The organism is Rhodococcus wratislaviensis (genome assembly GCF_041228765.1).
Taxonomy (GTDB): Bacteria; Actinomycetota; Actinomycetes; order Mycobacteriales; family Mycobacteriaceae; genus Rhodococcus_F; species Rhodococcus_F wratislaviensis.
Genome location: NZ_CP150488.1, coordinates 4,501,634 through 4,557,938, shown reverse-complemented (window position 1 = coordinate 4,557,938; position 56,305 = coordinate 4,501,634). Strand labels below are relative to the sequence as shown.

Annotated in this window: 55 protein-coding genes and 2 pseudogenes (2 of these 57 cut by a window edge); 28 read left to right on the top strand and 29 right to left on the bottom strand. The window is 65.2% G+C overall.

All coding sequences use genetic code 11. From position 1 onward, the window contains the following. The 6 genes from WKC72_RS21050 to WKC72_RS21025 all read left to right on the top strand — a co-directional run. Nucleotides 1-71: the 3' portion of a ferredoxin gene (locus tag WKC72_RS21050; RefSeq protein ID WP_370178910.1), read on the top strand. 124 nt of this gene lie to the left of the window's left edge; only the last 71 of its 195 coding nucleotides appear in the window; the start codon falls outside the window, past its left edge; the stop codon is at nt 69-71. A 4-nt stretch (nt 72-75) separates the two neighbouring features. After that, nucleotides 76-1,311 (top strand): NAD(P)/FAD-dependent oxidoreductase, encoded by a 1,236-nt coding sequence (locus WKC72_RS21045; protein WP_370178908.1) that lies wholly within the window; start codon nt 76-78, stop codon nt 1,309-1,311. 50 nt (nt 1,312-1,361) lie between these two features. Next, nucleotides 1,362-2,525 carry a thiolase family protein gene (locus WKC72_RS21040; RefSeq protein ID WP_370178906.1) on the top strand — a complete coding sequence of 388 codons (1,164 nt, stop codon included), beginning with the start codon at nt 1,362-1,364 and terminating at the stop codon, nt 2,523-2,525. Between the two features lie 34 nt (nt 2,526-2,559). After that, nucleotides 2,560-2,934 (top strand): Zn-ribbon domain-containing OB-fold protein, encoded by a 375-nt coding sequence (locus tag WKC72_RS21035; RefSeq protein ID WP_370178904.1) that lies wholly within the window; start codon nt 2,560-2,562, stop codon nt 2,932-2,934. Between the two features lie 76 nt (nt 2,935-3,010). Then, nucleotides 3,011-3,703, top strand: coding sequence for a TetR/AcrR family transcriptional regulator (locus WKC72_RS21030; protein WP_370178902.1), 693 nt, complete (start codon nt 3,011-3,013; stop codon nt 3,701-3,703). A 353-nt stretch (nt 3,704-4,056) separates the two neighbouring features. Beyond that, nucleotides 4,057-5,610, top strand: a complete 1,554-nt coding sequence (locus WKC72_RS21025; protein WP_370178900.1) for a long-chain-fatty-acid--CoA ligase — start codon at nt 4,057-4,059, stop codon at nt 5,608-5,610. A 178-nt stretch (nt 5,611-5,788) separates the two neighbouring features. On the opposite strand, the gene WKC72_RS21020 is transcribed toward WKC72_RS21025, so the two are convergent. From WKC72_RS21020 to WKC72_RS21005, 4 genes are all read right to left on the bottom strand, one after another. Further along, on the bottom strand, nt 5,789-6,391 hold the full coding sequence (locus WKC72_RS21020) for an RraA family protein (protein ID WP_370178898.1): 603 nt from the start codon (nt 6,389-6,391) through the stop codon (nt 5,789-5,791). Between the two features lie 136 nt (nt 6,392-6,527). After that, on the bottom strand, nt 6,528-7,184 hold the full coding sequence (locus tag WKC72_RS21015; RefSeq protein ID WP_370178896.1) for an RraA family protein: 657 nt from the start codon (nt 7,182-7,184) through the stop codon (nt 6,528-6,530). A 54-nt stretch (nt 7,185-7,238) separates the two neighbouring features. Further along, entirely contained in the window at nt 7,239-7,916 is a 678-nt protein-coding gene (locus WKC72_RS21010) for an RraA family protein (RefSeq protein WP_370178893.1), read from the bottom strand. 315 nt (nt 7,917-8,231) lie between these two features. Further along, the gene (locus WKC72_RS21005; RefSeq protein ID WP_370178891.1) at nt 8,232-9,128 is read right to left on the bottom strand and encodes a LysR substrate-binding domain-containing protein; all 897 of its coding nucleotides are present in this window, start codon (nt 9,126-9,128) and stop codon (nt 8,232-8,234) included. A 314-nt stretch (nt 9,129-9,442) separates the two neighbouring features. Here WKC72_RS21005 and WKC72_RS21000 point away from each other — a divergent pair, with 314 nt between their 5' ends. Continuing rightward, nucleotides 9,443-9,916 (top strand): RidA family protein, encoded by a 474-nt coding sequence (locus WKC72_RS21000; RefSeq protein WP_370178889.1) that lies wholly within the window; start codon nt 9,443-9,445, stop codon nt 9,914-9,916. Next, a complete protein-coding gene (locus WKC72_RS20995) occupies nt 9,913-10,932 on the top strand; it encodes a threonine/serine dehydratase (protein WP_370178887.1) in 1,020 nt (339 codons plus the stop codon). The genes WKC72_RS21000 and WKC72_RS20995 overlap by 4 nt, the downstream gene beginning before the upstream one ends. Here WKC72_RS20995 and WKC72_RS20990 read toward each other — a convergent pair. Genes WKC72_RS20990 through WKC72_RS20980 form a run of 3 tightly spaced genes read right to left on the bottom strand, consistent with a single transcriptional unit; the run spans nt 10,843 to nt 14,630 of the window. After that, complete coding sequence (locus WKC72_RS20990; RefSeq protein WP_370178885.1) at nt 10,843-11,850, bottom strand: SDR family NAD(P)-dependent oxidoreductase; 1,008 nt, start codon at nt 11,848-11,850, stop codon at nt 10,843-10,845. The two genes, WKC72_RS20995 and WKC72_RS20990, sit on opposite strands and share 90 nt — an antisense overlap. 46 nt (nt 11,851-11,896) lie before the next feature. Beyond that, nucleotides 11,897-13,273: an NADP-specific glutamate dehydrogenase gene (gene gdhA / locus WKC72_RS20985; RefSeq protein ID WP_370178883.1), complete on the bottom strand. Its 1,377-nt coding sequence runs from the start codon at nt 13,271-13,273 to the stop codon at nt 11,897-11,899. A 40-nt stretch (nt 13,274-13,313) separates the two neighbouring features. Beyond that, nucleotides 13,314-14,630 (bottom strand): flavin-containing monooxygenase, encoded by a 1,317-nt coding sequence (locus WKC72_RS20980; RefSeq protein WP_370178881.1) that lies wholly within the window; start codon nt 14,628-14,630, stop codon nt 13,314-13,316. Nucleotides 14,631-14,804: 174 nt separating this feature from the next. Here WKC72_RS20980 and WKC72_RS20975 point away from each other — a divergent pair, with 174 nt between their 5' ends. The 4 genes and pseudogenes from WKC72_RS20975 to WKC72_RS20960 all read left to right on the top strand — a co-directional run bounded on the left by WKC72_RS20975 (nt 14,805) and on the right by WKC72_RS20960 (nt 18,685). Further along, complete coding sequence (locus WKC72_RS20975) at nt 14,805-15,770, top strand: LysR family transcriptional regulator (protein WP_370178879.1); 966 nt, start codon at nt 14,805-14,807, stop codon at nt 15,768-15,770. A 289-nt stretch (nt 15,771-16,059) separates the two neighbouring features. Continuing rightward, a pseudogene (locus tag WKC72_RS20970) lies at nt 16,060-16,914 on the top strand (APC family permease); the annotation flags it as partial. Then, entirely contained in the window at nt 16,836-17,945 is a 1,110-nt protein-coding gene (locus WKC72_RS20965; RefSeq protein WP_370178877.1) for a hypothetical protein, read from the top strand. The pseudogene WKC72_RS20970 and the gene WKC72_RS20965, both read left to right, overlap by 79 nt. Before the next feature lie 38 nt (nt 17,946-17,983). Continuing rightward, complete coding sequence (locus WKC72_RS20960) at nt 17,984-18,685, top strand: SDR family NAD(P)-dependent oxidoreductase (protein WP_370178875.1); 702 nt, start codon at nt 17,984-17,986, stop codon at nt 18,683-18,685. Between the two features lie 551 nt (nt 18,686-19,236). Here WKC72_RS20960 and WKC72_RS20955 read toward each other — a convergent pair. Next, nucleotides 19,237-19,851, bottom strand: coding sequence for a TetR family transcriptional regulator (locus WKC72_RS20955; RefSeq protein ID WP_370184430.1), 615 nt, complete (start codon nt 19,849-19,851; stop codon nt 19,237-19,239). Between the two features lie 272 nt (nt 19,852-20,123). Between WKC72_RS20955 and WKC72_RS20950 the strand changes: the two genes are divergently transcribed. The 6 genes from WKC72_RS20950 to WKC72_RS20925 all read left to right on the top strand — a co-directional run bounded on the left by WKC72_RS20950 (nt 20,124) and on the right by WKC72_RS20925 (nt 25,359). Continuing rightward, the gene (locus tag WKC72_RS20950; protein WP_370178873.1) at nt 20,124-21,092 is read left to right on the top strand and encodes an NADPH:quinone oxidoreductase family protein; all 969 of its coding nucleotides are present in this window, start codon (nt 20,124-20,126) and stop codon (nt 21,090-21,092) included. A gap of 59 nt (nt 21,093-21,151) precedes the next feature. Continuing rightward, entirely contained in the window at nt 21,152-21,886 is a 735-nt protein-coding gene (locus WKC72_RS20945) for a nitroreductase (RefSeq protein ID WP_370178871.1), read from the top strand. Beyond that, a complete protein-coding gene (locus WKC72_RS20940) occupies nt 21,886-22,641 on the top strand; it encodes an enoyl-CoA hydratase-related protein (protein WP_370178869.1) in 756 nt (251 codons plus the stop codon). Before WKC72_RS20945 ends, WKC72_RS20940 begins: the two co-directional genes overlap by 1 nt. Before the next feature lie 458 nt (nt 22,642-23,099). Next, nucleotides 23,100-24,482 carry an MFS transporter gene (locus WKC72_RS20935; RefSeq protein WP_370178866.1) on the top strand — a complete coding sequence of 461 codons (1,383 nt, stop codon included), beginning with the start codon at nt 23,100-23,102 and terminating at the stop codon, nt 24,480-24,482. Nucleotides 24,483-24,711: 229 nt separating this feature from the next. After that, nucleotides 24,712-24,918 carry a hypothetical protein gene (locus tag WKC72_RS20930; protein WP_370178864.1) on the top strand — a complete coding sequence of 69 codons (207 nt, stop codon included), beginning with the start codon at nt 24,712-24,714 and terminating at the stop codon, nt 24,916-24,918. A gap of 123 nt (nt 24,919-25,041) precedes the next feature. Next, nucleotides 25,042-25,359, top strand: a complete 318-nt coding sequence (locus tag WKC72_RS20925; protein WP_370178862.1) for a nitroreductase family protein — start codon at nt 25,042-25,044, stop codon at nt 25,357-25,359. Nucleotides 25,360-25,540: 181 nt separating this feature from the next. Here the strand turns inward: WKC72_RS20925 and WKC72_RS20920 are convergent, their stop codons facing one another. The 6 genes from WKC72_RS20920 to WKC72_RS20895 are packed head-to-tail and all read right to left on the bottom strand — an operon-like array spanning nt 25,541 to nt 31,014. Further along, nucleotides 25,541-25,858 carry a DUF202 domain-containing protein gene (locus WKC72_RS20920; RefSeq protein ID WP_370178860.1) on the bottom strand — a complete coding sequence of 106 codons (318 nt, stop codon included), beginning with the start codon at nt 25,856-25,858 and terminating at the stop codon, nt 25,541-25,543. Then, nucleotides 25,859-26,212, bottom strand: coding sequence for a YidH family protein (locus WKC72_RS20915; protein WP_370178858.1), 354 nt, complete (start codon nt 26,210-26,212; stop codon nt 25,859-25,861). Further along, on the bottom strand, nt 26,212-27,213 hold the full coding sequence (locus WKC72_RS20910; protein ID WP_370178856.1) for a LysR family transcriptional regulator: 1,002 nt from the start codon (nt 27,211-27,213) through the stop codon (nt 26,212-26,214). Before WKC72_RS20910 ends, WKC72_RS20915 begins: the two co-directional genes overlap by 1 nt. A 37-nt stretch (nt 27,214-27,250) precedes the next feature. Then, nucleotides 27,251-28,444, bottom strand: coding sequence for an acyl-CoA dehydrogenase family protein (locus WKC72_RS20905; RefSeq protein WP_112298387.1), 1,194 nt, complete (start codon nt 28,442-28,444; stop codon nt 27,251-27,253). A 24-nt stretch (nt 28,445-28,468) separates the two neighbouring features. Next, nucleotides 28,469-29,662, bottom strand: a complete 1,194-nt coding sequence (locus tag WKC72_RS20900) for a CaiB/BaiF CoA transferase family protein (protein WP_370178853.1) — start codon at nt 29,660-29,662, stop codon at nt 28,469-28,471. Between the two features lie 5 nt (nt 29,663-29,667). Beyond that, on the bottom strand, nt 29,668-31,014 hold the full coding sequence (locus WKC72_RS20895) for an MFS transporter (RefSeq protein WP_370178851.1): 1,347 nt from the start codon (nt 31,012-31,014) through the stop codon (nt 29,668-29,670). 246 nt (nt 31,015-31,260) lie between these two features. Between WKC72_RS20895 and WKC72_RS20890 the strand changes: the two genes are divergently transcribed. From WKC72_RS20890 to WKC72_RS20870, 5 genes are all read left to right on the top strand, one after another. Then, on the top strand, nt 31,261-32,286 hold the full coding sequence (locus WKC72_RS20890; RefSeq protein ID WP_245973233.1) for a LysR family transcriptional regulator: 1,026 nt from the start codon (nt 31,261-31,263) through the stop codon (nt 32,284-32,286). 132 nt (nt 32,287-32,418) lie between these two features. After that, nucleotides 32,419-33,213 (top strand): enoyl-CoA hydratase-related protein, encoded by a 795-nt coding sequence (locus WKC72_RS20885; protein WP_370178848.1) that lies wholly within the window; start codon nt 32,419-32,421, stop codon nt 33,211-33,213. A 128-nt stretch (nt 33,214-33,341) separates the two neighbouring features. Continuing rightward, nucleotides 33,342-34,565 (top strand): MFS transporter, encoded by a 1,224-nt coding sequence (locus WKC72_RS20880; RefSeq protein WP_370178846.1) that lies wholly within the window; start codon nt 33,342-33,344, stop codon nt 34,563-34,565. Next, nucleotides 34,562-35,746, top strand: coding sequence for a CaiB/BaiF CoA transferase family protein (locus WKC72_RS20875; RefSeq protein WP_370178844.1), 1,185 nt, complete (start codon nt 34,562-34,564; stop codon nt 35,744-35,746). Before WKC72_RS20880 ends, WKC72_RS20875 begins: the two co-directional genes overlap by 4 nt. A gap of 74 nt (nt 35,747-35,820) precedes the next feature. Beyond that, nucleotides 35,821-36,969: an acyl-CoA dehydrogenase family protein gene (locus tag WKC72_RS20870; RefSeq protein WP_370178841.1), complete on the top strand. Its 1,149-nt coding sequence runs from the start codon at nt 35,821-35,823 to the stop codon at nt 36,967-36,969. A gap of 230 nt (nt 36,970-37,199) precedes the next feature. Here the strand turns inward: WKC72_RS20870 and WKC72_RS20865 are convergent, their stop codons facing one another. From WKC72_RS20865 to WKC72_RS20850, 4 genes are all read right to left on the bottom strand, one after another. Further along, on the bottom strand, nt 37,200-37,358 hold the full coding sequence (locus WKC72_RS20865) for a hypothetical protein (RefSeq protein ID WP_167344030.1): 159 nt from the start codon (nt 37,356-37,358) through the stop codon (nt 37,200-37,202). A 296-nt stretch (nt 37,359-37,654) separates the two neighbouring features. Beyond that, nucleotides 37,655-38,680 carry a MerR family transcriptional regulator gene (locus WKC72_RS20860; protein WP_370178837.1) on the bottom strand — a complete coding sequence of 342 codons (1,026 nt, stop codon included), beginning with the start codon at nt 38,678-38,680 and terminating at the stop codon, nt 37,655-37,657. Between the two features lie 14 nt (nt 38,681-38,694). Then, a complete protein-coding gene (locus WKC72_RS20855) occupies nt 38,695-39,360 on the bottom strand; it encodes a HEAT repeat domain-containing protein (RefSeq protein ID WP_370178835.1) in 666 nt (221 codons plus the stop codon). Nucleotides 39,361-39,647: 287 nt separating this feature from the next. Next, entirely contained in the window at nt 39,648-40,835 is a 1,188-nt protein-coding gene (locus tag WKC72_RS20850; RefSeq protein ID WP_370178832.1) for a serine hydrolase domain-containing protein, read from the bottom strand. A 459-nt stretch (nt 40,836-41,294) separates the two neighbouring features. Between WKC72_RS20850 and WKC72_RS20845 the strand changes: the two genes are divergently transcribed. Beyond that, nucleotides 41,295-41,795 (top strand): hypothetical protein, encoded by a 501-nt coding sequence (locus tag WKC72_RS20845; protein WP_370178830.1) that lies wholly within the window; start codon nt 41,295-41,297, stop codon nt 41,793-41,795. A gap of 143 nt (nt 41,796-41,938) precedes the next feature. Further along, nucleotides 41,939-42,310, top strand: a complete 372-nt coding sequence (locus WKC72_RS20840) for an MFS transporter (RefSeq protein WP_370178828.1) — start codon at nt 41,939-41,941, stop codon at nt 42,308-42,310. On the opposite strand, the gene WKC72_RS20835 is transcribed toward WKC72_RS20840, so the two are convergent. The 6 genes and pseudogenes from WKC72_RS20835 to WKC72_RS20810 form a co-directional block, all read right to left on the bottom strand. Continuing rightward, a complete protein-coding gene (locus WKC72_RS20835; protein ID WP_370178826.1) occupies nt 42,300-43,313 on the bottom strand; it encodes an ABC transporter substrate-binding protein in 1,014 nt (337 codons plus the stop codon). The two genes, WKC72_RS20840 and WKC72_RS20835, sit on opposite strands and share 11 nt — an antisense overlap. Before the next feature lie 351 nt (nt 43,314-43,664). After that, nucleotides 43,665-45,833, bottom strand: a complete 2,169-nt coding sequence (locus WKC72_RS20830; protein WP_370178824.1) for an acetate--CoA ligase family protein — start codon at nt 45,831-45,833, stop codon at nt 43,665-43,667. Nucleotides 45,834-45,838: 5 nt separating this feature from the next. After that, entirely contained in the window at nt 45,839-46,627 is a 789-nt protein-coding gene (locus tag WKC72_RS20825) for an enoyl-CoA hydratase-related protein (protein ID WP_037231764.1), read from the bottom strand. Continuing rightward, nucleotides 46,624-47,022, bottom strand: coding sequence for a Zn-ribbon domain-containing OB-fold protein (locus WKC72_RS20820; protein ID WP_052033099.1), 399 nt, complete (start codon nt 47,020-47,022; stop codon nt 46,624-46,626). The genes WKC72_RS20825 and WKC72_RS20820 overlap by 4 nt, the downstream gene beginning before the upstream one ends. Beyond that, nucleotides 47,012-48,187: a sterol carrier protein gene (locus WKC72_RS20815; RefSeq protein ID WP_037231763.1), complete on the bottom strand. Its 1,176-nt coding sequence runs from the start codon at nt 48,185-48,187 to the stop codon at nt 47,012-47,014. Before WKC72_RS20815 ends, WKC72_RS20820 begins: the two co-directional genes overlap by 11 nt. A gap of 705 nt (nt 48,188-48,892) precedes the next feature. Continuing rightward, nucleotides 48,893-49,534: pseudogene (locus WKC72_RS20810) on the bottom strand (carbon-nitrogen hydrolase family protein); the annotation flags it as partial. A 28-nt stretch (nt 49,535-49,562) separates the two neighbouring features. Between WKC72_RS20810 and WKC72_RS20805 the strand changes: the two are divergent. Beyond that, nucleotides 49,563-50,234 (top strand): GntR family transcriptional regulator, encoded by a 672-nt coding sequence (locus WKC72_RS20805; protein ID WP_037231740.1) that lies wholly within the window; start codon nt 49,563-49,565, stop codon nt 50,232-50,234. Here the strand turns inward: WKC72_RS20805 and WKC72_RS20800 are convergent. Continuing rightward, nucleotides 50,206-51,576 carry an MFS transporter gene (locus WKC72_RS20800; protein WP_037231739.1) on the bottom strand — a complete coding sequence of 457 codons (1,371 nt, stop codon included), beginning with the start codon at nt 51,574-51,576 and terminating at the stop codon, nt 50,206-50,208. The genes WKC72_RS20805 and WKC72_RS20800 overlap by 29 nt on opposite strands. 201 nt (nt 51,577-51,777) lie before the next feature. Here WKC72_RS20800 and WKC72_RS20795 point away from each other — a divergent pair, with 201 nt between their 5' ends. Continuing rightward, nucleotides 51,778-52,467 (top strand): DUF2848 domain-containing protein, encoded by a 690-nt coding sequence (locus tag WKC72_RS20795; RefSeq protein WP_370178819.1) that lies wholly within the window; start codon nt 51,778-51,780, stop codon nt 52,465-52,467. 28 nt (nt 52,468-52,495) lie between these two features. Beyond that, nucleotides 52,496-52,678: a hypothetical protein gene (locus WKC72_RS20790; protein ID WP_370178817.1), complete on the top strand. Its 183-nt coding sequence runs from the start codon at nt 52,496-52,498 to the stop codon at nt 52,676-52,678. Nucleotides 52,679-52,766: 88 nt separating this feature from the next. Here WKC72_RS20790 and WKC72_RS20785 read toward each other — a convergent pair whose 3' ends face one another. The 4 genes in view from WKC72_RS20785 to WKC72_RS20770 are tightly spaced (at most 40 nt apart) and all read right to left on the bottom strand, a layout consistent with a single transcriptional unit that may run on beyond the window. After that, nucleotides 52,767-53,144 (bottom strand): nuclear transport factor 2 family protein, encoded by a 378-nt coding sequence (locus WKC72_RS20785; RefSeq protein WP_370178815.1) that lies wholly within the window; start codon nt 53,142-53,144, stop codon nt 52,767-52,769. After that, nucleotides 53,141-55,102, bottom strand: a complete 1,962-nt coding sequence (locus tag WKC72_RS20780; protein ID WP_370178813.1) for an acetoacetate--CoA ligase — start codon at nt 55,100-55,102, stop codon at nt 53,141-53,143. The genes WKC72_RS20785 and WKC72_RS20780 overlap by 4 nt, the downstream gene beginning before the upstream one ends. Nucleotides 55,103-55,142: 40 nt before the next feature. Beyond that, nucleotides 55,143-56,066, bottom strand: a complete 924-nt coding sequence (locus WKC72_RS20775; protein WP_370178811.1) for a VOC family protein — start codon at nt 56,064-56,066, stop codon at nt 55,143-55,145. Beyond that, nucleotides 56,063-56,305, bottom strand: partial view of a fumarylacetoacetate hydrolase family protein gene (locus WKC72_RS20770; RefSeq protein WP_370178809.1) — the end only. The gene runs 624 nt beyond the window's last position; only the last 243 of its 867 coding nucleotides appear in the window; its start codon lies off the right edge, out of view — the gene reads right to left on this strand; the stop codon is at nt 56,063-56,065. Before WKC72_RS20770 ends, WKC72_RS20775 begins: the two co-directional genes overlap by 4 nt.

Sequence of the window (56,305 nt, the reverse complement as noted above, 5' to 3'; positions counted from 1 at the left end):
GTGTCATCGACGACGTCCGCGCCGCCATCGAAGGGTGCCCGACCGAGGCACTCACGCTCGTCGAGGACTGAGACCATGCCCGAACAGAATCTCGTGGTAGTCGGGGCGTCATTGGCGGGTCTGCGCGCCGCCGAAACCGCCCGCAGGGCCGGATTCACCGGAACGGTGACCCTCGTCGGTGCCGAGCCACACCTGCCCTACGACCGCCCCCCGCTGTCGAAGGCCTACCTCGACCCGGCGCCGACGCCCCCGGACACCACCTTCCGGGCCCGTGAGGTCTTCGGCGATGCCGGGATCGACCTCCGGCTCGGAACCGTGGCGACACGGCTCGATCCTGCGCACAAGGCGATTCACACCTCGCAGGGCGCGCTGCCCTACGACCTCGCCGTGATCGCGACCGGGTCGACCGCGCGCCGACTTCCGGGTGCCACCGGATTGGCGGGCGTCGAGACACTGCGCACCCTCGACGACGCGGTCGCCGTCCGCGCCGCCCTGGACAATCGAGCGAAGACAGTGGTGGTCGGGGCCGGCTTCATCGGCTCCGAGGTGGCCTCGGGCGCACGGAAACGCGGACTGGACGTCACTGTCCTGGAGGCGTTGCCTGTCCCGCTGGTCCGCGCCATCGGCGCGGAGATGGGGCAGGCCTGCGCCGAACTGCACCGCCGCAACGGAACGGATCTGCGCTGCGGTGTCGGGGTGGAGGCCGTCCTCGGTGACGGCCGGGTCGAGGCGGTGCAACTGTCGGACGGGTCCACGGTCGAGGCCGACCTGGTCGTGGTCGGGATCGGCGCGGATCCGGCCACCGACTGGCTCATCTCGTCGGGTATCACGCTCGATCGGGGCATCGTGTGCGACGAAAACCTGGCCACTTCCCTGCCTGGGGTCTACGCCGCGGGCGACGTCGCGCGCTGGCACAATCCGCTGTTCGACACCGCGATGCGGCTCGAGCACTGGACCAGCGCCGCCGAACAGGCCGCCTCGGCCGTCCGCAACGCGCTCGACCCGATGACCGCGAAACCGTACAGCACGGTGCCGTATTTCTGGTCCGACTGGTACGACACGAGGATACAATTCGTCGGCATACCGGACGCGGACGAAATCCTCACTGTCACGGGAGATCTGGGCAGCGAGTCGTTCGTGGCGTTGTATCGCCGCGGCGACCGGGTGGTCGGCGCCTTGGCACTGAATCACCAGACCCACATCATGAAATACCGTGCCCAGATTGCCAAGGGCGCCAGTTGGGAACAAGCACTCGACTACGCGCGAATTCGCGGTGCGAAGGATGCCGCGCTCAGCCCGACGGTTCGCTGACTGCTCGGACGCAGCAGCGCATCGGGAAAGCTCAAAGGAACAGAGGGTTTATGCCAGAGCGCAACGCAGCCATCGTCGGTTACGGACTCACCGAGGTGGGCAAGGTCTTCGGGCGAACAGCACGCGGATTCGCCACGGACGCAGTCCGGTTGGCCGTGGCCGACGCAGGGGTGTCCCTCGGTGAGGTCGACGGACTGCTGGTCAACGCCCGAGCCCGTACCGATCTCAATCTGTCCCTCGCCCGCACCCTGGGACTGCAGAATCTGCGGATGCTCAGCGAGGTCAACGCTTTCGGTGCCTCCGCCGCGATCATGGTCGCCCAGGCCTCGAAGGCTGTTCTCGCCGGAGAGGCAGAGACGGTGGTGTGCGTGTTCGCCGACGACCCCAGGAAGGAGAACACCGGCGGCTCGGACGCGTACCGAGCCAGCTCGCTGACCGCGACCGGCTTTCGAAGCGCCGAGACCGCGGCCGGATTCACCAGCGTAAACCACCGTTACGCGCTCGCGGCCCGCCGCTACATGGACCACTACGGGGTCGCTTCGTCACAACTCGGTGCCGTCGCGGTATCCCAGCGCGCGTGGGCTCTCGACAACCCCGTAGCCCAGATGCGCAGCCCGCTGACCCTCGACGACTATCACCGCTCACGCTGGGTCGTCGACCCCCTGCACCTGCTCGACTGCTGCCTGGTCTCCAACGGCGGTGCGGCGGTCGTGGTCACCACCCCCGAACGAGCACGGGATCTGCCCACCACGCCGGTCTACGTGCGGGGGTGGGGTCAAGCCCATCCCGGCTACGTTCTCGAACGAGGAACCGAATTCGGTCTGGTCACCGGAGCCGCCGTCTCCGGCCCCGCCGCACTGAAGATGGCCGGGATGACCGTCGACGACATCGATCTGCGGGAAATCTACGACTGCTACACCTACACCCTGCTCGTCACCCTCGAGGATTACGGCTTTTGCGGCAAGGGCGAGGCCGGGGAACTTGCCGCCAGCGGCGCACTCGCCCCGGGCGGCGCCCTGCCCACCAACACCGGCGGCGGACAGCTGTCCTCCTTCTACCTCTGGGGCATGACCCCCCTTGTCGAGGCGCTCACCCAGCTGCGCGGCGAGGCCGGGGCTCGGCAGGTCGCCCAGCACGGCACGGCGATCGTGAGCGGCAACGGCGGCATTCTCGACCACCACGGCACACTGGTGCTCGCCACCGCAGCGGCCTGAATTTCGCCGGCACACGGACAGACAGGAGAACGAAATGACCATTCCCGCGACCCGAGACGACGCCTCGGCACCATACTTCGGCGGCCTCACCCGGGGCCGGCTGATGCTCCGCTCCTGCACACGATGCGGGCATGTCAGCCGCCCCGACACGATCAGTTGCCCGTCATGTCGCAGCGACGATCTCAGGTGGATCGACTCGTCCGGGCAGGGCGCAGTAGTAACCACCATCGTCGATCCCACAGGCCCGACCGTCCTTGCCTTGGTCGAACTCACCGAAGGACCCTGGATCGCCAGCCGCATCCTGCGCGCCGAGACCGCCCGCGACGCCCCGGCAGGCACTCCGGTATGCCTCGCGGTCCTCGACACCGGCCGCGGCGAGCCGATCCCCGCATTCGTCCGCGCCCAGTGACCAGTCCGAAACCAGAGTCGCCTGCGGACGCTTAGACTGTCTCCGGATCAGTACGCGAACGAGGTGGAGGTAGACGATGGCGAAGGCCGGTACCCGGCTGGCCGGGAAAGCCAACGACATCCTCGAGGTCTTCACCCACAACGTCGCCCAATTCGGCTACGACGGGACGAACCTGAGCGACATCGCCAACGAGTTGTCGATCTCGAAGGGCACCATCGTCCACCATTACGGAACCAAGGACCGCCTCCTCGCGGCCCTACACGAGTCCTACATGCGCCGACGCCTCACCGAAGCGAAACTGCTGATCAGCACGCTCGACCACCCCGAACAACAACTTGCCGGCCTACTGTTCGCTTTCATCCTCTATCAGGAACACGACCGGGACGCCACCATCGCCTTCCAGCGCGAGGTCATGCGCCTGTCCGCGCTCGACAGCGAGGCCGAGGGCGTCAGTCTGCGCACCGAGTACATCGGGCTGGTGCGGGCCGTGATCAGCGACGGCGTCGCGGCCGGCCGGTTCCGGCAGACGGATCTGCAGGTGCAGTCGCTGCTGATGTTCGGGTCCGCCCAGTGGGCGTACACCTGGTTCGATCCGAACGGCGACGAGACCGCGGAGGAAGTGGGCGCCGCTCTGGTCGATCTCGTCCTCGGCAGCCTTCTGGTCCGGCGAACCAATCTGGCGGCGTTGGCGGATCCGCACGGGACGGCGGCGCAAGCCGCGCGTCAATGCCTGCTGGACCCAACCCAGGGCGGCCTCGCGGCGTCCTAGACCAAAACCGGCCCCGTCGACGGGGCCGGTCGCCGTCATTCCACCCCGCGGATTTCTCACCGACAACCCTGGCGCTGGTACCCAGTGGGGATATCGGCAGTGTGCAACAGGCAAACGGACTCTCCCTATTCGGTTGCGCTGCAACGCCAGTGAGCATCGTACCCGAGACGCTCCGTGACCATATCGCGATAGCGCGCTCAGCCGTTTCCGTCACCCTGCCTAGTCAGGCCGCAGAAGAATTCCCCCGCTCCGCGTCAGCCCTTGTGCTCCACGTCACCCTCTGCTTTACTGACCGTGCGTACGGTCAACATTTGCGTTGGCCAGCCTGAAAAAATCCCATCGAGAGGTGCCTGATGGCTTCACCCATCCTTCATGTCTTCGACCCGATCACCCACTGGACATCGCAGGATCCCGACCGCATCGCGATCCGGTTCCAGGACCAGTCGTGGACATGGCAACAATTGTCCGAACGCGTACGCCGCAACGCCGCCGCGCAGCTCGCGCTCGGACTTGCGGCCGGGGACCGGGTTGCGTTCCTCGACAAGAATCACCCCGCCAGCCTCGAAACCACCCTCGGGTGCGCGGTCGCCGGAACGGTCAACGCGGTACTGAACTTCCGCCTCGCTCCGTCGGAATTGACATACGTCATCAACGACTGCCGCGCGGAATTGCTGATCCTCGGCGCCGAGTTCACCGAAGTTGTGGATTCGATTCGGGCCGACCTTGAATACGTGCGCACGATCGTCGTGCTCGGCGGCGAACACGACGAGTACGCGTCCTGGCTCGATTCTGCACCGTCCGACGTACCCGCACGTGCCGCCGACGCCACCGACTGCTTCCTGCAGCTGTACACCTCCGGTACCACTGGACACCCCAAGGGTGCGATGCTGACGCACCGATCGGTGGGCGCGCACAGCGAATCGGCCAGCACCGCATTCGGATTCGAGCGCGACAGCGTGAACATGGTGGCGATGCCGCTGTTCCATGTCGGCGGGACCAGTTGGGCGCTCGCGGCCATGTCGCAGGGTGCGGAAACGATCCTCGTCCGCGACGTAGTTCCTGCCCTGGTCTTGAAACAGATCACCGACCAGTCGGTCACTCACGCGTTCTTCGTCCCCGCCGTCATCAGGTTCCTGCTTCAAATCCCCGGTGTGGGCGCACAAGACCTGGCATCGCTGCGCTGCCTGGGGTACGGCGGATCCCCGATGCCCGAAGCTCTGCTGAGGGAGGCGATGAACACCTTCGGCGTCGACTTCTATCAGGTTTACGGCATGACGGAGGCCTCTGGCGTGTTCTGCGTGCTCCCCCCGGCCGATCACCGCGATCCTGCACATCCTGAGCGCCTGCACGCAGCCGGGCAGCCGGTCGACGGCGTCGAAGTTCGTGTGGTGGACCCGGTGACCGGAGACGAGGTGCCCGACGGCACGGTCGGTGAATTCCAGATCCGCGGACCGCAGGTGATGTCGGGGTACTGGCATCGAGATGCAGACACCACCACATGCTTCGAGGGTGAGTGGTTCAAGACCGGCGACGCCGGCCGACGCGATGCCGACGGCTACTTCTATGTCGAGGATCGGGTCAAGGACGTCATCATCTCGGGCGGAGAGAACGTCTATCCCGCCGAGGTCGAGCGGGTAATAAGCGAATACCCGGACGTCGCGGAGGTCGCCGTCATCGGCATTCCCGACGACAAATGGGGTGAGTCCGTCCGAGCCGTCGTGGTCGCCCGAAGCGGCAGTGAGATCGACACGGACAAACTCCTCGAGTTCTGTGCCCAGCACCTGGCCGGCTACAAACGGCCGCGCAGCATCGAAATCATTCCGACCCTTCCCCGGAACGCAACCGGCAAGATCCTCAAACGCGACCTTCGCGCACCCTATTGGGCCGGTCGTAGCCGCGCGTTGTAAGCCCACGGCGATCGCTCCGAACCATTGCATTGTCTCTCGGCCACACGCGGGGCCGGTGGCGATTCAGTTGGTGACCACACCAGCGAGCGAAGTCACGTTGCTGTCCCTTCATGCCGCCCCTGGTGGTGCTCGTAAGTCTGAGCTGCCGGGTACTCCCACCGGTGCCTGGACGGAGTTCTCAGCGTGCCGCGGCGAAGGCGTACACCTCGAGGATGGTTTTGCCTGCTCGCAGTTCGTCGAGGATGCGTTTCTCGTCGGAAACGCGTGCATCCGAGCGATCGAGGACGTCGGTGACGTGTTCGAGCGGGATGGCCACGACACCGTCCGCGTCTCCGACGACGAGATCCCCCGTGGTGATCCGAACCCCGCCCACGGTGATCGGCACCCCGAGACCGCCCTGATAGTCCTTGCGGGTGCCGACGATCGAGATCCCGCGAGAGAATACGGGGAAGTCGATGCCGGCGAGTTCGACGGTGTCCCGGACGCCACCGTCGATGATCAGTCCCAGCAGCCCGCGCTGCTGGGCGGCGACGGCGAGAACCTCGCCCCAGTGGCCGTGTTGCGCGCCACCGAGATCGGCGACCAGAACGTGGCCTACGGGGGCGGCGGCCACCGCGTTGTGCAGGGCCAGGTTGTCCCCGCCGGCGCCTTGGACTGTGTATGCCGGACCGGCGACGCGGGCGCCGGTCCACGCGGGGCGGATGGCGGGATCGAGAGCGATATTCAGCTGGGAGGCTTCGTAAATGGTGGCAGTGGAGTGATCGCGGGCGTGGTCGGTCATGGTTGCTTCCTGTGAGCGAGAGCGAAAGCGCTGTCGCGTTGTTGTGGTGGCTGCCTTCCGGCCGAGCCGGCGATGATCGGTCCAGATCGGCACGGCCGGAACTATTCCGTGCCACTTGGCCTGTCTGGTGTCGCCATCATCCTTCGCGTCCGGCCAGGCGCGCATCACGCATGGCGTCGGGTAGGGCGGTGCCCGATCGCAGATCTTCGGCGATGGACTCCTCCCGGGCGGCGATGCCCTCCGCCACCTCGAGTACCATCTCAGCATGTGCGCGGGGAACGAACGCCACGCCGGTTTCGTCGGCGATCACGATGTCTCCCTGCGATACTCGAACACCGGCGACGGTGATCGGCTGCCCTGCGGACTGTTGCTGGATTCGGCCGCGTGCGGTAGCTGGGATTCCACCGCGCGCGAAAACAGGGAATCCGAGTGCACGCGCCTCACCGATGTCGCGGCAGCTACCGTCGGCGATGGCGGCGCGTACGCCCCGCAGGCTGGCACCAAGGCTGAGCAGCCCGCCCCAACATGACACATCGGTGCGGCCGTCGTTGGCGACCACGATGATCTCGTCCGCACCCGCGGTGGCCACCGCAGTGGTGGCGATGTGGGCACCGCTCGGTCCCGGCGCGTAGGGCTCCAGTTGCACGGTCGAGGCGAAACCGACCACCTTGGGATGCCCCCATACCGGTGCGATGCCCCCGATCCCGCTGGGCAATCCCTGACTGTCGAGAGCGTCGCTCACAGCGGCGCTGTCCAACTTCGCGAAGGCATTCAAGAGCACCGGGTCACTCATCTGCTTCTCCCGTTGTGAACCTGGTCTTTGAGTGCTGAGAGCCTGCGATGGTGGTCATTTGTCCTTCTCCGTGCCGGCTGTCTGCAGGGCGTGATACCCGAAGCGAGTTCGTGCGGCGACGAGCGTGGCGCCGTCCCGTACCGCTTTAACGATCTGCGCTTCGGCGGATTCGATGTGCTCGGCGATGGTGGCGACTTCCTCGGCGTACTCGATCGGGACGATCACGACACCGTCCTCGTCACCGCACACGAGGTCGCCGGGCCGAATCGTGACGCCGCCGATCGTGAGCGGTTGCTGGATCGCCGCCAGGCGTACGCGGTCTTTCCCGGTGCGCATGAACTTTCCAGCGCTCCACATCGGATAGCCGGTCGCATACACCGCCGCGGTGTCGCGACACACGCCGTGAATCACGGTGCCACCGATGCCGCGTGCCAAGGCGATCCCTGTCATGATGCCGCCCCACACCGTGCAGTCGGTGCGGCCGTCGTTGTCGATGACGACGACGGCCCCGGCGGGAACGTCGTCGAGGAAGTCGCCGACGGAGCCACCTTGCTCACCGATAGGAGCGTAGGCGACGGTGTAGGCGGGTCCGCAGCTACGAGATGCTTGCTGAAGCGGGCCGATGCCGTGCAAGGATCCGGGGAGCCCCAGCTTGTCGAGGGCGTCGGAAAGCGCCGCTGTCGGCAGCGCCGCGAGCCGTGAACCGAGAGCGGTGGGGGTGGGGGTGGGCATGCGCGCTGTCCTGTTCTCTCGGTGGAACCGAGCGGCCGATCGAAAGATCGGAACTCGTCGTCGTCATCTCCCAGTGGACCCCGTCGAGTGCGAACACTGAAGGTCCAATCCGCTCCAACTGTGAGACGGTCAACGTCTGACTGCACGTCATGCCCGCACGCACTGTTTCGCCCAGTCGCGAATTCTTTTGCTCCACCGGAAAAGTTGCACTACCGGGACGCGAGGAACAGGCATCCCGAACGGGTAGGGCGATTGCGGGCAAGGGCTCCGGTCGCCGCGGGTGATGACTCCCGGATCGACCCAGCGAAACCGCTGTCAGATATCGCCAACGCACTCGCCGGCCACCTCGACCAGGCGGCTGATGAGAGGACCGTCGTCTTCGAGTCGTACCACGATGGACAGGCCGGATGTCGGAACCGAGACAGCGAGGGGCCGATAGGTCAAGCCTCGTTCGTGCCGCACGGCGGCCTTGGGGGCCAGGCACACTCCGAGGCCGCATCGAACGATATCCAGTTGCGAGGGAATCGTTCGTGCTTCGTGTACGAGGTCTGGGGTGAAGCCGGCCGAATGACACGCGGCGATGACATCATCGTGGAGAAACGGCGACGAGGATCTCGAGATCCAGGCCCATGGAGAGTCCCGCAGGGCGCTGAGCGGGATGTGATCGTCTCGGTCAACGTAATCGCGCTCGGTACCTGCTGGAATGACCGCAACGAATTCGTCCGAGGTGAGTTTCCGGATGCGCAAACGAGGATCGGTGTGAACTCCCCGCACGAAGGCCGCATCACACTCCCGCATGAAGACAGCCGCAGCAGCGTAGGCACTGTCGAGTTCCTTCACCTTCAACTCCACCTCGGGAAGCTCGCGGCGATACCGCGCGACGATCGCCGGAAGGAGGTCGGCCAAGGCCAGAGACCCGGCCGCGATCCGCAACCGCCCTACTCTGCCGGAGGCAGCGAACTCGGCCGTTTCCTCGGCTCGGCGCGCTGCGGTCACCAGGTCGTAGCAGCGTTCGAGGACGATACGCCCAGTATCGGTCAAGGCCACCGACCTGCGAGTGCGCACCAGGAGAACAACCCCCAACTGCGCTTCGAGGGACTTGATCGCCTGACTGAGCGGAGACTGCGACATATGCAGCCGCTCCGCTGCCCGGCCGAAATGCAACTCTTCCGCCACGGCGATGAAGTACCGGGCTTGACGTACTTCGAGCACGCGAACCTCCCGATGATGACAACAATCGTGCAGTAAGACGCCGAGCATCTCACAGTCGGATCAGATCAGACCTTCAGTTCGACCCTCCGCGATGATTGACTGAGCCTCGACGGACCGAATGTCACACCACATCTCGGCCGAGGAGTGCGGTCAGATGACTGTTCTGCAGGCGGCAGGTCTTCGCGGCTACCGCCCGGTTGGGCGAGCGTCTGGTGACGCGCCTCCGGTGCCATCGCTGCTCGTGGACCCTGCCGCGCGTGAAGATATCCACCCTCGCGCTTCACTTCTGCAAACCGCACGGAAAGAAGGAACCCATGACCGATTGGAAGTTGCGGCTCGAGGAAGCCGGCTATGCGCTGTCCAACCCGCCCACTCCGAACGGCCGCTACCGTCCTTTCGTGCGGGTGGGCGACCAGTTGTTCATCGCGGGCCAGACCTGTATGCGGGACGGTGTGCTGATCCACCGCGGAACGGTGGGCGTCGACGTGGACATGGACGAAGCACGCCGTGCCGCTGCGTTGTGCGCTCTCAATACCCTCGCCGTCCTCGAGGTGGCCACCGACGGAAACCTCGATGCGGTCCGTGCGGTCAAGATGACAGGTTTCATCCGCTGCGTCTCGGATTTCTCTGCGCAGCCCGCCGTATTGGATGGCGCGTCCGAAGTGCTCGAGACCGCACTCGGAGACCGGGGCGGACATGCCCGTGCCGCGATCGGAGCATCGGCGCTTCCGCGGAGCGCCCCCGTCGAGATCGAAACGGTATTCGCCGTCGATGGTCAGTTCCAATGACATCGACGTCGGTGCATTCCGACTCACATGAGCCGCCGACGATTCTCTCCCTGAACGACATCGAACGCGCCGCGGTGAGGATTGCACGGTATGTTCACCGCACACCGGTCCTGTCCTCCCCGCAGTTGGACCAGGCGGTCGCCGCCGCGGGTGTGCATCTGAAGGCGGAAGCCCTTCAGCTCACGGGGTCGTTCAAAGTGCGTGGAGCGACAAATAAACTTCTGACGCTCGACCCGAACGCACGTTCTCGTGGAGTGGTGGCGTTTTCCGCCGGAAATCACGGCCAAGGGGTAGCGGCTGCAGCCAAGATCGTGGGCTGCCCGGTTGTTGTGGTGATGCCCTCCACGGCCCCAAAGATCAAGGTAGCCAACTGCCGCTGGTGGGGCGCGGAAGTTGTCACCTACGATCCTGCGACCGAAAATCGAGTCGCGGTGGCGCAAGAGTTGGCCGACGCGCGCGGCATGACAATGGTTTCCCCATTCGACGATATCGATATCATGGCAGGCCAGGGCACTGTGGGCTGGGAACTCGCGCAGCAGTTGCAAGAGAAGGGAATCGAGCCGGATATTGTCGTGGTCAATTGCAGCGGTGGCGGGCTCGCCTCCGGTGTGATCACAGCAATGCGCGCAGCGTTCCCGCAAATCCACGCGGTCATCGTCGAGCCGACAGGCTTCGATAAGATGGCGCAAACGCTCCGTGGCGGTGAACCGCTTACACTGGAGAAGCCCTACACCAGTGTTCTCGATGGGATAGGTGGACCGACCGCGGGTCGACTGACCTCGTCGACGTTGAGATATCTGGGCGTCGACACGGCAACTGTCAGCGATGACGACGGGCTCCATGGTGTGCGCGAAGCCTTCCGTTGCCTGAAACTCGTGCTGGAGCCGGGCGGAGCCGCGTCACTCGGCGCCGTTCTCGCCGGTTCGCTAGACGTTCGCGATCGGCACGTCGCACTCGTCGGATCCGGCGGTAATGTCGACCCGGAGGTTTTCGCCCGCGCGATTACCGACAACTGAGGCCGACGGGTATCGACACGCCTCCTTCCGTCTCTCTTTCGATTCGGCGCCGCCCCGACACGGGTCCGTGCTCGCCGGGGTAGCCGTACAGACACCGGTGGAGGGTTCTTTCGTTGCCTGCCCTCCACCAGTGGTTTCGGAGTCTCGATCAGCGCGCCCGGAACCCGCCGTCGACGACCAACTCGGACCGGTGACGAAGCTGGCGTCGTCGCTGACGAGGTAGGCGACGGCGGCCGCGAGTTCGGCGGGGTCCGCGCGGCGGAGCATCGGCGTTTCCGGCACGACTCCGGTGCCGGGCTCGTTGGCGTTGAGCGGGGTACTCACCCCACCCGGGACGAGGGCGTTGACCCGGATGCCGTCCGGGGCGAGTTCGAGGGCGGCGGTGCGGGTCAGGCCGAGCAGGCCGGCCTTGCTGGCGGCGTATGCGGCGTAGCCGACCGCACCGGAGGGCCCGAAGATCGACGAGGTGTTCACCACGGCGCTGCGGGTGCCGGACTTCAGCAGGGGAATCATCGTCTTCAAGCCGAGGAATGCGCCGGTGAGATTGACCGACAAAAGTCGGTTCCAGGCCTCGAGGATCTCGTCGACGATGTCGGTGACATGCACGATGCCCGCGTTGTTGACCAGGATGTCCAGGCGCCCGAATTTCTGTTCAAGCATGGCGCGAGTTGTCTCCCAATCGGCGGGATCGGTGACGTCGAGGTGCACGTAGGTGACGTCGAGACCCTTGGACCGCAGATCTTCTGCCGTGCGGGCACCATCGGTGTCGAGTACGTCGCCGATGTAGACGGTGGCTCCTTCACTGGCCAGGCGGAATGCGTGTGCGGCGCCCTGCCCTCGGGAACCACCGGTGATCAGCGCAATTCGGTCGGTGAGCCGGCTGGGAGCAGTCTCGCGGGTGCTAGTGGTGTCGGTCATGGTCAAGCCTTCCGATGAGTGTGGGTGGATTGCGAGTGTGGGACGGTCAGACGACGCCTTGGGCGAGCATGGCGTCGGCGACCCGGACGAATCCGCCGATGGCGGCGCCGGCGACGTAGTCGTCCGGGTCCTCGGCGTAGGTGGCCGCGTTGCGCCGGGTGTGTGCGTGGATCTCCCGCATGATCTCCTCGAGGCGGGACGCGGTCTCCGCACGGCTCCACGAGGTTCGAGCCGCGTTCTGCTGCATCTCCAGGGCAGAGGTGGCGACACCGCCGGCATTGGCGGCCTTGCCGGGTCCGAAGAGCACCCCGGCCTCGCGAAACAGGGCGACGGCGCGGGCGGTACACGGCATGTTCGCGCCCTCGGAGACGGCGAGCACGCCGTGTCGAATCAGGGTGGCGGCGTGCTCGTGTCCGAGTTCGTTCTGCGTCGCGCAGGGCAATACGACATCGCAGGCCACGTCGAAGACCGATCCTTCGGTGACATACGTGGCCGACGGCCGGGCGGCGGCGTACTCGAACAGCCGGGCGCGGCGCACCTCTTTGACGTCCTTGAGGAGGGCGACGTCGATGCCGTTCTCGTCGACGACGTATCCGCCCGAGTCGGAGCAGGCGATCACGGTGGTGCCGAGCTCGTGTGCCTTCTCGATCGCGTAGATCGCGACGTTGCCCGAACCCGACACCACGGCGCGAAGCCCGTCGAGGTTCTTGCCGCGGGTGGCGAGCATTTCGCGGAGGAAGAACACGGCGCCGTAGCCGGTGGCTTCGGTTCGGGCATGCGATCCGGCCCATCCGATCCCCTTGCCGGTGAGCACGCCGGCTTCGAAGCGGTTCACGATGCGTTTGTACTGTCCGAACATGTAGCCGAGCTCCCGGACGCCGACACGGATGTCGCCAGCCGGGATGTCGGTGTGCTCGCCCAGGTGGCGGTAGAGCTCGGTGACGAACGATTGGCAGAACCTCATGATCTCGGCCTCGCTGCGCCCGGGCGGGTCGAAGTCGCTGCCGCCCTTGCCTGCGCCGATACCCTGCCCGGTCAGGGCATTCTTGAAGATTTGCTCGAAGCCGAGGAAGCGGATGGTGCCGAGGTCGACCGTCGGGTGGAAGCGGAGTCCGCCCTTGAAAGGTCCGAGGGCGCTGTTGAATTCGACGCGGTATCCGCGGTTGACGTGAATTTGCCCGGTGTCGTCGACCCAGGGCACGCGGAACATCAGTTGCCGTTCGGGTTCGCAGAGCCGTTCGAGGATCCTGGCCTCGACGTACTCGGGGTGCCGCTCGAGGACCGGACCGAGAGTGGACAGGACTTCCTCGACGGCCTGGTGGAATACCTCTTCCCCTGGGCTGCGATGGCGTACGGAGCGGAGGACGGTGGTGACGTGGTCGGATAGGGGACGAGGCCGGATATCGGTGGCCAACACGGTCATCGTTGCTACCTTCTCTACGGTTCGGGACGGATACCGGGGGTCAGGACATGGAGACGGCAGACAGCGGCTTCCCGCGCTCGAGTTCGGATGAGGCCTGCAAGGCGGTCAGCAGCCGCTCGGTGTCGGCCATCTGGTCGTTCCAGATCGCGCGGACGATGTCGACGCGTAGTTCCGGTTCTTGCATTGTCGAGAAGTAGTTGGTCAGAGCCAGACCCTGCGGGCCCGCCTCGGTGTGCAGCGCGATCATCCGGCCGACCACCTTGGTTTGCACCCCGTAGACGGGGATCTGCGGCCCGCGGGGTGCGATCAGGCCCACGAAGTACAGTTTCTCCGCGCCCTCGGGGAGGATGCCGCCGGCGTACCGCACGGGAACACCCGAGCGCCACGTGATCTGATCGGTGTCGAGGAAGGGCAGGTTCACGTTGAACCCAGTCGCCCAGATGATCGAGTCGTAGTCCCGGGTGCTGCCGTCGGCGAAGTGCACGGTGTTGCCCTCGAAACGAGTGATGCCCGGGCGGATCCCGACTCGCCCGTGGTGGACCCAGTACAACAGCAGGTCGTTTGCGGTCGTGGCGCCGTCGGCCAGGGTGCGGACCTCCGGTTCGGGCATGCCGGGGTAGTTCTTGTTCTCCCCGATGGAGACACGGGCGAGCAGCCGGCTGAGCAGGTCCTGCTCGTCCGGGGAGAACTGTCCGAGGAACGGTACTTCCTGGCGGGGCACACCGAAGTACGTCTTGGGCTGAAAGTAGATGCCCTTGCGCATCACGATGTCGGCTTCGCGGCGGTGCTGGGCGACGTCGACCGCGATGTCGCAGCCGGAGTTCCCGGCCCCGACGACCAGAATCCGGTCGCCGTCGAGGTCGCCGACGTTGTTGTATTCGCTCGAATGCATTTGCTTGCCGGCGAATTCGCCCGGCACCTGCGGAATCTTCGGGCTCCACAGGTGCCCGTTGGCCACCAGCACACCGTCGAAGATGCCTTCGTCCCCGCGGGAGGTGGTGACCCGCCACCCGGCCGAGCCGACCGGGCCGGATCCCACGTCGAGGGGGGTCACCGACAGCACCTCGGTGTCGAAGTTGATCAGGTCGTAGTGGCCGTGGTGGCGCGCATACGATTCGATGTACTCGCGAACCTGGTCGCGCCGCGGAAAGTGCGGGTAGTGCCCGGGCATCGGGAAGTCCTCGAACATCGTCATGTCCCGAGACGTGATCAGGTGCAGCGCCTCGTAGTCGGTATGCCAGTGCCCGCCAACCCGGTCTGTCTTCTCGAAGCACTCGACCTCATGGCCTGCCTGACGCAGCTGCTGGAGGGCGGACACACCGGCCGCGCCGGCTCCGATGACGCAGTATCGGGTCATTGTTCGACTTCCTTTCGTTCCTCGTAGGCCCGCCTTCGTCGGCGCCCTCACCTGATACGTAAGTCTGGAAAGATCTGCAGCTCTCGTAAATAGTGTTATCGCGCCAGCTGCTCAAGGCGTAGCCTTGAGCAAGACCGACGTGCGGCTCCGCCCCTTTCGACATGAAGGATTCCCATGGCCCCCACACCCATCACCTTGCAGCAGCTGACCTATTTTCTCGCCGCCGTCGAGCACGGGTCCCTGTCTGCAGCAGCAGAGGCGCACTTCGTCGCTCAGCCGAGTCTGTCCGAGCAGATACGCCGGCTCGAGCACCAGCTGGGCGTGACCTTGTTCGTCCGCACCAACCGGAAGCTGATCCTCACCGATGCAGCCCGCATGCTCATCCCCCACGCCCAGCGCACCGTGGCTGCTGCAGAAGAGGCCGCCACCGCGGTGAACCCCGTTCGCAATCTCACCGGCGGCACTGTCTCGATCGGCACGTTCAGCAGCGCCCACCACCTCATCCACACCGATCTGGTCGCGAACTTCCGCGCGCTGTACCCGCAGGTCAATGTCCGGATCGTCGGGCTCAACTCCGTCCAGGTGGCCGACGCGGTCCGCGACGGCCAACTCGAAGCCGGCCTCGTCGCGCTACCGGTCGACGACCGCGGCCTTGATGTCGGGCCTGTCGAGTGGGCCGCGGAAGCGGTGTACCTCACCCGTGACCCGGACCGCGCCCGTCGCCCGCTGTCGATCCAGGAGGTTGCCGAGGCATCCCTGATCCTCCCCGAGACCCGGTGGGGCGACATGGACCCGACACGCCGTCAATTGCTGTCGCTGGCACAGAATGCCGGGGTCACACTCCACCCGGTGGTCGAGGTCGAATCACCCTCGGTGGCCCTCGAACTCGCGGCTCGGGGTGTCGGCGACACCATCATCTCGCTCCCGCTGGCCAATTCGCTCGGGGCGACGAAGACCTTGCACTGGGCCTCGCTGACGCCCCCGCTGTTCGAAACCTTCGCCTTCATCACCCGCCGCTATGCCAGTCTCTCGCCCGCCTCGACGATCCTCATCCGTCTCGCCCGGCAGCTTCTCGCGCAGCTGCCCCAGGCCCAGCCTCCCACCGACACATCGAGCCCGTCGGCCGTTACCGCCACGTAACAGCTCGCAGCCGTGCGCGGCGCCGTGGTCTCACCCCGAGCTCGCGCTGAATCCGATGCGAGGGCCCGAACTGGGCTTATGCAACCTCCCGGACAGATCCCGCATCCTACTCAAGGTAATTCCTTGAACTGCCATCGGAAATCACGGCTTCACCGATGACAAGTTGTGGCACAAGAGTCATCGACATCCCGAACACCGATTCCCGAGCATCCTGGCTTTCGCGGCCGGACCGGGATCAGCTACCACAACCACCCCGTCCCGAGGGCACGGGAGTCGATGGAGGAGCACCATGGCGATGACCGGTCAGAGATGTACCGCGGCCGCCCCCGCGGACGGCCATTTTCAACGCAAAATGTCGCTGCAGGCGGCCATGTTCATCGGAGTCGGCGGCCAGATCGGCTCCGGATGGCTGTTCGCCGTCCTGGCCGCCGCCGGAATCGCAGGCCCGTCGGCCATCGCGTCCTGGCTGATCGGCGGCGCCCTCACCATGGTCATCGCACTGGCCTGGATGGAGGTCGGATCCGCGATCCCGGTCAGCGGTGCCATCGCCCGCTACCCTTACCTGTCCAACGGCGGACTCGCGGGATGGATCATGGGCCTGTCGTACTGGCTGGCCAATGTCTCCCTCCCCGCCATCGAAGCCGTCGCCGCGCTGACCTACCTCGGTGGGGTGTTCCCCGAACTCGGACTACTCACCGTGCGCGACGGGGTCTCCATGCTCTCCTGGCCCCGCGGAATCGTCGCCGCCATCGTCCTCATGGTCCTGTTCCTGGCCATCAACCTGTTCGGGGTCAAACTGCTCAGCGAATGCAACCGGTGGGTCACCTGGTGGAAAATCATCATCCCCACCGCAACGTTCCTGCTGCTGTTCCTCGCCTTCGACAGCAGAAACTTCACCTCGCACGGCTTCTTCGGCGACAACTCCTCCGGCGGCGGCGCCGGTTCGATGTTCGAAGCTGTCGCAGTCTCCGGTATCGCGTTCGCGCTCATGGGCTTTCGTGGCGTCATCGACTTCGGTGGTGAAGTCCGCCGCCCCGGACGCAACATCCCGCTCGGCACGGTCGGGTGTGTGGTGATCCCGCTGGCAATCTACCTGGGCCTGCAGGTCGCGTTCCTCGGCGCGATCGATTGGGCCGACGCCGGGGTCACCGCGGGCGACTGGACGGCCCTGGCTGGCAGCTCCTGGGCCGACGGCCCCTCGCCGCGGCCCTGCACTCCTCCGGATACGCCCTGCTCGGCGCATTCGTCTCCGTCCTGCTCCTCGACGCCATCCTCTCCCCCGGCGCGGCCGGATACATCTATCTCGGCAACGGTGCCCGGGTCGGCTACGGACTGGCCGTCAACGGCTTCTTCCCCGCCGTCATGGCCAAGGTGAACCGGCACGGCGTCCCCGCCTTCTCTGCGGTGGTGTCCTTCGGGGTGGGCTGCCTGTTCTTCCTACCCGCACCGAGTTGGTACCGGCTGGTCGGCTTCATCAGCTCCGCACTGATCCTCAGCACCCTCGCCGCCTCGGTGGCCCTGGTCGTCTTCCGCCGCACCGCACCGACCCTGTCCCGTCCCTTCCGGCTTCCCGCAGCCCAGGTCTTCGCTCCGGCGGGCTTCGTCGCTGCCACCGTGATCATCTACTGGTGCGGCTTCATCACCCTGTTCAACCTCGATACGATCCTGCTCGGTGGCATGGTGATCTACTCGGTGTGTTACTCCGCGCGCAAGGGTTGGTCCGGCCGGAACGAATCGACGCTCGTGGCCGCAGTCTTCCTCCTCGGTTGGGCTGCGGTCACGGCACCGAGCAGATACCTCCTCGCCCCGGCCCGTGTTCCCGCCCCATCGGGATCCGCACTGCTGGTTCGCATATTCCTCATGGCCGCGCTGTGCGTGGGGTTCCTCGTCGCGATGCACCTGATCAGCAACGAGGAAGGCCGACGCCACCTCATCGGTGGGCACTGGCTGGTCTTCCTACTCCTCGGCCTGCTCACCGCCTCCGCCATCGGCGAGTACGGTCCGCTGTCCGCTCCCTGGCTGACATTTCCCGCCGACTCACTCTCCGCCGTCGTCGTCGGAATCATCGCGTTCTACTGGGGCACCGCCACCGGCTTCCGGACGCCCGCCATCGAAGAACTCGAACAACGGCCGAGCCCCGACGCCGCAGACAGCGGAACCCTGTCAACCCACTGACCAACCCCAGGCGACACGACAGAGAGGCGACAACACCCATGGCACAGACTGCAATCGTCACCGGCACCGCGAGCGGAATGGGACAGGCCACCGCGCAGCTTCTGATCGACGAGGGCTGGAACGTACTCGCACTCGATCTGAAGGACAGCGACCTATGCGCCGGGACCGGGTGGCTGCATGCACTGCCCGTCGACATCACCGACCGAACTGCCGTCGCGGACGCACTCGCAGAAGGAATTCCTGCCGGCACAGCCGTCGACCTCGTCGCGAATGTCGCCGGCATCTATCCGCCCAGCACTCTCGACACCTTCACCGAGGAGCTCTACCGCTTCATCTTCGATGTGAACGTACTCGGCTCCCTCAACGTGGCCGCAGAGGCACGAAAGCGGATGCACGACGGCAGCGCACTGGTCAATTTCGCGTCGGTCGACGCCTTCACCGTCTCGCCAGGACAACTCCTCTACGGTGCATCCAAGGCCGCGATCGTCATGGTCACCAAGACGCTCGCACTCGAGCTCGCACCCGAAGGCATTCGCGTCAACGCCGTCGCGCCCGGATGGGTCGACACGCCAGGTAACCAGGCAACCGGACGCATGACCGAAGCAGCGAAATCCATTCCCCTCCAACGTGTAGCCCTGCCCGAGGAGATCGCCCGATGGGTCCTGACCCTGGGCAGCCGCACCGCGTCATTCATGACCGGAGAAACGATCGTGCTCTCCGGTGGTGACGTGATCCGTTGAGACGCGATCGCATTGGAGACAGTGATCTTCTTCGAGATTGCGCACTGCTCCGAGGATGCCAGGCGTGGTCTCGCCTCACCGGGACACGTAAAGTGATCATGGAACATTCCGGCACAATGATGTTCACGTCGCATACGTAGAAACGGACCACTGTGCCGCCTGCCAACAGACTTCGTGAGACGCTCGGATCACCAGGGACGGCAGGCCGGCCCCTACTGTTCAGCGAAACCGATACCGACAGGCCGCTTGGGCGCGCCGACGCTGACCACCAGCGCGCATAGCGCTGCGCCTACCGCAAGTTTTGCCTACAAGTGATTCATCCCCATATGTGGTGGATCAGCTCACCCGCCCTGGCATTGGAAAGGCGTGCAGCGCTCCCGAGGCTGCTCCCGATCAATTGTTCGGGCGAATCGGATCTGAAAGTATGTGACACACCATTTTCCGTCACCGAAGAACCGGGCCAAATCCGGTCGAACAGAACGCATGCGCAGGTCGACGGCAAATTCAAGGAACCTCGAACCGAGGAACTGCAGTACCGCACGGGTGTCCAGTCATCCCCAGAGAGCTGGCGCATCTGGCCGCAGGGCATTAAAGGCCCGATCGAACAGGGCAGGCAGGGAGTCGCTTCCGCCCGACTCTGCCCACGCCCTGGTCGCTGCGATGTAGGCACCTACGCTCGCCGCGGCGATGACGGCGACCTCCAGATCGGTGCGGGAATCCAGATCGAATTTGGTGCTCACGACCGCGGCCAGGCTGGCGCGCCACCGGTCGACCCGGTCCAGGTAACTCGCACGCAGCGACGGCGCATTTTCGATCAGCCGGAAGAGCGCCACAGCACGCGACGGATTGGCCTGTGCCCAATCCTCGAAGGGCGTCATGCTCATTCGCAACGCCGTCCAACGATCCTCACTCGCGGGGACGGTGACGAAGCGATGGCAACCGTCTTCGGCGAGCTTGCTCAGGCGTGCGACGACCACGTCCTCTTTGCCCTTGAAGTAGCGAAAGAAGGTCCGGCGGGAAATTCCGGCGACCTCGCAGATCTCGTCGGCGGTGGTCTCGTCGAACCCCTTGTCGAGGAACAGTCCGATCGCGATCTCGGCAACCTCTGACCGCATCCGATCCTTCATGCGTTGTTGAAGTGGCTCCGGGGCCTTGGGGCTGCTCATGAACACATGCTAGCCAGAGCGTGATACTAAGTGCTACCGTGTCACTCAGTGTCAACCAGGCATCAAGTGTCCGAGTCGGCGCCTTCCCGATCCATGACGAGTTTCCGCAGCACAGAAGGGGGGTACCGCATGGGACACCCCAGTCGAAACCGCTGGTCATGGAGACTGGAGTCGCAGTCGGCGGGTTTGCCGTCGCGCCCCTCTTTGCGGGTGCTGAATCAAGTTCCTCAACTTCCGCGTTGTCTCATCCCTACGTTCAAACCGGAGAAGCGATGAAAGCAGTACAACTGATCGAATCCACCGGGCCGTCCGGCCTTCGCGTTGCCGAGCTCCCGGACCTCGATCCCGCTGATGACCTGGTCGTGGTGGATCTGCACGCGGCCGGGGTGTCCTTCCCCGATCTGTTGCAGACGACGGGCAGCTACCAGATCGTCCAAGACCTGCCCTGCGTTCTCGGGGTCGAGGGTGCCGGAGTCGTCAGGTCTGCGCCGAGACACAGTGGTCTCGCCGAGGGGCAGCGGGTCGCAGTACTGGCATTGGCCGGTGCGTGGCAGCAGACGGTGGCCGTACCGGTCGGCTACGCGTTTCCCCTGCCGAACAATGTGTCGCTGACCGCGGCGTCGGGCTTCGTCATGAACCATCTGACGGTTCATCTGGCGCTGGTCGAGCGTGCCCGGTGCAAGAAGGGCGAGAGCGTTCTCGTCCACGGTGCCGCCGGCGGGATCGGAACCGCGGCGCTCCACCTCGCGGCCGCCCTGGGACTGGAGACGATCGCAGTGGTCAGCAGCGAAGACAAGGCCGCTGTCGCCAAGGCGAACGGTGCCACGCACACCGTACTGGTCGACGGATTCAAAGACCGTGTTCTCGAGCTGACCGGCGGCCGCGGCGTCGACATCGTTCTCGATCCGGTCGGCGGGGATCGGTTCACCGACAGCCTCCGAAGCCTGGCTACCAATGGCCGCGCTCTGGTCCTCGGCTTCACCGGCGGTGAAATCCCCACAGTCAAGGTGAATCGGCTTCTGCTCAAGAACATCTCGGTGGTGGGCGTCGGATGGGGCGAGTACATCCGCGCCGATCCCAGCTACCTGGTCAAGCAGTGGGACGACCTGCTACCGCTGCTGAACTGCGGCGCACTCACGGTCCCCGAGCCCACACTGTACGAGGCGGCGCACGCAGCCGACGCTCTGCTTTCGCTCAGCGAGCGGACCGCGACCGGCAAGGTCTCCTTGACCCTGCACTGATCGCCCGAGTGAATTCCCCACTTCCCGTGTCCTCGACACGCCCAACAGAAAGGTCCAACGTGGTCAGCGCCGATACCAGATCCGTCGTAGTAGACCGGCAGTCCGCACAGACTCCGGTGGACGCAGCGAGCACGCTCGAACAACTTCTCGCGGTCCGGGCAAGCTACCGTGCCTTCACCCCCGAGCCGGTACCCGAGCTCACCATCCGGCGGATTCTCGAGACCGCCCAGCTGACGGCATCGTGGTGCAACAGCCAGTCGTGGCAGGTGGCCATCACCCGCGGCGCAGGCACCGAACGACTCCGCGACGCGCTGTACGGCGCAGCATCGACCGGTGCCACCGAGACCACCGACATCCCCTTCCCCCGCGAATACCGCGGCGTTCACCGCGATCGCCGGCGCGAAAGCGGCTTTCAGCTCTACAACGCCCTGGGGATCGAGCGAGGAGACCGCGCCCGCCAGCAGGAGCAGGCGCTGCAGAACTTCACGTTCTTCGGCGCCCCGCACATCGCGATCATCCACACCGACGAGGCCCTGGGCACCTATGGGGCCGTGGACTGCGGCGGCTACGTGAGCAATTTCCTCACCGCGGCCGCCGCCCACGGCGTCGGCACCGTGGCGCAAGCCGCGCTGGCGATGTACCCCAATATCCTGAGGCGGGAACTCGACCTGGGCGAGGACCGCACGATCGTGTGCGGAATCTCCTTCGGATTCCCCGACGTCGAGCACGCCTCGAACAGCTACCGGACCACCCGCGCACCGATCGGCGAGATCGTCGAGTGGATCGACAACTGATGGCCGCACAAGTGGTCACGGAACGGCACGGGCGGGTGCTGCTCATCCGCATGAACCGCCCGTCCAAACGCAACGCCATCAATGCCGCCACAACCGCCGCCCTCGACGCTGCCCTCAACGAGCTGGACGACAACCCGGACATCTGGTGCGGGGTGCTCAGCGGTGGGCCTCAACACTTCTGCGCTGGAACAGATCTCGTCGAAGGACCGGGAGAACGCACCACACGGGGCGGCCGATACGGCGTCGTCGACCGGTCCCGAACCAAGCCCCTCGTCGCGGCAGTCGAAGGATTCGCCTACGGAGGCGGCCTGGAACTGGCCCTCGCATCAGACGTCGTCGTCGCCGGTCGGTCGGCTCGCTTCGGCCTGCCCGAGGTCACCCACGGCGTGGTCGCCAACGCCGGAGCACTCTTCCGCGCCCACCTGCCACTACCGCTGAACATCGCCAAACAGATGCTTCTGACCGGTCGGCCCATCAACACCGACAGAGCCTACAGCTGTGGATTCGTCAACGAGATCGTCGACGACGGCACCGCGGAACAGAGTGCAATCGCGACCGCGCAGCAGATCGCCGCCAACGCGCCAGTGGCAGTCCAGGCCACCCTGCACGCGGTCGATACCATCGTGCGCGGCGACGACGATCGCGGTTGGGCCGTCACGTCAGAAGCCGAGGACAAAGTGCGCGCATCCCACGACTTTCAGGAAGGCCTACTCGCCTTCGGCGAAAAGCGTCCTCCCCAATGGCAAGGGAAATAGACCCTCGCAATACGTACCCGACAGCTGTTGCTGTACAGCAGAATACGTCGACAGCAGTTACAACTTGATCCATCGGGCCCGCTCACGGTAGCTGGCGCTACGGCGAGTTTCACCTTTCCACCCCGGCGCGGCCTTGACCGGTCCTATTTCAAATATGGTTGTGGACAGCTACTTTGGGCGTTGACACCCAATATTCCGCGATATAACCTACGTCACGAGAGATATGACTGAGGTCACTCTTGCTGCACGGTGTGGTCGGCAGCACCACTTGGTGCGGGTCACGCGGCGTCGTCCCCCCTTGGAGATCGAAGGGGCACCGTCGATTCGCACAGCCGAGCACCCCTCGTCATCCGCCCCCCTCGTAGCGATCTGCTCACGCCACCGATCCGAGCAGTCCCGCGGGGGTACTGGCCTACGGCAACTGCGACGCGGTTGTTCGCTACGGAGGGATAGAGAGTATGAACGTCAAGATCACAGCGGGTGGAGCGCCCGAACGCGCCCCCGAAATCAACACTGCGTCCTCAGATGCCGGCGGCCGCCGGGCCGTCAGAAAGGCGGCGTTCGCCGCGACGCTGTCGACGTCGCTCGAATGGTACGACTTCTATATTTATGCGACCGCGGCGGCGCTGGTGTTCAACAAGACCTTCTTCGCAACCGACAGCGAGGTCGTCGCGGCGATGAACTCCTTCGCCACAGTCGCATTAGGATTCATCGCACGCCCGATCGGCGGAATCGTCGCAGGCCACTTCGGCGACAAGTACGGCAGGAAGCCGATCCTGGTCCTGTCGATCCTGCTGATGGGTCTTTCGACCACCCTGGTCGGATTCGTACCCAACAGCTCCGTCGTGTGGCTGGCACCGGCCATGCTGGTGTGCCTGCGCCTGCTGCAGGGCCTCGCCGTCGGCGGTCAGTGGGGCGGTGCTGTGCTCATCGTCACCGAGTACGCCCCGCCGAACCGCCGCGGCTTCTTCGGAAGCTTCGCCCAGCTCGGTATCCCCATCGGGATGGTCTTGGGCAACGGAGTTTTCCTGGCCATGACCTGGGCGCTCTCACCAGATGCGTTCATGTCCTGGGGATGGCGCGTTCCGTTCTGGCTCAGCCTGCTGATGCTCGTCGTCGGGTTCGCAATCCACCGCTACCTCGAGGAGACTCCGGAATTCCAGCAGGCAGAAGCCAAACTGGCGACCGCACCCGCCAGGCGACGCTCACCGATCCTGGAAGTCATCCGGCACAACGGCGGGACTCTGCTCATGGCTGGCGGCACCTACCTCGTCGGCATCGCGATGTTCTACATCACGATGACCGGAAGCGTGCAGGTCGCCACCACCACCCTGGGCATGGCCCGATCGGACGTACTTTCCTGGGTCCTGCTGGCGGCGATAGTGATGATCCCAATCGTGCCCACTGCCGCGTACCTGTCGGATCGCTTCGGCCGCAAACTCGTCTACGGCATCGGCATCGCCGGGATGGGAATCTGGGCTCTCCCGATGTGGGTCCTGATCGGCTCGGCCACACCCGAGACATCCGGTCGCCTCGGCATCGCGCTGGTCGTGTCCTGCGCCATCATGTCGATCCAGACCGGGCCGCAGGCCGCCCTGTTCGCCGAGCTGTTTCCCCCGGAAACCCGCTACTCCGGCGCCTCACTGGGATACCAGAGCGCTGCCATCCTCGGCGGTATGTCGCCAATGGTCATGGTCGCTCTGGTCAACGGAGAAGCGGACAACATCTGGCGAGTCGGGCTGATGATCGTGGCCCTCGCGGTACTTGCTTTGCTCTGCCTTCTCGGGCTCGTCCGTCGCGACGCGCGGCGCCGCTCCGACGCCCCAATCTCTCGGAGCTAGCCCACCTTGATGCTCAGCCCGGGCCGGTTGCCTCGTGTGGGCAACTGGCACCGGCAGGGCTGTCGGCAGAGGCCCGACAGCAGCGTGCCCTCGCCGTCCCAAAGCACCAAGCCTTGCACTTCCAACCCTCAGGCCGTGGATCCCGCACCCCTAGCGCGTACCCGGACCTCGACCTGAATCCCAGACCAATGAACGTGACAGAACTCGGCGTCCGCCTGCCCGCCTTGTCGTGGCTGCGCGGAAACGGATCTCGCCCGAATCCACCGGGATCGCCGAATCGATACTTTCGGACGACGACACCGAGCTCGCCGCGGCTGTCCGTCACGACGCCGTCGGTGCGTGCGCGCCGTCCGATCTGCTGGCGGCGCTGCAGACGACCGCCCGAGCATCTCCCGTGCGTTCCCTGCAGGAAACAGGCACACCAACCTTCGAGTGATCCTGCTGATGCACCGATCCGACATCCACCGACCCCATGTGAACGGTGTTCGCCGTCCCCTCTCGATGACCAAAAAGCAGAATCCGACCCGTCTCACGGAAGATCTTTTCTATATTAAATATTATGGTGTCGAGGATGACCGCGCCAGCCGATATCACCACCTCCCCGACGGACGAGGCCTCTGTCCTGGAGCATCTTCTGGCAACCCGGTGGAGTTGCCGCGCCTACCAGGACCGTCCGGTTCCCGAGGAGACGATCGATCGACTACTCACCATCGCGCAGCGGTCGGCATCGTGGTGCAATACGCAGCCGTGGCAGGTCATCGTGACCAGCGGAGAGGGCACTGAACGGTTCCGCGAGGCGATGACGAGCGGGGCGCGAAACCAACCAGCCCAAGTTCGACTTCGACGCCCCAGCCGAGTACCCCGGCGTGTACCGTGAGCGGCGCCCGGTATCTCGTTCGGCTACGCCGACACCGACCACCCGGCCAACAACTACCGCACAGAGCGGGCACCCTTGAACGAAGTAGTGACACGGGTCGACGAGTAAACCATTGCGGCAGAGACTCTCTCACGCGTAACACGACATCTCGGACGTCTCCGGGAGCCCGAGTCCGGCTTCACTACACCAGGATCCACAGGCCGCTGAGACTCAGCAGTACGACGCTCACAGCCAGGAGGGCGCCGGCGCCGATTGCCGGCGTTGCGGACTCTGCCGCAAATCGCGCCATTCGGAGGGTGCGCGAGCGGTGCTCGTGAACCGTGACTCCTGCAACGAGAGTGCCGACGATCGCCGGGCCGACCAGCGCTGTGGCGTTGCCGGGCGGAAGCCAACGCAGACAGGCCACTACCAACCCGAGTATCGACACACTGGTACGCACGAAGGCCAGCGACGTTCGTTCGGGTTGGAGCCCGGTGTCGGTCGGCTCGGGCGCACCCATTCAGGAGTTCACCACTCCGACGACCAACGCGGTTGCGCAGATGACGAGCACCACACCGACAACCGGGGCCATCACCGGCACCGGCAGGGTACGGCCCGCACGCAATGCTCGCTCAGCGCTGATCCAGTGCACGAACGCGGCGATGGCAATCACGCCACCGGCAACAAGGAGCAGTGCAGCCATCGCCACACGGATCGCCGGAGCAAGCAGATCGCCACCGAATGCCTCCAATCCGAGACCGGATGCAACGAGCGCCGTGGCTGTTCGCACCCAGGCCAGATACGTGCGTTCGTTCGCGAGCGTGAAGCGCGGATCGGGGTCCTCCCCGGAGCGGAACGGTGTCCAATTCGGCATCAGTCGACAGGCCCTTTCGACGTGTTGTGTCTTCTCGAATCGAGTTCGTCGTCCGCCGTCAAGGCCGCGTCGAGCAGGGTCGCGCCTGCTCCTTGAAGTTCGGCGATCCGCGCGTTGCGCCGCGCCAGGTCCGCGTGACACTGAACCACAAAGCTGCGTGCCGCCGGGTTCAGGGAACCGGGGCGATGCACGATTCCGAACGGGGTACGGATCTCAGGGCTCGTTTCGACCACGACGGCACCGAGTCGGTGCGCGGCAGTCGCCATCCGCAGCGGGAGAAAGGCACTGGCGGCGCCATTGAGGACGAGAGTCATCTGCGCGTGCCGGTTCGGCACCTGAGCTCTGACCACGGGGATCACCGATTCCCGTCGCAGTATCGACGTGACAATGTCATTCTCCCGGCGGGCCGAATTGCTCACCGCCAGCGGAACGTCATGAAGCCGAGCCAACTCGAAGGGCCCGCCCGTCTCCGACGAGGTGCCCGGTGGCCTCACCAGCAACAACCGCTGGACCCCCAGTTCCACCCGTTCGAGATTGTCCGTCGGAATCGGGAACGTGGTGAATCCGAGCTCACAATGCCCGGACAGCACCTCGTCACACAGCTCTCGGGCGGCGGGAAACTCCGACAGGTCGATTCGGATGTCGGGGTACAGACGTGTGAACGACGCACTCCACGCGGCGACCGCCTCACTGGACATCTCCGGCATCGTTCCGATCGTGATGGACCCGACCTGTAGTTCACGGGCTCCCCGCATGATGTCTTCCGCAGCGACTACGTCACCGAGCACTCTGCGTGCGGGCTCGACCAGCAGTTGACCCGCCGGATTGAGGACGAGATTACGTCCGGTCCGGTGGAACAAGGTCAACTTCAGTTCGCGTTCGAGCTGGCGTATTCCCTGTGACAGGGTCGCCTGTGCGACGTGGAGGTGCTGGGCCGCGCGGTTGACTCCCCCGTGCTCGACGATGGCAAGGAAGTACTCGAGCTGTCGGAGATCCATCATTCCATCATCCCTTCAACGGAACAGTGGGCGGCATCGCTCACACTCGATACGAGTTGGGTAGCGCGCCGTCCGTCGCGACCTGTCGGATCATCGCCTTGGCCAGGTTTCGTTCATGGACCGGGGAGGATCCCTCGTAGATGCGCAGCGCACGAACATCACGCCACATCCGCGGCACAGGGTGCGCCCCGACGATGCCCTCACCGCCCAGTAGCTGAACGCAACGGTCGGCGACCCGGCTCGCCATCTCGGAGCTGTACAGCTTGGCGGCGGCGATGCGGTGGCGTGGGATGTCGCCCGCGTCGAACGCTCGCGCACTCTCCACTGTCAGTGCACGCCCAGCCTCGAGTTCGGCGAAGCCGGCTCCGAGTGTCGCCTGAACCGCGCCGAGATCCGCCAGCGGAGCACCGAACTGTCGGCGGCCGTTGACATGCGACGTCGTCTCTTCCAACATTCGAGTGGCCTGGCCGACACAGGTCGCGGCGACGTGCAAGCGGGCATGGTTGATGCCGCGCAGTGCCATTGTCAGCCCCGAGCCCTCGAGACCCCCGAGAAGATTCGCCGCGGGCACCTCGACACTGTCGAAGTAGATCTCACCGACCGGCGCCTCGGCGTGCCCGTTCATGATCGTGGGCAGGACCGTCCGCACGCCGGGCGAGGAGGCGTCCACGATGAGGGCTGAGACCCCGCCGGCGCCCTCGTCGGATTCGTCGGTCCGTGCGAAGACGACGAACGCGTCCGCCCAGGCGGCGTTCGTGATGTACCGCTTGCTTCCGTCGAGCACGTACACGTCGCCTCGACGCACGGCGGTGGTGCGCAGGTGGGCTGCATCCGAGCCCGCTGCTTCCTCGGTGAGAGCGAATGCCGTGACCAACTCGCCTGCGGCCATGGCCGGAAGCATCCGCCGGCGCTGTTCCTCGGTGCCGTGGTCGAGGATCGCCTGCGAACACAATCCGATCACGGTCGAGAAGCGTGACCGGTAGACGCACGACGCACGGGTGAATTCGAAGGTGAGCTGGACCTGCTGCTCCATCGACCATTCGAGGCCACCGTACGCACGGGGGATGGAGATGCCGAACAGGCCGAGTGCCGCCATCCGCTCCAGGATTCGGGCGGGAACCTCACCCGCCTCGACCATCTCGTTCTCGGCGGGGATGAGTTCGTTTCGGGTGAAGTCGGCAATTGCCTTCCGGTAGGTGGGAAAGTCGTAGTCCAGGATCTCTGGGTCGATCATGTGCGGAACCTTTCGAAGTAGGTGTCAGTTGAGTGCGGAAATGCCAATGACGCAGCTGTCGAGCAGTCCGGCCACGTCTTCGTCCGTGTAGCCGAGTTCGTGCAGGACGGCCGCCGTGTGCTGCCCGGTGGTCGGCGCAGCGACCGATGCGGTGCGGCGACGGCCGTCGAGTGTGAAAGCCAGCCCGGGACTGGTGAACGACGCGCCGTCAGCGCCGGCGACGTCGACGAGGAGCCCGGAAGCCACGACATCCTTGTCCTCGGCCAGGTCGTCGAAGGATCGGATTGCGCCGCATACGATCTGGGCGGACAGCAACCGCTCCACGGCCTGATCGCGCGTCATCGTGCCGAACGCCTCGGAGAGAGTCGTCAAGAGTTCGTGCCGGTGCGCGACGCGCGCCGGGTTGTCGACGAACCGCGGATCGTCGATCATGTCCGCGCGGTCGATGAGATGACACAGCGCAGACCACTTTTCGTCCGTGTAGGCCGAGAGCACGATCTTTCCGTCCGTCAGGGTGACGACATCCGCAGCCGGTGCGGCGTGCGCCTGACCATTTCCCTTGCGCCGCGGCGCCTGCCCCGTGATCGTGTACTCCCCCCAGTTCGCCGCCTGCATCGCGAGTGCCGCCTCCATCAGCGAGGTCTGAACGTGCGCGCCTCGACCGGTAGACGTTCGTTGGTACAGCGCGGCGAGGATGCCGGTGGCGAGTGCATTGGCCGCGGTGACGTCTGCGGCGGGCAGCCCCAGCCGTTGCGGCTCCCCGTCCGCTTCCCCGGTGACGTGCATCAGCCCGAACTCCGCCTGCGCTGCGATGTCGAGTCCCGGACGGGCGCTCGAGGGCCCGTTGACCCCGAATCCGGTCACGCTCCCGTGCACGAGTCGGGGGTAACGGCGGCTCAACTCGTCCGCTCCGATTCCCAGACGTTCGGCGGAGCCGTTGCGGAAATTCTGAACCAGCACATCGGCTTCGGCCAGCAACCGGTGGAGAATCACCCGGGCTTCTTCTCGGCTCAGATCGAGGGCGATGCTGCGTTTGTCCCTGTTGTAGGCCTGCACCATCGCTTCGCCGAACGTGCCGATGACCCGCGCCTGATCGCCGCGCAAGCTCTCGACTTTCAGGACGTCCGCGCCGAGATCCGCGAGGGTCTGGCAGGCGCTGGGTCCGGCGATGTACTGGCCGAGGTCGAGTACCCGGATGCCGGTCAGAGGTCCACTCACGGCGCTCACCGTGCCTCTCGCGCCGCGTGTTCGGCGGTCAGATCCTCGAGCCTGGCCTTGGCCCGCTCCGGGTTGAGCATCACGCCACCGACGACGCCGAGCACGCACACCGCGATGCCGACGAACATGAAACCGGTCGAGTAGCCCTGTGCCGCGCTGGGCGCATGCTCGACGATCAGTCCGAGGGCGTATGGGGCGACGATGCCCGCGACGCTGTAGGCGGCGATGATGCAGCCGAAGAACGCCACCCGCTGCCGCGCCGGCAGGAAGTCGGACGCACCCGCGAAGGCGACGGAGAACGCCACGCTGTTGACCGCAAACGCGGCAATCACGAACACCAACTGCAACGGTCCCGGCGCGAGCTGAGTGAAGATCACCATCGAGATGCCTCCGACCAGCAGGTACGCGCCGGTGAGGTAGCCGCGTGCGACCCGTGAGCTGTAGCCCTTGCGGAGCAGCCGCCCGGACAGCAGGCCCGCCGAGAGCAGGACCGCAACCGCGACGACGTACGGCAATGTCACCAGCGTGCCGACGGTGCTCGCCGAGTATCCGAGCCCTTCGTTCATGTAGGCAGGCAGCCACGCCACCTTGAGCGAGGAGATGAGATAGCCGGCGAACGAGAGGAGGACGAGACCCCAGAAACTCTGCAACGTCAGCAGGCGCCGGAAGGGAACCACGATCTTGCCGTTGGGGTCTTCGATCTTCGCGACGCCCTCGACCGCAGCCTCCGTCCGCTTGAACGGCAACTTCTCCGTGTACCAGAACCACCCGATCACCCACAGCACACCCAGGGCAACGAGGACAGCGAACGCGGCGTGCCAGGACCAGGTCAGGATCACCCATGTCAGGACTGGGGCGGCCACCAGTGGGCCCACCGAGGAGCCGGCGTTGACGAGGGCGCCGGCCGTCGCCCTCCTGTCGGGCGCAAAACGGTCGGCGACGATCGACTGACATAGCGCATGCGCGGCACCTTCGAAGAAGCCCAACGCAATTCGGCACACGAGGAGCACACCGAACGACGTCGGAACGGTCAGGGGCAGCATGCTGACAATCCAGGTCACCATCAGCAGTCCGGCACCCCAGGTGTACGAGATCTTGCGGAGTACCGCGGTGAGGGTGACCGCACCGATAGCGAACAGCCAGAAGAAGGCACTGCTGAGCAGCCCATACTGACCTGCGGTGATTCCGAGGTCGTCACGGATCTGGTGGCTCGCCAGTCCGATCGCGGCCTTGTCGGCAAAGTTCAGCGTGAAGAACAGGAACAGCAGGACGACAATGCCCCACGCACGCCGGCTCGCACGACGCGGCGGCCGGTGCCCGGTGTCGCCCGGACTGGTTTCGATCGTCACCATGAATATCCTCCGGAAGTGTGAGCGCTCAGGCAGTGGATGGCCCCGATGGCATATGCAATGGAGACCCTGAAGCGGTACCCACAGCACAGCCGAGTCGCGGCGCGGCATCAACTGGCAATTCGCGGTCGGACCATACGGTTTTGCCTATAGGTTCTGGTCAGGTGCGTCCGGCGGGCCGGGACCGAGGGCACAACGCCGGCAGACTGGGGCACTGCCGCCACGGGCCCTGTGGGTTACGTTTCCAGCATGGACGTGCGGCAGATGGAGTATTTTCTTGCAGTCGTGGACAACGGCGGCATCAACAGAGCGGCCGAGGCCTTGCACGTCGCCCAGCCGTCGTTGTCCCAGTCCGTCCGCAAGCTCGAACAGGAGCTGAAGACCGAGCTGTTTCACCGCGTCGGCCGGGGCCTGGTTTTGGCTCCAGCCGGTGAGGCGCTGGTCGGGCCGGCACGGCAAGTGTTGCGAGAAATGGATGTCGCACGCGCGGCGGTCCGCGAGGTCCGCGAGGTCAAGCGCGGACGGATCGACATAGCCGCGCTCTCGGACATGTCGACGGATCCTCTGTCGGTGTGGGTCGCCCGCTTCAGGGTCAACCATCCCGACGTTCGGCTGCGCGTCGAAGAGCGCGATGACGTTGCGGGAGTCGCGGAACTCGTCAAGACCGGTGCGTGCGAGCTCGGCATGACGATGCTTCCGCTGCCCCGGGACGAGCTCGCGAGTCATCCCCTGGTCAGCCAGCATTTTGCACTGGTGTGCCCACCCGGAACGGAGGACGACCTGCCCGACCCCGCCCCGCTCGAGATGCTGAATGGCATCCCACTCGTCATCGGTGACCGTCATACCGCCAGTCGCGACTACATAGAGGAGATGCTGCGCAGAAGTGGAGTCGAGGCCAACATCGTCGTCGAGGTACCGCAGCGGGGAGCCGTGCTCCCGATGGTGCTGGCGGGAGCGGGAGCGGCGATCATGCCGCATCGGATCGCCGTCGAGGCACAGCAACGGGGAGCCGTCGTGAAGGAACTCGACCCTCCCCTGCGCCGGGACGTCGGAATCGTCCATCGGCGCGGCCGGCTCACCGAAGCAGCCTCGGCCTTCCTGGAGGAGTCCACGGAACTGGTGGATTCGTGGGCGAGGGCCATCGATCGCCGTATGCACGCAGGGCATTCGCGGATCGAGGCCGCCGCCCTCACTGTTGCGGCGATGGAGCGTCGCACCCTGGCCGAGTTTCGCAAGGCGTCGCCACTGCAGAGCCGAAGAGCTTCTTCGTCCTGAACCAACAGATAGGCAATTGCAGTCGATATGGGCAGATCTGCATCTTTGACGCTGCCGATTAGCGAACGTTAGATGTGATGCACGTCATCTCGAGGACGATCCCGCGATGACCGGCACTCCAGGAGGCGTTCGATGTCAGCTCATGTCAATTGTTCGATCAGTGACGGTGTCGCGACCGTGACGCTCACCAATCCTGCACGGCGAAACGCACTTTCATATCAGATGTTCGAGGAACTGGGAGACACATTTCGATCCCTCGAAGGGGCGGCGGAGGTCCGTGTCATCGTGCTCACCGGCGCCGGTTCGGCTTTCTGTGTCGGCGCCGACCTCGCAGCCGACCCACAGAAGCGATCTCTGCGCGGTGACTCGATCGAAAGCGACACCGCCCGGCTTCGGCTGGCAAGCCAGGTGGCGCAGCAGCTGTATCTGATGCCGCAACCGACCATCGCCGCCATCAACGGCGCCTGCGCCGGTGCCGGTCTGTCGCTGGCAGCGGCCGCAGACTTCCGGATCGCAGCGGACCGTGCCGTATTCAACACCGCATTCCTGACTGCCGGCTTGTCCGGCGACCTCGCCGGGATCTGGTTCCTCACCCGCGCCCTCGGCGGTGCGCGAGCGCGAGAGCTGTTCCTGGCACCGGACAAGTTCGGCGCGGACCGGGCCGCGGAACTCGGTCTCGTGAGTGAGATCGTGCCGGCCGACGGGCTCGACAAGGCAGCGCACGCACTCGCCGATCGGCTGACGCGCTGCGCGCCGATTGCCGTGCGGGCGATGAAGCAGAACCTGATCAATGCGCAGACAGCGCCGCTCGCCGACTACCTCGTCACCGAAGTCGATCGCATGGTCCGGTGTTTCCACACCGACGACGCCAAGGAGGCCGCAGCGGCCTTCCTGCAGAAGCGCCGACCCGCCTTCACGGGACAGTGACGCACCTCCCGCATGCCATGAACGGAGTTCACCCCTTGACGTTCAATACTTCTCGTCGACGACGATCAGTTGCTACAACGCCCTCCACGCCGGCTGCTTGGACGATAACGCTTCTGCTACTGGTCTTCATGCTGCTGAATTTCGCCGACAAGGCGGTTCTCGGTTTCGCGGGCGTCCACATCATGAAGGATCTGGGACTCACGCCCCAACAGTTCGGGATGGTGCAGAGCGCATTCTTCTGGCTCTTCGCCGTCGGCGCCATCGTGATCGGTGCACTGACTTCGAAGATCAACGTGCGCTGGCTACTGTCTGCGGTCATGCTCGTCTGGATCGTTACGATGTTGCCGCTGCTCGGTCCTGTCAGCCTCATTGTCCTGCTCGCCTGCCGCATCATGCTCGGATTCGCGGAAGGTCCCGCCTTCGCGCTGGCAACCCATGTCGTGCACTCGTGGTTCCCGCCGGAGAGGCGCGCCCTGCCCGCCGGCGTCGTGGCCGCCGGGGCATCCATCGGACCGCTCATCGCAGCACCCACCCTGACCTGGGTGATCGTCACGTGGTCCTGGCACGCCGCCTTCGGAGTGCTCATCGCGGCGGGCCTCGTGTGGTCGATCGCTTGGCTCCTCCTCGGCAAGGACGCCCCGGAATCGGTCACTACCCGGAATCCGGAGACCACTGCAGCGGCCGACCTTCCGGCGGAGGCGCCGTACCGAGTCCTGCTCACCACCGGAACAATCGTCGGCATCGCACTGCTGACCTTCTTCTCGTACTGGTCCACCACCCTGAAGATTTCCTGGCTGCCGCTGTTCCTGTCCGACGGTCTGGGCTACGACACGATCACCGCCGGACGGTTGATCACGCTTCCGTACGCGGTCGCGGCCGTAGCCTCGATCAGCGCGGGCCTTCTGTCGAACACGTTGACCGCGCGCGGCGTCTCACGGCGGATCACCAGGGGATATCTGACCGGTGGTCTGGTCGTCGCCGCTGGAGTCTCGATGTTCCTGTTCACCACGATCGGCACCGGGCCGTTGCAGATGGTCCTCATTACGCTTGCATTCTCGTTGAACACCGCCGCGTACGCGGTGGCCTTCGTCGCCGTCGGCGACCTGGTGCACCCCAAGCAGCGTGGCACCATCCTCGGCTGCCTCGTCGCGTTCTACAGCATGGCCGGTGTCATCGCGCCGCTCCTGCTCGGCCACTTCGTCGGCGACGCGGCGGACAAGGCGAGCGGTTACGGTCAGGGGTTCGCGATCACCGGACTGCTCATGGTCTTCGGCGGCCTGGCCGCCACGTTCTTGGTGCGGCCAGATCGAGACGCGGTCAAAATCTCTGCACGAGTGGAGGTGTCGAAGTGAACCAGCCACTCGACGGTGTGCGGGTAGTCGACTTCGGGCAGTTCATCGCGGCTCCGGCTGCGACGCAGATCCTGGTCGACCTGGGCGCAGATGTCATCAAGGTCGAGCCGGTGACCGGTGAGGCGGCCCGGACGATCGGACTCTACGGCGAGGCAATTCTGCGGACCTACAATCGCGGAAAGCGCGCCGTCGCCGTCGACCTCGCGACTCCGCGCGGACAGCAGCTCGCACACCGGCTCGTCGCCGATGCCGACATCGTCGTGCAGAATTTACGACCGGGCGTGATGGAGCGTTTCGGGCTCGGTGCTGCCGCCGTCCGCGCGGCGCACCCCCAGGTGATCTATGCGACGGTGAGCGGATTCGGGCTACACGGGCCATCGAAGCAACGAGCCGGCCTCGACATCGCCGCCCAGGCCGAGAGCGGAATCATGTGGGTCACCGGTGAAGCCGACGGCGAACCGCAGCGAGTCGGCTTCCCGGTCGTCGACGCTGCCGCAGCCCAAGTGTTTGCGCAGGCGATCCTCGGCGCTTACGTCCGCAGGCTTCGCTTCGGAACCGGGGACGAGGTGGAGGTCTCCCTGCTCGAGGTGGCAGTGCACCTGCAGGGACCCAACTGGGGTGAATACCTGCTGACCGGCAAACCACCGGTGCGCAGTGGTAACGGGCAACCGACCGTGGCCCCGGCAGCCGACATCATGCCCACACTGGACGGCGCGATCGTGCTGTCCGCCTATTCGGCACCGCACTTCGCGAAGCTGTGCGAACTGATCGCACGCCCCGACCTGGCACGGGACGAGCGGTTCGAATCCAACGCGGCGCGGGTCCGGAACCGATCAGCACTACTCATCGAGCTGCGTGCCGCCTTCGCGGATCAGAGCACCGACCAGGCGATGGACCTGCTCACCCCGAACGGGATTGTCGCCGGGCGCATCAGCAGCTACGACGAGGTGCGCAAGAACCCCGACGTGGTGGCCACCGGTCTCTTCATCGAGGTCGACGGTGCCGACGGCACACAGCACACCACGCTGGGGGCACCGTGGAACCTGGGTAGCGTCCCCAGTTCGAGCCGTGCGGGTGCGCCGACCCTCGGTCAGCACACGGCGGAAATCCTCGGCCGGCTCGGCTACTCGCCGGAGGATATCGCGGATCTGCAGGCGCAGCGCGTGATTCACCTCCCCTAGCACTTGCCATCTCGACAACGAGGACCGGCAATATGTCGACTCCTCCCCTACCCGTACCCGATTCAGGAGAGACCATGATCAGAGACATCTACACCGAGGACCACGAAGCGTTCCGGCAGACCGTGCGGCAGTTCGTCGGCAAGGAGATCGTGCCGCACATCCCCGAGTGGGAGGCGGCCGGGCTCGTGCCACGGGAACTGTTCAGAAAATCCGCTGAGATCGGCATCAACGGCCTGCAGATCCCCGAGGAGTTCGGCGGCGGCGGCGTCGACAGCTTCCGGTTCAATGCGATCGTGCTCGAGGAAAACGGCTACGCCGCAGCGACGTTGGGCGGCCTCCAGGTGCACCTGTGCACGGTGCTGCCGTACTTCCTGGAATTCGCGGACGAGAATCAGAAGGCACGGTGGCTCCCCGGGTTCGCCGACGGATCACTGGTCAGCTCGATCGCGATGACCGAACCCGGCACCGGTTCCGACCTGGCGGGCATCACTACCACCGCGGTGCGCGACGGCGACTCCTACATCCTCAACGGCGCGAAGACCTTTATCACCGGCGGTATCAACGCCGACCTCGTCGTGGTGGTGGCCCGCACGTCCGACGGCGGCGGTAACCGTCGTCAGGGGCTGTCACTGCTCGTCGTCGAATCCGGAATGCCCGGATTCAGTCGCGGACGCAACCTCGACAAGATGGGTCTCAAGGCACAGGACACCGCCGAGTTGCTGTTCGACGACGTCCGCGTGCCCGCGGAATACCTGCTCGGAACCGAGGGAGGTGCCTTCACCATGCTGACCGCGAACCTGCCCCAGGAAAGACTGACGATCGCGGTGACCGCGCAGGCGACGGCCATGGCCGCCCTGCAGATGGCGATCGACTACGTCAAGGAGCGCAAGGTGTTCGGACAACGAGTCGCGGACTTCCAGAACACCAAATTCGTGCTCGCCGACTGCGCCACCGAACTGGAAGCCGGCCAGGCGCTCGTAGACCGCGCCATCACCGCTCTCGACGCGGGCACCCTCACCGCGGCCGATGCGGCGAAAGCGAAACTATTCTGCACGGAGATGCAGTCCCGGGTGATCGACCGGTGCCTGCAATTGCACGGTGGTTACGGCTACATGCGCGAGTATCCGATATCCCGGCTGTACACCGATGCACGCGTGTCCCGAATTTTCGGTGGCACGAGTGAGGTCATGAAGAGTGTCGTCTCGAAATCACTGGATCTCTGAGACGTCGACGAGGCCGCAGTTCGGCGACTGTCTCGCCCCGATGGTCATCGTGCCGGGCCCGGGCTCACAGAAGGGGTGATCTCGTGCAGTAGCCGGCACCGCTCGTGAACGAACTCTGCACTGGCGGAGACGAAGTCGGCCTCACCGGTGAGCGGCGCAGCACTGCCGATCCGGAAGCTCACACGTCAGAGACGTCGGGTGCGACCTGGTCGGTATGGTGCAGCGTTCGCTCATTCGTCACTGAAGAGTGACCGGTGGATCTCGGCGGATGTCGGAATGGGTGAATCACCGGTGCGCGGCGCCTCGTGGACGGGCTCTGGGGTGCTGTGGGTCAGCGTTCGCTGCGCGGAGAAAAGTGGAAGTTCGGACTTGTCGTGATCGATGGTCATTCGGTTCCTTTGTTTCAGGTGTGATGGGTGCAGCCGGCAGGCGTGATGTCGACCGGGGAAATCAGTGTTCGAAATGTTCCGCGGTCCGCGTGATGCCGTGGGCGCGGTCGGCGTGAACCTGGACCGGGCCGGACGAACACGGACACACGTTCGGCTCGTCATCGGGCGTGGTGTCGGCGACGGATCAGAGAAGGCGACGTGCCCACCCTGGGCGATGGCCGTGCGGTGCACATCTGCGTACCGATGCACACAGCCTATACCACGACACTCTCCGGCCGTCGAAAAGACGTCCTGGGTCACCGACCGTCAACGATCTGTCTCCGTCCGCGGTCCTGCGTGTTCACGATCGCTGCCGCAGTGGACGCGATCGTCCGGTCGCCGTCGTGGGTCAGCCTGTCCAGTGCCCTCTGTGCTGCCGTGCCGGGAATCTCGGCAAGCGCCTGCGTGATCCGCAACCGCGTGGGCGAATCATCGGCGTTGTCGAGCTTGTCCTGCATGACCTCGACGATGTCGTCGGCCGAGGGTGACACCGTCGTCAGCAGGCCCAGCACTTCGGCAGCCTCGACGTCGCGGCGCCCCTCGACGACCATCTCGATCAGGGCGGGGATGGAGTCGACGCTTCCGCGAGAACCGAGCGCGAGTGCTGCGTAACCGCGGACCGTGGCGTCCGAATCGTGGAGAGTTCGTCTCAGTTGAACCGTTGCCTCCGGGGTCTGGATTTCCGCTATCGCGGCAGTGGCGCGACGCCGGACGTCGACCTCCTCGGCGTCGAGACCGTTGGCCAGATCCGCGAGTCCCCGGCCGGCGACCCGCGCCAGCGACCACTGCAGCGCTCCGGCCACATTGGGGTCGTCCTCCGACAGGATGGCCTCGACCAATGCTTCGACGGGCAGCGACGAATTCTCGTTCTGCGACAGGATCGCTTGTTGACGACGTGCCGCGGACTCCGATTCGAGCGCGCGCAACAGACCGACGATGCGCAGGACGTCCTCCCACTCCGCCGGCGAGGCGGCGTCGACGCGTTCGAGCTTGCCGAGCAGTTCCTCCTCGGCGGCGATCCGCTGGCGCGTATGTCGGATGAGGTCTCCCACCAGATCTGCCGGTGCGAAATCGGGCTCGTCCAGTGCCCGCTTGGCCTCGTTCAACGACAGTCCCAGTGTTCTCAGGCTCTCGACGTGGAAGAGCCGTCGGATGTCGTCGGCGGAGTACTCTCGGTAGCCGCCGGACGTGCGGCCTGTGGGCTTCACCAGTCCCAACCTGTCGTAGTGGCGCAACATCCGTGCACTGACACCACAACGCCGAGAGACCTCACCGATCAACATCCCATCTCCTCCTTCTACGTGTCCGGACCGACGACCGCGACACGCTTCGCCGTCTCGACCGCGAGGGTGAACCCGCTGTCGGGGTCGTGACAGAGCTGCGTCGTCGCCTCCGCATGCGCACGAACGCGCGGATCTGAACTCGTCCCGGCTGCGTCGAGGGCCGGTAGGACAACGTCCCCGAGTGCCACCAGCGCACGGCTCAGACTGAGCTGCATGTGCTGGTCGCCCCGTCCGAGTTCGGTCGCCAGATCGGCCGCGAGCGCAGCCTCGTCGCCGGGCGGCACGAGTGCCACGGCCGCCCGCCAAGCACTGCGCGCGACGTCGTCGTGCTCGTCGTGCAGCAGTGCCGACACGGCGGGCCAGGCGAGCCGATCTCCGATCTTGGACAGGGTGTGCAGCGACTGACTGCGGGCCTGCGCGGTGTCGGAACCGAGCTCTCGGACCAGTCTCGGCACCGTGATTTCGGTCGGCAGGCGGCACAATGCCCAGGTCAGCATGTCGCGGACGAAGAAGTCCGGTTCCACGGCGCACCGATCGACGAGAGTGTCCGTGAGACGCGGATCAGGGCGCGTGCCTGCAGAGAGCGCCGCCCGCAGCCGAACCGACGGGTCGGCTGCGGCCAGAGCGTCGACGAGGTGAGCATTCGACCCACCGTGGCTGGTTGTGTTCACGACAACCACCTCCTTCGTCGACCATTCGAGTCCTTGTCACTGTGTCAGGGTCAAGCCTCGTTTGTCAGAGGCGTCGATCAGATGGAGGATGCGGTTGTGGCACAGGTGGTCCACCGAATAACAGAAACCCGACCGTGCCCTGCTGCGCAGTGCACCCTGCGTCGACAGTCCTGAAGGATGCGAATCGTCCCGACGACCGACTCGAACAGTCTCGGCGACAGGGGTTCTCGACTGTTTTCACCACCGCGAGGCGGCTCGTCGGGACGGTCCGACCGACCAAGCAGGTACCGGGTCGGTCAGGGCACCTTCGGCGGGTTGTCGGGGAGGAGAACGGCACCGATCTCGTTGCCGATCGGCACAGCATTGTTGTTGTTTGCGTTGGCCGTCGGTCCGAGCGTGACGTATACGACGATCGTGGTCTTTGTCTCCTTTTCGTAGAGAGCGACGCCGTTGTAGCCCCCGAAGGCCGGGTTCATGAGCAGCCAACTGCTCAAGTGAACGGTTCCGAATGCGAAGTACTTGTCCGCCGTCAGCGGGCCCAGCCCGGCGGTCTTGTCCGCCATCATCTCCGTGAACGCCGCGTCGGACAGCAGCTCACCGGTGCCGAGCGCACGAACCCAACGAGCGACTTCGGACACGGTGGAGTTCATGTTGCCGCTGTTGAGGAACGCCGTGGGACTCCAGAACGTGGAGTCCTCGAAGACGCCCCGTTCGTTCGTATAGCCGTGCAGGGTCGGTTCAGCCATCTGGGGTGTCAGCATCACATTGCTCTCATCCATCCCGAGCGGCGTGAAAATCCGCTCCTTCAGCAGGTCGCCCAGAGGCTTTCCCGTCGCCTTCTCGAGTACCACCCCGAGCAGACACAGATCGCTGTGCGCGTAGGCAAAGCTGGTCCCCGGCTCGAACAGCGGCGGGCGGGAATTGGCCAAGTCGAAGATTTCCTGAGACGTAAAGCCCTTGATCGGATTTGCGTAGAAGATTTTCAGGAATTCCGGGTTGGTCACGTAGTCCGAAATACCAGTAGTGCTGTTGGCGAGCATCCGCGGGGTGATCTTGTCGGCGCGCGGAAAGTCGGGCACCCACTTGTCGATCGGCTCGTCCAGGCTCAGCGTTCCTGCTTCGTTGAGCTGCAACAGTACTGTCGACAGCATCGGCTCCATCGGCTGGCCGACTCGCACTTGCATGTCACGCGTCGCGGGTACGCCGAGAGGAGACTCACCCACAGCTCCGGCGACGATCTCCTCGTCACCGCGCCATACGCCGAATACGGCGCCGCTGAGATCGAGCTCCGCCAGCTTGCCGCGAACAATATCGACGATCTTGCCGGTATCGGGATCGTCCGTGTGCACGACGTCAGGACCGTGCTCCGTCGATTGCTGTTCGCTGCTGCGATCCTCCGATCCGCACGAAATGGTGGCGAAGACGAGAACGATGCTGAGCGCGGTGGCCGTTCGACGCAGCCGGATACGAGTCGACAAGCTCATGGGGTCGATCCCTTCGTGCGGAGGGTCGAGCGGGAGTCGCTGCTCAATGGGATTCTAGGCGGAGACTGTCGCAACCCAGGGAGGTTCCGACCGTTATTCGCAGGCCACCGTTCAGTCGAGTTGTGCAGTCGATCGGATATACGGGACGTCCTGACCTGGCCTTCCGGAACCGAGGGCGACGTAAGCCGTTGAACGTGGGCTGCAGTGGGTCTTCTCGTCCAGCTGCACCCCGAACATGAACCCCTGCACGCGCTCCCGATGCTCGGGAACACAGCGACAGGGTCGCCGCGACCGCAGGCGTCAGCGCGTCCGCCACAGTCGGCGCCTGTCAGCTCCCCATCAACCCGCGGTTGGGGATCTGACGAGATCACCCACCGCCCGCGGAATGACTCGGTGCACCGAGGCCGCGAAGCCGCATAATTGAGGTGCGAGGTGAGACCGTTGCGACAGACACCCTGGTTGACGACGACGATATTGCTCGGGTCCGTTGTTCTCCTGCTTGCAGTCCACACCGGCGGCGGTGCGTCGAGCGAACCCGGCAGGGACGCGGCGCGCATGCTCGATCCCGCCGGGCCGGTCCTCACCCTCACTCCGCCGCGCGGGCAGCCGGGCGACCGCATCCGGTACTACGCGACGAATCTCTCGACCTGCGGCGGACCGTGGGCGGTGGAGTTCGGCGATCGTGTCCTGGGCGAGACCCGTCAGGTCGGCAGTGTCGCCGACTTCCGCGCGGCGGTGCCGAACCGCGGCAGTCGCGGTTTCCAGGTGGCCGGGCTGCGGTGCCTGCCGATCCCGTCGATGGTGGTGCAAACGGCGTTCGAGGTGCTCCCGGTGACACCCTCGTCGGAGCCGACCATCACCTGGACGCTGCCGCCACCACCAGAGCTGCCGACGCGGACGACGAGACCCACACCGACCCCCACCACCACGCTCACAGATCCTGATGACGCGGAGCCGTAGTAGCGGCCGCACGCAACACTTTCCCCCTCGATGGCCACGCGTCGACCAAATGGGCCCGCCCCACACACCACTGACTGGAACCGAAATCCGTTCCTCGTAGATATTGTCGGCGTCCCGTACCGTTCGCTGCACGTGCGGGTGACGTGACCACGCCGCTCCTGATCGGGGTGGTCCTCGGCGCCGACTACGTGGTGAGCAAGTCCCTCGTCACCGAACAAGCCCCTCGCAGTTTCCGCGGCCGGCTGATGAGCCTGCTCGCGGTGGCCTGGGCCACCGGCTACGTTGCCGCCTACCTCGTCGGCTACCTACTCACCCAGCTCGGCGGCGAGTCCTGGCAATACATGCTCGCCGCCAGCGCTGTTCCCGCTCTGCTGATCTTCTCGTTCCGCCTCGGCGTTCCGGAGTCCCCGCTGTGGCTGACCGCAGCCAGGATCGTCGCAACGCTGATGCCTCACCTGCAGATCGAGCCGAGAATTTGCATCGGATCGCGCAAGAAGCAGGCACCTACTGGATGAATCGCTTTTCCCAGCCGGACTGGTATTCGGTGAGCGATTCGGGTGTCAGATCGGACGGGTTGGGCAGCGCGATGTCCTGGGCTCGCGCGACGCTTCCTTCGATGCCGGGAAGGGCGCTCGCGTAGCCGAGTGACAGCGCCTTCTGACCGGCGGGGGTCGCCATGAAGTTCGCCAGCACCTGCGCCGCATTCGGGTGCGGCGCCGCGGAGAGGACGTGAGTGAACCATGGAGTTCCCCACCGAGGATCGGGCAATGCCCAGTCCACCGGTGCGCCCGATTCCTTTTCCCGCACCAGGGGTTGCACCATAGGGGTTGCGACGATCTCGCCTGACGTCAGGGCCTGAGCGACCCCCAGTGCACTCGGGTAGATGCGTGGCTTCAGCTCTGCGAGTCGCTGGAGGAAATCTTCGCCGAAGTTCTTCTCGTAGAATCGGTAGAGATCGACGTACGAGGCGATACCGGACGGGTTGACGATTCCGATCTTGCCCTTCAACGCGGGATCGAGCATATCCGTCGGCTTCTGCAGACCACTCGGAAGTGCTGTCGTGTTCCATCCGAGAGAAAACACCGCCGCACTCGTCAAGAAGAACTTGTCGGAAATGATGCTCTTCTGCGGTTCGTACTCCGGCGCATCGAATGCCGGGCCGACGAGATCGGTCGAGTAGGTGCCCGACTCGGCGGCCGTCTCGATCCACGCGGCGTCCGTCAGCATGTGCACGTCAGCGGTTCCACGCTTCGTCTGATTCTCGACCTCGACCTTCGGGTTGATATCGGCGTCGGTTCCCCGGACGTATTCGAGGGAGATCTCGGGATACTCCTGCTCGAAGGCCACTTTGAGAGCGTCGAGATTGGCGGGCTTCTGGCTCGAGTACAGCAGCACGCTGCCTTCGCCCTTGGCGGCTGCAACGATGTCGTCCCAGCCGCCGGACACTGGTTGGTTGGCGCCGGAACCGCCGGATCCGCAAGCGGCGGAGGCGAAAGCAGCGATCACAGCGACCGTCATCAGCTTTATCTGCACACTTCTCATGACATGCAAGCCCTTTCGTATCGGTTCGACGAATGCGAACCTGCGTATTCGAGACGGAGCGAGGAGTCTCACACAGAAGGAACGCGTACGCCGCGAACGATCCGACCAGTGCAGCAACATGCTCGGGACGTGCATGCATACGTGTGACCATGGATGCACGTTGTCCGCCGCCGGGGTTGCAAGAGCGGGCCGGTTTCCCTCGTGTGAACGAACGGCACTACGCTTGACTTGAACTGAAATCAGTTTGAATCTAGATTGGTCTAGGCGTGATGTCAATCGTCTGTCCGGACGGCGGTGACAGGCGACTCGTCGCACCGGTGGACGAGTTCACCGGGACGAAGCGCCTGTCACCCTGCCGCCCGCCTCACCGACTTCCGCTTGGTCACGAGCATTGCCGCTGGGCGCCCAGACGATCGATGCGTCGAGGGCTTCGACGGTCGAGCCCTGCACGCGGAACGGGTTGATCTCGATGGATTCGAGTGAGTCGCCGACCCGCTCGGCCAGGCTGGCGACGTTGAGGATCGCAGCCACCAACGCATCGAGGTCGACGGGCTTGGAGCCGCGGACCCCGTCGAGCAGAGCCTTGCCGCGCAGCTCCGACAGCATCTGTCGCACGTCGGTTTCGCTCACGGGAAGGGTCCGCAGCGCACTGTCGTCGATGACGTGCACGAGGACACCACCAAGGCCGACTGCGAGAGTGAGCCCCCACTGCTGGTCGCGCACGACCCCGACGATCATCTCCACGCCTCCAGATCGCATCGATGAGATCAGAGCACCTTCGGACTGCGCGCCCGGTACTGCGAGCACCGCAGCCTGCACCTGGCGATACGCCTGTCGGACGGCCTCGGGCGAATCCAGGCCGAGGAGGACTCCACCGATGTCGCTTTTGTGGACGATATCGCGCGACACGAGCTTGACCACCAGGGGCGAACCGAGCCGACCCGCCGCCTCGACGGCCGCCTCCTCGCCCCTGACATGGGCATACGGAACCGCGGGGACACCGTGCTCGACCAGGAGCGCCAGCGACTCAGCCTCGCTCCACACCCCACCGGCCCCCGCGAGGTCGGACAGGTCCGGTGCGCTCGCTGTAGGCAGGTGGTCCTGGCGAAGCCACTGCGACCACCAGATCGCATGGCCAGCCGCCTCGACCACGTGGTCAAGACCGGTCATGGCGAGCGGGATGCCAAGCTCCTCGAGATTGCGAACCGTCCCGGGGTCCATCGTCGCGATCGTCTGGTCCAGCAGGATTACCGGCGTGGCGGAACCGGCGAATGCCGGTGCGTCGATCCGCAGTCGCGCCTTGATCGCCTCGCCACGTTCCTCGGTGGGATGAACGTGGATCGCAGCGACGATCGCCACCGAAGGATCATCGGCGATCGCGAAGATCGAGTCGCGAAAGAGCTCTGGCTTCGCCGACGCTGCACCCGTCGAGTCGAGCGGGTTGCGCAGGGTGCAGAACTCCGGCAGCAACTCGGCGAGCCGCGCCCTCGTCGCGTCCGCGAGGACGGGAAGCCTGACACCCGATGCATCGGCCCGGTCGGCCACAAGGTCGCAGGCGCCGCCGGACATCGAGACGACACCCAGGTCACCTTTGGCCAGCGGGCCGGTACGTGACAGCAGCCCGGCCGTCATCACCAGCTGCTCCAAAGACCTGACCCGGATGACCCCGAACTGCCGAAGCGCCGCATCGACCAGACGGTCGTCACCGACGAGTGCACCGGTGTGACTCTGAGCGATCTCGGCGGCGAGCTCGCTCGAGCCGATCTTGAGCGCCACGATCGGCTTGCCGAGCTCGGCCGCTCGCCGCGCCAGACTTCGGAAGGTTCGGGCATCGCGGATCGACTCGATGAACATCGCCACGGAGCGGACCCGCTCGTCCTCGATGAGGATGGTGGCCATCGTGGTCGTATCGACCATCGACTCGTTGCCGGTTGAGATGACGTGGCTGACGCCGATGTTCTGCTGCGCTGCGAAGGCCGCGATCGTGTGTGCGGTCGCGCCGCTCTGCGACACGACCGCCATTCCGCCTGTGGTGAGCTCGGCCATCCGGCCGGACCACGCGGGCACCTTGTCGACGAGATTGATGAACCCCAGGCAGTTCGGTCCCACGCAAGTTATCCCGAGTTCCACAGCGAGCTCGGTGATCTGGTGCTGCAGGGCACGACCGTTGGCGCCGATCTCGTCGAAGCCGGCAGCTAGCACCACGGCGAAGCGGATCCCGGCAGCGGCGATGTCGCGCAGCGCGTTCGGGACGGCTTCGGCGGCCACCAGCAGCAGGGCGAGGTCGACCTGCTCGCCGATCTCGGAGCACGACTTGTGCGCCGACTGTCCGTGGACGGTGCCGCCCTTCCTGTTGACGAGATGCACCTGTCCCTCGAACCCCAGCCGAGCGAAGTTGGAGAACGACCCTGCGGACCAGGCGGAGCGCTCCGACGCACCGACGATGACGACATTGCGGGGCGCGAGAAGCGCGCCAAGGGAGTGGGTCCCGGTCATGTCAATCAGCGTCCTGTCCATTCGGGTTGTCTCTTCTCGGCGAAGGCGCGTGGCCCCTCGACGAAGTCGTGCGAGGCCAGCAACCGGTCGCGGCGGCCGTTGTCCTTGCGGAAGGCGTCGTCGATGTTCAGGAACTGGGCGTCGAAAACCGCCTCCTTGGTGAGCTGCACGGACAACGGCGAACATCTGATGATCCGGTCGGCCCACGCCTGCGCCGTCGCTATCAACTCCTCGTGGGGAACGACCTCGTTGATCAGCCCGATCCGATGGGCCTCGGGAGCATCGATCAGGTCGCCGGTCAAGAGCATCCCCATGGCCACCTTGAAGGGGATCTGACGTGCGAGCCGGTGAGCGCCCCCGGCACCGGCGAAGAGGCCGACCTTCGGCTCGGGAAGTCCCATGCGGGCATGCTCCGACGCCACGACGATGTCACAGGCCAGGATGAGCTCGAGACCGCCGCCGGCGGCGACACCGTTGACCGCCGCGATGATGGGCTTGGGGCAGTCGAAGTCGCGGGTAATGCGCCCGAACGGGGGGCGGGCCTCGCCCTGGACGTCGCCACCCCGCGCCGTACGCTCGGCCGTGACCTTGAGGTCGTTCCCCGCGCAGAAGGCGCGATCACCAGCACCGGTCAGGATCGCAACCCACACGTCTGGATCGTCGCGGAAATCTTCCCACGCCTCCTGGAGTTCGAGGTGCGCCTCGAGATGGAGGGCGTTCATCGACTCCGGCCGGTTGAGGGTCACGACCGCGACGCGGTCACGCTTCTCGTAGGTAATGAATTGATAGCTCATGAGACTCTCCGGAATCTGGGAACGGTGAACGGCTTCTCGGTGTGGTCGAAGACGGCAACGAGCTCCGACCCGATCGGCGTGCTCGCGGCGTTCTCGCCGACGAGCGAGGCGTTGAACCGGACGCCCTCCCGCGTTGCGACCGTTGCCAGGACGTACGGACCGGGAAATCTCGGGTGGGCCTGGTGCACGACGGACAAGCTGTACAACGTTGCCCTGCCGCTCGCGGCGCGCCACACAACGGTCGGCGCGAAGCAATGCAGACAGCGGTACTTCACCGGCCACATGTATCCCTCGCACGACTCGCAGAACTGCAGCATGAGCTCGCCACGGGCCGCGCCCTCGAAAAACGGGGCGCTGGCATCGTCGTAAGTGAGCTCCGGGGCGTCAGTCGGCATGTTTGCTCCAGATCGTTGTCGAGTGGAAGTTGAGGACGCCACCGTTGCCGCTGGCCAGGACAATGTCGTTCTTCGCCACCTGACGTTCGCCGGCCTGTCCCCGTGCCTGCATGATGGCCTCCGAAAGGGGGGTGAAGCCCCACATGTAGTAGCCCGACAGCTGCCCGCCGCCGGTGTTGGTGGGCAGCGAGCCACCGGGACCGAGCTTGCCGTCCGCGACGAACGCACCGCCCTCGCCTTTTTCGCAGAAGCCGTAGTCCTCCAGTGTCACCAGGACCGTGTACGTGTAGCAGTCGTAGAGCTCGAGAATGTCGACGTCGTCGCGCGTTATCCCCGCAAGCGCGAAGGCCTGCTCGCCGGCCTGCTGCGCGCCCGTGACGATCCCCGGGTCGCGTCCGGATATCTGGTTGTCCCCCGGCGCGGCTTGCGTCGCAGCCTTCAAGTGGATCGGCGGCTGCCGCAGGTCCTTCGCGCGTTCGGCCGTCGTCATCACGACGGCAACGGCACCGTTGGAGACCAGACAGCAGTCGAAGAGGTGGAACGGGTCGGCCACCATGCGCGAGGCTTGGTGGTCCTCGAGCGTCATCGGCTTCTGCATCTGCGCGTACGGGTTCATCTGTGCCCACTCGCGCTGGGCCACTGCGATTCCGCCGAGCTGCTCGCTCGTGGTGCCGTAGAGCTCCATATGCCGACGCGCGGCCAAGGCGTAGGGGACATTTCCACCGAACTCGCCATACACCGCCTTGAGGACATTCATCCCGTCCCAGACCCCGCGTGCCGCGTACGCGGCACCCGCACCGACAGCGGGCTTCAGTGGGGTGTCGCCGTATACCAGGACCACGTAATTGACCAAGCCCGCTTCCAGAGCAAGGCTGGCGTACTGGACCATCGAGCCGACTGTCGAGCCGAATGCCCTCATCGAGTTCATGATCGACAGATCCTCGAACCCCAGCGAAAACTGCAGGCGCGGGTCCATGTCCAGGTTTCCGTTGCCGTTGAGCAGCAGCCCGTCGATGTCGCTCTTCTGCAGTCCCGCGTCGTCGAGGGCTAGGCCGATCGCCTCAGCTGCGAAGTCCGCGCAGGTTCGCCCGTAAATCTTTCCCATGGCCGTTACGCCTAAGCCCACTACCGCGGTGTTCGCCGACCATCTCCGATGCGCAGTCACGCGACTGAAAGTAACCTTGCTGATCCGATCTGTCAAACTGAATTCGGTTTGGTAAGCAGGCCTGTAGGGTGCAGCAGCACGCTCTGCCGGTACTGCCCGATGAATCACGTTCCATACGAAGGAAGCTGCTCGATCAGCGGTTGCTCGGACGCGACCCTCGCCCGGAAACGACCATGTTCTTCGTGTCATCGAAGAACCCTCCGAGATCCGCGACAGCGTCCTCGTCCAGCTCACCGACGACACCTGGCCGGTGAAATCGTGCTGTCGTAGTCCTCACGCCGAGGCCACCCCCAACGACGACCTCCCGCATCGATCGGTATCGCAGCGCGATACAGGACTGTCATCACGGCGTGCGCCGATACGATCGTGGCCTTCACAAGATCTTTCGTTACGAAGTACTCGCCAACGCCCACACGCGAGACACGACACATCCGGCACACAACCCCGCCCCATCGCACTCCAAGAAGCCGAACTCGTCTCGCACGCAAACGGAGTCAAGGAGTGACCCTGCTCGCGTCTGTCCGTGGCCTGGTACGGAACTCTGAAGGCGACGCGTCCCTTCACCCGAGACTGTCGGGATACGAGGCTCCTTCACACTCCCATGCTGGTGAGCCTGGTCGATGGCATGGAGGGTAGCGCTGTGCCGGGCGGGAAAGGTCTGGTCAAGACTTTGCCTACCGAGGGCTCCAGCCATCCTTACGCAACGCCTGAGGCGGTCGGGTCGGCTCGATCGCACGCCGCGACGAAGGTGGTGGAGTCGAGTGCCCGCGCCCGAGCGAGGAGCGTCCAATGGTCGACCTTGCCGGGACCTGCGCCCCAGGACGCGGCGACCACGGTCAGGAAGGCTCCGCGATCGGCGAGCGTCTGGAACAGCCCTGGAAAGCGGATGTCGTAGCAGGCGGCGAGGCCGATACCGACTCCCTCGACGGTGACCACCAGCGGCTCGGTTCCCGGTGCCACGGTGTCCGACTCGGCGAACCCGAACCCGAACGAGTCGAAGAGATGGATCTTTTCGTAGTGGGTGTCGACACCACCACCGGTGACAAGGAGTGTGTTTCGCACCCTGCCGTCGTCGACGGGTGTGAACATTCCGGCGACGACTGTGATCCCTGCTCGGGCGGCGCACTCGCGGACGGCGTCGGCCCAGGGACCGTCCAGAGGCTGCGCGACGTGGGCGAGCGGACCACCGAAGCGTTGCATCGCGGCCTCGGGGAACACCACCAGCCCGGAACCTGCATCGGTGGCCGCCGTCACCCGCTTCTCCACCGTCGCCAAGTTGGCCGCGGGGTCAGTCGAGCTGGTGATCTGGGTGAGACTGATACGGAGCGTGACTGGGATGCTCCTCATTGGACACACTCTGGTGTATACATATTGTATGCAGGAAATAGGTGGGATCGAGGGTTCGGCGACCGAGTTGTCGGGTCGCGAAAAAGCCTATCTGTACGTCAGGGATCAGGTGCTGACGGCGCCGGCGGCCACGGGTTCGTTCCTCAGCGAGCAGGACCTCGCGACGCGGATCGGGGTGTCCCGCACTCCCGTCCGGGAGGCGTTGCTGATGCTCCAGGCGGAGGGCCTCGTCGAGATGGTGCCCAAGCGCGGAGCGCACGTCCCGGCCATGTCGGGGCGGCAGATCGCGGAGTTGATGGAGTTGCGCGGCGTGCTCGAACGGCACGCCGCCAGCCGGGCGCTGGGGGCGGGACGGGTGCCGATCGAGGCGATGCGTTCCGCGCTGGCCGAGCAGGAACAGTTCGCGAGCGATCCGAGTGCGGAAGCGGCCCGTGCGTTCATCGACTGGGACGGGCGTTTCCATCAGTTCCTCATCGATTCGGCCGGCAGTGAGCTGCTCTCGCGTACCTACGCCGGACTGCGCGCGCGCCAGCTCCGCGTCGGCATGACGGCCCTCTTCAGCGCGTCCGACCGGCAGCACAAGGTGTGCGCCGAGCACCAGGCCATCATCGACGCATTCGAAGTCGGCGACGAGGGCCTGGTGCACGAGCAGATCAACAATCACCTCGAGGTTACGCTTCAGATTCTCTTGCGTGCCTAGCGTTCTCGATCGCCAGCAACGCATAGTGCTCGTCCTCGGTGGGATCGGGGTTACGTCCCAATGCGAGGCCGACCAGGGTCACCGCGCCGACGATAAGCACGTAGACGGCGATCGGCACCCAGCTGTCCGTCTCACTCAGCAGGTAGGTGAAGATCAGCGGTGCCATGGCGCCACCGAAGACGCCGGCGATCGTGTAGGCGAGTGAACTGCCCGTCGAGCGCAACGCGACCGTGAACTGTTCGGTCACGAACGCGGCCTGCGGACCGTACATGAACGAGTGGAACCCCAACCCGACAACCACCCCGACGATGAGCAGCGGAAACGAGCCGCCACCGATGACGACGAAGAAGATGGCGCTCCAGGCGACACCGCCGACGGCGGCGACGGCGTAGACCAGACGCCGGTTGATGCGATCCGAGATGGCCCCCGCAAGAGGAATCAGGCCGAGCTGGAATGCGGAGCCGATCAGGATCGCGGTCAGTACCTCGCCGCGATCGAAGCCGAGCTTCCGGGTTCCATACGTGATCGCGAATACCGTGAACAGGGCGTAGATCACGTCGGGCGCGATGCGCGACAAGATGGCAGCAATAAGCGGACGGGTCTGCGTCGTGAACACCTCGCGGATGGGGGCCTCGGCGCGGTCGCCAGATTCTTGCAGTGCCTTGAAGACGGGGGTGTCCTCGAGCTTCAGGCGAATCCACAGACCGAAGCCGACCAACAGGGCGGACAGGAGGAAGGCAAGTCGCCATCCCCAGGACTCGAACTGGGCCTCGGTCATGGAGACGGTGAGTATGGCGAGTACGCCGTTGGCCATCAGGTTTCCGGCGGGAGGACCGATTTGAGCTGCCGACGACCAGAAGCCGCGTTGGCGTGGGTTTCCGTACTCACTCGATAGCAGGACGGCGCCGCCCCATTCGCCACCGACCGCCACACCCTGGGCGAATCGCAACATCACGAGAATGATCGGAGCCGCGACACCGATCCGGTCGTAACCGGGGAGCAGACCGATCGCGAAGGTCGTCACACCGATCAGGAGCAAGGTGATGACGAGCAATTGCTTGCGCCCGATCACGTCTCCGAGGCGTCCGAAGACGAAACCGCCGATCGGTCTCGCCACGTAGCCGACGGCGTACGTGGAGAACGCCAGCAAGGTCCCCGTCAGGGGATCACTGTCCGGGAAAAAGATCTGGGGGAAGATCAACGCGGCCGCCGCCGAGTAGACCGCGAAGTCGTACCACTCCAGCGCCGTACCCGTGAGACTGGCGGCGAACGCCTTCGCCAGACCCTTCTTGTCGACGGGTGCGGGTCTGTCTGCACCGACGGAGGTGGACTCTCCGATCATGGCAACTCCTTGTGGGTTGGATTCTTGTCCCGTACGACTCGGCCCGTGCTGTGGTTCAGCTCACCGACGCCGTTGTACTAGTCACATACTTGCTGTATACAAGACGTATGCGCAACCCCTTCGGCGCAGAAAAAACAAGAAAGTAACAATCGGCCCTGGTCCCGACCGGAACCAGCGGCCCGGAGTCAGGAGCCTCTACCCATGTCGCAACTCACGTTCACCCTGCCGGACGGCACAGTCGAAACCGTCGAGGTCACGACACTCCTCAACGCCGGTTACGCCGGCCGGAACCAGGAAGAGGTGGCGTCACACATCGCCGAACTCGCAGAGTTGGGTGTACCGGCACCCGCGACCATCCCCGCGATGTACCCCATCTCCCCCTACCTCGCGCAGCAGACGACCGAGGTCTTCGTGCAGCACGGCCAGACCTCGGGTGAAGCCGAGTGGGCACTCGTGATCACCGACGACGACGTTCTGCTGACCGTGGCCTGCGACCACACCGACCGTGACCTCGAAGTGCACAGCGTGGCGTGGAGCAAGAACGCCGCACCCGATGTACTCGGTACCCGCGCATGGCGGCTGTCAGAGATTTCCGATCGCCTCGATGACATCACCCTGACGGCATGGGTCGGTCAAGGTGACGGCGAACCGTCCACCCTGATCCAGTCCGGGACGCTGGCCGATCTCCTCGCTCCGAAATACTGGCTCGACGTCCTTCGGGAGCAAGGGTTGCACAAGCCGGGAACCGTGCTGGTATCGGGCACGATCTCCATGCGTCACGGGGTGAATCAGTTCGCCGATTCATGGAAGGTCACGATGCAGGATCCGGCCACAGCCGACGAATTGACCTGCAGCTACCGAACTGTGCGGATGCCTCAACCCATCGGTTGATCGTCGGGATCGTGTTCGGTTGCGCTGTGTGGTCGAGGAAGTCGTCGTCGAAGAGTTCGTCGAACACCTCGAAGCCTCCTCCGCCCTGAACCTCTCCGGTATTTCGGTGGACGACAGCCTTCGCGGCTTCGCTCAGGTCGGCGGATTGCATCGGATTTTCCGATCCTGCGTTGTCGGCCGGGTGCAGATCCCAGACGTGCGTGGGGATTAGGGATTCGGGCCGACCATCCCTCAGGCGGCTGCCACCGCGGCATCGCGGCGCACGGCGTCTACGCCGAGATCGGTTCCGGGGCGGGCCGCTACGCGAAGACCGGATTGACGTCCATGAAAATCTGGTAGTCGGCCACCCTGCCGGCGACGATCCGGAATGTATTCGCGCACGGCAGGCTGAGTTTGCGACCGTCGGCCCGTTCGTAGTGCACGGTCATGATCACCACGATACGGTCGGCCTCCACCTGCCAGAAATGTTCGATCTCGTGCCGGATGCCGTTGATGCGGCCGAGAAACGTGGCACACGTGACGGCGACGTCCGATTTGCCCGCCAGGCAGTCGGCGCTGCCGAACCGGAACGTGATGTCGTCGGCGAACAAGTCCGCCAGCGCATCGGCGTCACGCCGGTCCACAGCAATGAACAGGGTTCGGACCAGCTCTTCGAGCGAGTTGTCCACGGTGGTCATCGCGACTTGCTCCTTCGAACCTGTTGTGGTGGGCGGGCCGCGAACCACGCGAGAGCCTGTGGGCGATCGACGGCGGCGGGATTGATCGCCTGCTCGACGGGAACTCCCTGAAGTAGCCGTTTGACAGGGATCTCCAGACGTTTCCCGGTGAGCGTGCGGGGAAGGGCGGGGACCTCGATCACCTCGTCGGGGACGTGGCGCGGCGATACCCTGGTGCGAATGGCCGATCGAATACGTTCCACCAGTGCGTCGGTCAGCTCCGCTCCGTCGGCAAGGTCGACGAACAGTGGCATCCAGTAACCGCCGTCGGGCTGTTCGACACCGACTACGAGGGCGTCGCGGATGTCGGGAATCTGCTCGACGACCTCGTATATGTCGGCGCCGCCGATCCGCACCCCGAGGCGGTTCATGGTCGCATCCGAGCGGCCGTGAATGATCACTCCGCCCATACGCGTGAGGGTGACCGAATCCCCGTGACGCCAGATCCCTGGGTAGGTGTCGAAATACGCTGCCCGGTAACGCTCGTGGTTGCGGTCGCCCCAGAAGTACAGTGGCATGGACGGCATCGGTTGGGTGACGACCAGTTCTCCCGGCGTGGCCACCACCGGAGTCCCGTGTTCGTCCCACACCTCCATGGCGACGCCGAGCGCCCGGGCTTGGATTTCGCCGGCTCGCACCGGCAACGTGGGAACTCCGGCGGCGAAACCCGAGGCGATATCGGTACCACCGCTCTGACTGGACAGCCACAGATGCGAACCAATCGCGTCGTAGACCCATGCGTAGGCGCTCGGCGGCAGAGGGGATCCGGCACTGCCGAGGTATCGCAGTTCGGAGAGGTCGAACTGCTCGCCGGGGCGCACGCCGGCACGTTGGCACGCAAGGAGATAGGCGGCGCTGGTGCCCATCACGGTGATGTGGTGGTCGCAGGCAATGCGCCAGGAGGCGTCGGTGGCGGGCCAACTCGGATTGCCGTCGTAGGCAAGGATGGTCGCCCCGAGGAGTAGACCAGCTACCTGGACGTTCCACATCACCCAGCTGGTGCTGGCATACCACCAGAACCTGTCGCCGGGACGCAGATTCGCGTGCAGCCCCAGATATTTGAGTTGTTCGAGCAGCACGCCGCCGTGGCCGTGCACGATGCCTTTCGGCCTGCCGGTGGTGCCGGAGGAGTACAGCACCCACAGGGGGTGGTCGAAGGCGACCGGGGTGAAGATCGGTTCGGCCGGGTGCGCGATCACCTCAGCCCAGAGGGGGTCGCCCCCGCGGGCGGCGGGCGCCCCGCGGTGACTGATCCACAGCACCTCGCGCAGACTGGGGATCTGGTCACGGAGCGCGTTGACGGCGTCGCCGTGGTGGTGGATCGATCCGGAGTACCGGGAGCTGTCGGCGGCAATCAGGACGACGGGATCGAGCTGTGCGAGCCGGTCGGCGGCCCCGGAGGCGCTGTATTCCGGACCGCATGCAGACCAGACGGCTCCGAGGCTGGCGCAGGCGAGGAACGCGACGACCGCTTCGGGGATGTTCGGGAGGTATCCGACGACCCGGTCTCCCGGTGTGACCCCGCAGACGGCAAGCCAGTCGGTGACCGCGCCAACCTGTCCGCGGAGCTCGTTCCACGACAATGTGGTCTGCCGGCCGCTCTCATCGAGCCCGACTACGGCCGCACTGTCGCCGTCGATGTCGTCATGTTGGAGAGCATGAGCCGCGAAATTCAGTCTCGCGCCGGGAAACCACTGGGCGCCGGGCATTTCGGAATACCCGAGGGCTTGCCGAGAGGGCCTGGTGGCGTGGATACCGACATCGAAAAAGTCCCAGATGGAGGTCCAGAAGTCCTCGAGCCGTTCGGTGGACCAGTTCCACAGTGCCGAATAGTCCTCGAACTTCAGTCCCCGCGTCTCGCCCAACCAACGCTGATATCGGGTCAGCACGCTACCTTCGAGCAGGTCCTCGGGGGGCACCCAGAGCAGATCCCCGAAGTCCGGAGTCGGGTTTGGTGCGTCATCGCGCACTGTGAGCCCCCGTCATCAGCGCCGCGAGATCCTCCGGAGCGAGGAAGGACGGTGGCGGAGGCGGGCCCCAGCTGTACAGCCCCTTCATGCCCTCGACAACACCCGGCTTCCACAGTTGGTCGTCGACGACGCAGTCGATGTCGCTGTAGTACTCGGAGAAATTGCCTGCCGGATCCTTGAGATACCAGAAGAAGTTGGAACCGATGTGGTGGCGGCCGAGTCCCCACACGTGCCGCTCCGGGTTTCCCTCGAGCATGGCCGTGGCTCCGCGACCGACCTCGTCGACATCGTCGACCTCCCAGGCGGTGTGATGGAGGAAGTTCAGTGGCGCCTGTTGCACCAGGATGTTGTGGTGGTCCTCGGAGCACCGCAGGAAGCTGGCCAGCCCGGGGACACGGTCACTGACCTTCAGCCCGATGCCCTCGGTGAAGAAGCGCTGGGTGGCGTCCTGGTCGAGGGACCCGATGACCACGTGGCCGAGTTTGCGGGGTTGCACCGGGTTTGTGCGCTCGACTCCTGGCGCCCGGACGTTGGGGCGGTCGATGCGTCCCGGACCGTTGTACAGGGCCGGCTCGGTGCGCGGCCGCGCCAGACGTGGGCTGACCGTCACCCGGGTCCGCAGCGCGGCGACGGGTTCGTCGGCGACGAGTGTGTCGGCGGTGCGGGTAAAGGGCACGGCGAGCGCGGTCAGTTGGACGCCGATTCTGTCGAGGTCGTCGGGATCGTCTACGCCGATGCCGATCTCGAGTAGCCGGCGTTGCCGCGACGGGACGAACCGGAGTTGTTTCCCGCCGTCGACGGTCGATAGGGCGCCGGCTTCGTCGGCGGTCAGACCGAAGTCGCGGTAGTAGCTGATCGCCGCAGCGACGTCGGGTACCCCGATCTGAAGCGAGGTCAATCGGTGCAGGCTCATCGGGTGCCCCCCAGTTCCATGGCGGAGAGGCCGGTGAAGGTGTGGCGCATCTCGCCGATTCCCTCGACCCAACTGACCAGCTCATCGCCGGGCCGCAGATACCGCTGCGGGGTCCGGGCGTGCCCCACGCCCGCGGGGGTACCAGTGAAGATGATGTCGCCGGGGAGCAACGGCAGCACCGACGACAGCCGCGCCACCAGTTCGGGCACCGAAAAGATCAGGTCGGTGGTCCGGCCTTT

Bases quoted from the DNA above. Each gene is read 5' to 3' on its own strand.
- WKC72_RS21045 (WP_370178908.1), top strand. From the start codon at position 76: ATGCCCGAACAGAATCTCGTGGTAGTCGGGGCGTCATTGGCGGGTCTG.
- WKC72_RS21040 (WP_370178906.1), top strand. From the start codon at position 1,362: ATGCCAGAGCGCAACGCAGCCATCGTCGGTTACGGACTCACCGAGGTG.
- WKC72_RS21035 (WP_370178904.1), top strand. From the start codon at position 2,560: ATGACCATTCCCGCGACCCGAGACGACGCCTCGGCACCATACTTCGGC.
- WKC72_RS21030 (WP_370178902.1), top strand. From the start codon at position 3,011: ATGGCGAAGGCCGGTACCCGGCTGGCCGGGAAAGCCAACGACATCCTC.
- WKC72_RS21025 (WP_370178900.1), top strand. From the start codon at position 4,057: ATGGCTTCACCCATCCTTCATGTCTTCGACCCGATCACCCACTGGACA.
- WKC72_RS21020 (WP_370178898.1), bottom strand. From the start codon at position 6,391: ATGACCGACCACGCCCGCGATCACTCCACTGCCACCATTTACGAAGCC.
- WKC72_RS21015 (WP_370178896.1), bottom strand. From the start codon at position 7,184: ATGAGTGACCCGGTGCTCTTGAATGCCTTCGCGAAGTTGGACAGCGCC.
- WKC72_RS21010 (WP_370178893.1), bottom strand. From the start codon at position 7,916: ATGCCCACCCCCACCCCCACCGCTCTCGGTTCACGGCTCGCGGCGCTG.
- WKC72_RS21000 (WP_370178889.1), top strand. From the start codon at position 9,443: ATGACCGATTGGAAGTTGCGGCTCGAGGAAGCCGGCTATGCGCTGTCC.
- WKC72_RS20995 (WP_370178887.1), top strand. From the start codon at position 9,913: ATGACATCGACGTCGGTGCATTCCGACTCACATGAGCCGCCGACGATT.
- WKC72_RS20990 (WP_370178885.1), bottom strand. From the start codon at position 11,850: ATGACCGACACCACTAGCACCCGCGAGACTGCTCCCAGCCGGCTCACC.
- gdhA (WP_370178883.1), bottom strand. From the start codon at position 13,273: ATGACCGTGTTGGCCACCGATATCCGGCCTCGTCCCCTATCCGACCAC.
- WKC72_RS20980 (WP_370178881.1), bottom strand. From the start codon at position 14,630: ATGACCCGATACTGCGTCATCGGAGCCGGCGCGGCCGGTGTGTCCGCC.
- WKC72_RS20975 (WP_370178879.1), top strand. From the start codon at position 14,805: ATGGCCCCCACACCCATCACCTTGCAGCAGCTGACCTATTTTCTCGCC.
- WKC72_RS20960 (WP_370178875.1), top strand. From the start codon at position 17,984: ATGGCACAGACTGCAATCGTCACCGGCACCGCGAGCGGAATGGGACAG.
- WKC72_RS20955 (WP_370184430.1), bottom strand. From the start codon at position 19,851: ATGAGCAGCCCCAAGGCCCCGGAGCCACTTCAACAACGCATGAAGGAT.
- WKC72_RS20950 (WP_370178873.1), top strand. From the start codon at position 20,124: ATGAAAGCAGTACAACTGATCGAATCCACCGGGCCGTCCGGCCTTCGC.
- WKC72_RS20940 (WP_370178869.1), top strand. From the start codon at position 21,886: ATGGCCGCACAAGTGGTCACGGAACGGCACGGGCGGGTGCTGCTCATC.
- WKC72_RS20935 (WP_370178866.1), top strand. From the start codon at position 23,100: ATGAACGTCAAGATCACAGCGGGTGGAGCGCCCGAACGCGCCCCCGAA.
- WKC72_RS20925 (WP_370178862.1), top strand. From the start codon at position 25,042: ATGGTGTCGAGGATGACCGCGCCAGCCGATATCACCACCTCCCCGACG.
- WKC72_RS20920 (WP_370178860.1), bottom strand. From the start codon at position 25,858: ATGGGTGCGCCCGAGCCGACCGACACCGGGCTCCAACCCGAACGAACG.
- WKC72_RS20915 (WP_370178858.1), bottom strand. From the start codon at position 26,212: ATGCCGAATTGGACACCGTTCCGCTCCGGGGAGGACCCCGATCCGCGC.
- WKC72_RS20910 (WP_370178856.1), bottom strand. From the start codon at position 27,213: ATGATGGATCTCCGACAGCTCGAGTACTTCCTTGCCATCGTCGAGCAC.
- WKC72_RS20905 (WP_112298387.1), bottom strand. From the start codon at position 28,444: ATGATCGACCCAGAGATCCTGGACTACGACTTTCCCACCTACCGGAAG.
- WKC72_RS20895 (WP_370178851.1), bottom strand. From the start codon at position 31,014: ATGGTGACGATCGAAACCAGTCCGGGCGACACCGGGCACCGGCCGCCG.
- WKC72_RS20890 (WP_245973233.1), top strand. From the start codon at position 31,261: ATGGACGTGCGGCAGATGGAGTATTTTCTTGCAGTCGTGGACAACGGC.
- WKC72_RS20885 (WP_370178848.1), top strand. From the start codon at position 32,419: ATGTCAGCTCATGTCAATTGTTCGATCAGTGACGGTGTCGCGACCGTG.
- WKC72_RS20880 (WP_370178846.1), top strand. From the start codon at position 33,342: ATGCTGCTGAATTTCGCCGACAAGGCGGTTCTCGGTTTCGCGGGCGTC.
- WKC72_RS20870 (WP_370178841.1), top strand. From the start codon at position 35,821: ATGATCAGAGACATCTACACCGAGGACCACGAAGCGTTCCGGCAGACC.
- WKC72_RS20865 (WP_167344030.1), bottom strand. From the start codon at position 37,358: ATGACCATCGATCACGACAAGTCCGAACTTCCACTTTTCTCCGCGCAG.
- WKC72_RS20860 (WP_370178837.1), bottom strand. From the start codon at position 38,680: ATGTTGATCGGTGAGGTCTCTCGGCGTTGTGGTGTCAGTGCACGGATG.
- WKC72_RS20850 (WP_370178832.1), bottom strand. From the start codon at position 40,835: ATGAGCTTGTCGACTCGTATCCGGCTGCGTCGAACGGCCACCGCGCTC.
- WKC72_RS20835 (WP_370178826.1), bottom strand. From the start codon at position 43,313: ATGACGGTCGCTGTGATCGCTGCTTTCGCCTCCGCCGCTTGCGGATCC.
- WKC72_RS20830 (WP_370178824.1), bottom strand. From the start codon at position 45,833: ATGACCGGGACCCACTCCCTTGGCGCGCTTCTCGCGCCCCGCAATGTC.
- WKC72_RS20825 (WP_037231764.1), bottom strand. From the start codon at position 46,627: ATGAGCTATCAATTCATTACCTACGAGAAGCGTGACCGCGTCGCGGTC.
- WKC72_RS20820 (WP_052033099.1), bottom strand. From the start codon at position 47,022: ATGCCGACTGACGCCCCGGAGCTCACTTACGACGATGCCAGCGCCCCG.
- WKC72_RS20805 (WP_037231740.1), top strand. From the start codon at position 49,563: ATGCAGGAAATAGGTGGGATCGAGGGTTCGGCGACCGAGTTGTCGGGT.
- WKC72_RS20800 (WP_037231739.1), bottom strand. From the start codon at position 51,576: ATGATCGGAGAGTCCACCTCCGTCGGTGCAGACAGACCCGCACCCGTC.
- WKC72_RS20795 (WP_370178819.1), top strand. From the start codon at position 51,778: ATGTCGCAACTCACGTTCACCCTGCCGGACGGCACAGTCGAAACCGTC.
- WKC72_RS20785 (WP_370178815.1), bottom strand. From the start codon at position 53,144: ATGACCACCGTGGACAACTCGCTCGAAGAGCTGGTCCGAACCCTGTTC.
- WKC72_RS20775 (WP_370178811.1), bottom strand. From the start codon at position 56,066: ATGAGCCTGCACCGATTGACCTCGCTTCAGATCGGGGTACCCGACGTC.